Here is a 55,007-nt window from a genome sequence, read left to right as displayed (position 1 = left end):
TCCGCTTCGGCTACCACGGGACGACGGTGCGGTCGATCGCGGCCAAGGCGGGGTTGTCGGTCCCGGGGCTCTACCACCATTACCCGAGCAAGCAGGAGATCCTCGCGACGCTGCTGCGGATGTCCAATGAGGATGTCATGGCGCGCAGCCGGGCGGAAGATCGAGAAGTGCTGCGGGTGCACCGGATTCGACTGTGCGGACGGCACGCTCCACCAGGCCCCTCCGTCAGGTAGGTGTGGGCAGCGCGTGGAAGCCCCGTCGGAAATAGACGGCGGGGAGGTCGTCCCCGACGTGTGACCGCTCCACCTGACCGATCAGGATCGTGTGGTCGCCGCCGGCGTGCCGAGCGTACGGGGTGCAGCTCAGTGTCACGCAGGCGCGGTCGAGGACCGGCAGGCCGTGCTCGTCGGTGACGAACCCTGCGTCGGCGAACTTGTCTGCGCCGCGGGTGGCGAACCGTACGGCGAGATCGGCGTGCTCGGGATGCACGACGTGTACGACCCAGCGCTCGGCCGCGGCGAAGACGGGATGGCACTCCGCAGTGTCGGCCAGGCAGACGAGGACGAGCGGTGGGTCCATGGAGACCGAGCAGAAGGACGTGGCGGTGAAGCCCCACCAGCGCCCGTTCGCGTCGATCGTGGTCACGATCATGACGCCGCTGGGGAAGGAGGCCATGGCCTGCTTGAACAGTGCGACGTCCTCCTGGGTGCTCACGAGACCTCGCTCTCGCCGAGCCGGTGGTCCATCCGGGTGCGCTTGGTCGCGAGATAGTGCAGGTTGTCCGGATTGGGTGCGATGACGATCGGCTCCCGGTCGACGATCCGTACGCCGTGCCCCGCAAGGCCCCGGTACTTGGCGGGGTTGTTGGTCATCAGCCGGACGCTGTGCACCCCGAGCTCGCGCAGGATCTGTGCGCCGATGCCGTACTCGCGGCTGTCGACCGGCAGACCCTGCGCGAGGTTGGCGTCCACCGTGTCCAGCCCGGCGTCCTGCAGCGTGTAGGCGCGTAGCTTGTGCGACAGCCCGACCCCGCGGCCCTCGTGTCCGCGCAGGTAGACGACGACACCGCGGCCGGCCTCGCCGATCCTGGCCATGGCCGCGTCGAGCTGCTCGCCGCAGTCGCAGCGACGCGACCCGAAGACATCGCCGGTGAGGCACTCGGAGTGCACACGGACGAGGACGGGATCGTCCTGCCCGCCGTGCTGGTCCACCTCCCCCAGCACCAGGGCGACGTGCTCGATGCCGTCGGTGGCGGAGCGGAACGAGATGGCCGTGAACTCACCGTGCTCCGAGGGGACACGTCCGGCGGCCTCGCGCGTCACCAGTGCGCCACGCTCGCGGCGGTAGCTGACGATGTCGGCGACCGAGAGCATCGCGAGGCCGTGCTCGGCCGCGAAGCGGCGCAGCCCGGGGCGACGGGCCATCGTGCCGTCGTCGTTGGTGACCTCGGCGAGGACGCCGACGGGCTCCAGGCCGGCGAGCCGGCAGAGGTCGACGGTGCTCTCGGTGTGGCCGGTGCGTTGCAGGACGCCCCCGGGCCGGGCGATCAGCGGGAAGACGTGCCCGGGCCGGCACAGGTCCGCGGGACGGGTCGCGGGAACCGCGAGGGCCCGCACGGTCAGGGCCCGGTCCGTTGCCGAGACCCCGGTCGACGTGCCGGCCCGCAGGTCGACCGAGACGGTGAAGGCCGTGCCCTTGGGGTCGTCGCCGTCGGCCACCATGAGGGGCAGCCGCAGCTCCTCGGCCCGCTCTTCGGTGATCGCCACGCAGAGCAAGCCGCTCGTGTGCCGGATCATGAAGGCCATCTGCTCCGGAGTGGCCAGCTCGGCGGCCACGACGAGGTCGCCCTCGTTCTCGCGGTCCTCGTCGTCGACGATCAGGACCAGCCGGCCCCGGCGGAGTTCTGCCAGCGCGTGCTCCACCCGAAGCTCGGAACTCCCGAGCGGAGTCGGCGGTGGGGTCGGGCGCTGCTGCCGGAGAGATTTCGACATCATGTCCACACCTCCGTGAACAATTGTTTGTTCGGAAGCTAGCAGTGGGCTGCCCCGGGGGCAATGGGGCCGGGTGCTCCGGCCGCGGGCCGCCGGGACGGGGGAGGCTGCCTTCGCGCGCCGCTCCCTTGACACTCCCGGGTGAGTGGCTCCACGATGAAACAAATACTTGTTCGGACGGTTCGAAGCCGTCCGGGTATGCCGTCGCCGACGGCGCCGACCCGACGAGGTGGTGAGCATGACCCCGGACGAGATCGAGCAGGCGATCCGCGAGTTGCAGGACCGTCAGGCCATCCACGACTGCCTGATGTCCTACTCCCGCGGTATCGACCGGCTCGACCGCGACCTGCTGCTGTCCGTCTACCACCCGGACGCGATCGACGACCACGGCGTGTTCGTGGGAGGGCCCGGGGAGTTCGTGGACTGGGCAGTCGCGATGCACACGAAGACGCACCTCTCGCATCAGCACTGCGTGCTGAACTACACCGTCGATCTCGACGGCGACGTCGCCCATACCGAGACCTACTACATGTTCGTCGGCATGAACCGTGAGGGGAGCCCGCTCGCGGTGAGTGGGGGGCGCTACGTCGACCGCCTCGAGAAGCGCGAGGGTCGTTGGGCCATCGCGACTCGGGTCTGTATCCGGGACTGGGCGCCCCTCGACGAGGTCCCGAAGACGCTCGATGCGGCGGCGATGACCGTCGTGAAGGGACTCGACGATGCCACGATCGCTCGGATGCGATCCGGTGCCCAACCCGCCCGGGACCGCTCCGACGTCTCCTACCGGCGCCCTCTCGAGGTGGATCCGAATCGCCTACCGGGTCGGTAGCGGGGCTGGCTGCCGGCGCTGAACCCACGGGCCGACTGCTCGGTCCTGAATCACCTTCTGTTCGCTCAGTGTGGAGGAACGATGACGCTCACCGGGACCCGGCTGCGCCTGCTGGCGCCGGTCGTGGGTGCCGCGCTGATCCTGACGGCGTGCGCCGGCGGAGGGGGAGCCACCGACAGTGGTGACCCCGCCACCTTGACCATCCGCGCGATCGCGGCCGAGGGCACGGGCCTGACCAACTACCCGGACGTCGACGCCGGGGCGAAGGCCGCGGTGCAGGCGATCAACGCCGCCGGCGGGGTGAACGGCAAGCAGATCGAGTACTCGTTCTGCAACACCAAGGGCGAGGCGAACGGGGCCCTGACCTGCGCGCGGCAGGCCGCGGACGACGGGGTCGACGCGATCGTCGGGCGCGTCGACATCTACACAACCCAGACCACGCCGATCCTGGAGAAGGCCGGCATCCCGGACGTCGGGGCGGTGCCGATCGCGGAGATCGACTCGCAGAGCCCGGTGTCGTTCCCCCTGCACGCGGGCAACTACGGCGCCTACGCCGCGGGCCCGTACGCCTTCCTGGCCGCGGGCAAGAAGAAGATGGCGATCGTCCGGCTGGACTTCGCGGCCACGGCCGCCCAGGCGGACATGATCGAGAAGGTCGCCGCGGCGGCCGGGATGCCGTCCGCCGGACAGATCATCGTCCCGGCCCAGGGCGTGACCGACTACGCCCCGTACGCCCAGCAGATCAAGGACCGCGGCGCGGACTGCGCCATGGTGCTGCTCGGCCCGCAAGGCCTGCAGGCGGTCTACAAGGCGGCGGACGCGCTCGGGGTGGACGCCCAGTTGGCCGCCTCGGTGTTCTCCTTCGGTGAGTCCGAGGCCCAGGCCATCGGCCCGGCCTCGGACGGCATCTGGGTGATCAGCCCGTACGGCGCGCCGTCGCAGAACGCGACCTTCAACGCCGACCTCGACTCCGCGGGGGTGGCCGTGGACGACCTGGCCCTGCGTCGCTCGGCCGGGCTGAACGCGTGGCTCGCCGTGCACGCCGCCGCGGACGTGGCCGGCAGCATCCAAGGCGACATCACCGCCGGGAGCATGATCGCGGCCCTGCGCCAGGCCAAGGCGGTCGACGTCGAGGGTGTCCTGACCTGGGACCCGGCCGACCTCGGCGCAGCCTCCGACGGCGCCTTCCCCCGCTTCCCCCCGACGCCCTTCGAGGTCCTGACCTTCTCGGGCGGCCGCATGGTCCCCGCGGGCGGCGCCCCGAAGCCCGATCCCCTGGAGGCGATCCGATGACGACCGTCCTCCAGTTCGCGTTGCTCGGCCTCGGTATCGGCACGGCGTACACCCTGCTCGCGCAGGGCCTGCTGCTGATCTACCGGGGTTCGGGCGTGGTCAACTTCGCCCACGGTGCGGTCGCGATGCTCGCCGCCTACCTCTACTGGCAGGCCCGCGCGGGCTGGGGTTGGGGCTTCGGGCCCGCCGCACTGCTGGCCGTGGTGATCAGCATCGGCCTCGGTCTCGCGACGTACCACCTTGTCATGCGCCCGCTCGGCCGGGCGTCCGCGCTCGCCAGGGTGATCAGCACCCTGGGCCTGTTCATGCTGCTGCAGGGCGTCGCGCTGCTGATCTGGGGACCGTTCCCGCGGACGCTGGACTCGGACCTGCCGACGACGCTGCTGAACGTCGCGGGCGTCGCGATCGGGCTGGACAAGCTGCTGCTCCTGCTGATCGCGGTGGTCCTGACGGTCGCGCTCTGGGCCGTGTCGCGGTACACCTCCGTGGGGCTGGCCATCCGGGCCAACGCCGAGAACCCCCGCGCGGCCTCGACGCTGGGCTGGTCACCGCACCTGCTGGGCGGCACGACCTGGGGTCTGGGCTGGGGGCTCGCGGCCGTCGCCGGGATCCTCATCGCCCCGCTCGTCGGGGTCACCGTCGACGCGATGCCGCTACTGGTCATCCCGGTGCTCGCCGCGGCGCTGATCGGGCGGCTCCAGTCCTTCTGGCTGACCCTCCTCGGCGCCATGGTGATCGGGATCCTGCAGTCGCTGGTGGCCCGGTATGTCGACTTCGTGCCCGGCGCGATGCAGGCGGTGCCGTTCCTGGTGATCCTCGCCGTGCTGGTGCTGCGCGGGCAGGGGGTGCCGTCCCGCAGCGCCGGGACGCAGAAGCTCCCGACGCTCGGGACCGGGCGGATCCGCTGGCCCTGGGTCGCCGGGCTGGTCGTGGTCGCCGGGTTCCTGCTGGCCGTGGGGCTGGAGGAGGAGCTGGTCATCTCCCTCGGCGTCACGCTCAGCTGGGGGATCGTGCTGCTGTCGGTGGTCGCGCTGCTCGGCTACACCGGCCAGCTGAGCCTCGCGCAGTTCGCGCTGGGCGGGGTCGCGGCGCTCGTCGCGGGCCGGCTCGTCGCCGACCTCGGCCTACCCTTCCCGCTGGCCTCGGTCCTGGCACTGGCGGCGGTCCTGGTCGTCGGGCTGCTCTTCGCGCTGCCCGCCCTGCGCACGCGCGGGATCGACCTCGCGATCGTCACGCTCGGGCTGGGTGCGACGGTGGCCGCGCTGGTCTTCACCAACGGCGCCTTCACCGGCGGCTTCGACGGCACCCCGGTCGGCGCGCAGACGCTGTTCGGGATCGACCTCGACACCGTCTTCTACCCGCGGCGCTGGGCCCTGTTGATCCTGGTCCTGTTCACCGTGTGCGCCGTCGTCGTGGCCAACGTCCGACGTGGCTCCAGCGGCAGACGCATGATCGCGGTGCGCACCAACGAGCGCGCCGCCGCGGCCCTGGGCATCGACGTGCTGCGGGTCAAGCTCTTCGCCTTCGGCTTCGCGGCGGTGATCGCCGGCATCGGCGGCATCCTCGTCGCGTTCCGCAACGCGACGATCCTCTACAGCGAGTTCGATCCGCTCCAGTCCATCCTCGCGGTGGGCTACGGGTTCATCGGCGGCATCGGGTTCGTCGGGGGCGCGCCGCTCGGCGGCACCCTGGTCACCGGCGGTTTCGGCACCTGGCTGATCCACCAGTTCGCGCCGGACGCCTCGCCCGCCTGGCTTTCGACGATCGGCGGCCTGGTCGTGGTGCTCTTCGCGCTGCTGCACCCGGACGGCATGGCGGGAGCGCAGATCCACCAGTTCCAGCACCTCGCCGCCCGGTTCCGGAAGCGGCAGCCCGAGGAGCCGCCGCAGCCGCACACGGAGGTCGAGTCCCACCGGGTGCGCCCCGGGCGGCTCGAGGTCGACGGCGTGGTCGTGCGGTTCGGCGGTGTCACGGCGGTCGCCGGAGCGAGCCTGGCGGTCGAGCCGGGCCGGGTCGTCGGCCTGATCGGCCCGAACGGCGCCGGCAAGACGACGCTGATCGACGCGATCACCGGGTTCGTCACGCCCGCCGAGGGAACCGTCGTGCTCGACAGCGCGGACGTGACGGGGTGGCCGGTCCACCGCCGGACCCGCGCCGGCGTCAGCCGGTCGTTCCAGTCGCTGGAGCTGTTCGAGAGCAGCACCGTTCGGGAGAACCTCGCCGTCGCGGGCGATCCGGCGGGCGGGCTGACCTATCTCACCGACCTCGTCCGGCCGCGGCGCAGTCCGCTGACCCCCGCGGCGCTGGCCGCGGTGCGCGAGCTGGGCCTGGAGTCCGACCTGGACACCACGGTCGCCGCGCTGCCCTACGGCAGGCGCAGGCTCGTCGCCATCGCCCGCGCGATCGCGGGCGAGCCGTCGGTCCTGCTGCTCGACGAGCCCGCTGCCGGCCTGGACTCCGTCGAGACCGCCGAGCTCGGCCGGGCGATCCGCAGGCTGGTCGAGGGCTGGGGGATCGGGGTGCTGGTCGTGGAGCACGACATGTCGTTCGTCATGAGTGTGTGCGACGAGCTGGTGGTGCTGAACTTCGGCCACCAGATCGCGCGGGGCACGCCGGAGGAGATCCGCCGCGACCCGGAGGTCGTCCGGGCCTACCTGGGCGGCGAGCACGCGGCCGTGGGCGCGGGGGAGGAGAGCCGATGAGCGGGTCGGTGCTGGTCGCTCGCGACCTGAGCCTGGGCTACACGGGGCGGCCGGTCGTCGAGGGGCTGGACCTGGAGGTCGGGGCGGGCGAGGTGGTCGTCGTCCTCGGGCCCAACGGGGCGGGCAAGACCACCACGCTGCTGGGCCTCGCGGGCGAGCTCGAGGCGCAGGCGGGGTCGGTCGACCTGCTCGGGGTGCCCGCCCCGCGGGGGCTGCACCGTCGGGCCCGCACCGGGGTCGCGTTCGTGACCGAGGAGCGGTCGGTGTTCATGGAGCTGACCGTCGCGGAGAACCTGCGCGTCGGCCGCTGTGACCCCGCGGCCGTCGTGGCACTGTTCCCCGAGGTCGAGCCTCTGCTCGATCGACGAGCAGGCCTGCTCTCCGGCGGTGAGCAGCAGATGGTCACCCTCGGCCGCGCGCTGGCGCGGTCGCCGCGGTTGCTGCTGGTCGACGAGCTGTCGCTGGGGCTGGCGCCGTTGGTGGTCACTCGGCTGCTGGAGGCGGTGCGGAAGGCGGCCGACGACGGCGTCGCGGTCGTGTTGGTCGAGCAGCACGTGGACCAGGCGATGCGGATCGCGGACCAGGTCCTCGTGCTGGAACGCGGGCGGGTGGTGCTCGGCGGTCCGGCCGCGGAGCTGGCAGGGCGGGTCAAGGAGATCGAGGCGTCGTATCTCGCGGCGTCCAGCTGAACGGGAGAGAGTCATGGCACGACGAGAAGGACCCGCCGTCTGGGCGCTGTTCCTGTGGCCCGGCGGGCACCACCACGGCGCGTGGCGGCTGCCGGACAGCCCGGGCGACGACCTGATGAGCTTCGACAACTACAAGCGGATGGCCCAGGAGGCCGAGGCCGCCAAGCTGGACATCGTCTTCCTCGGTGACCGGCTCGACGCCTGGCCGCTGCCCAACGAGTACCTGGCCAAGACCGCTCGCGGCGCCCGGCTCGAGACGATCACGACGATCGCCGCACTCGCCGCCGTCACCGAGCGGATCGGCCTGGTCGCGACGGCGTCGACGACCTTCTCCGAACCGTTCAACCTGGCCCGGATGATCGGCTCGCTGGATCACATCTCGCACGGCCGCGCGGGGTGGAACGTCGTCACCAGCTACACCGACGACCAGGCGCAGAACTACGGCCTCGACCGCATCCCGCCCCGCCCGGAGCGGTACGCCCGCGCGCAGGAGTTCCTGGACGTGGTCAAGGGCCTGTGGGACACCTTCGAGGACGACGCAGTGATCCGGGACAAGTACGCCGGGCAGTTCTTCCACGCCGAGAAGTTCCACAAGCTCGACCACAAGGGGGAGCACTTCCAGGTCGCGGGGCCGCTGAACATGGAGCGGCCTCCGCAGGGCTACCCGGTGATCTGCCAGGCGGGTGCCTCGGCGGACGGCATCGCCTTCGCCGCGCGCAACGGCGAGGTGCTCTTCTCCGTGAACTCGAGCATCGACCGGGCCCGGGAGTACTACACCAAGATCAAGGACGGGGCCGTCGCCGCGGGCCGCGACCCGGACAGCATCAAGGTGCTCGCCTCGATCAACCCGGTCATCGGGCGGACCGAGGAGGAGGCGAACGAGAAGTACGAGCGCATGCAGGCCCTGCTCGACGACGGCGTCTCCCGCCACTTCGCCGAGATGTACTTCGGCATCGACCTCGCCCAGTACGACATGGACGAGCTCGTCCCCGAGATCGAGCTGCCCGAGGTTGCCCGGGGCATGCCTCGCGCGCACCAGGAGTACATGCTCACCCGGGCCCGGGACCAGGGTCTGACCATGCGGGAGCTGGTCCAGGGCTTCAACGGAACCAACATCTACCCGAAGTCCGCCGAGGCTGCGGCGGACGAGTTCCAGGAGTGGTACGAGACCGGAGCCTGCGACGGGTTCATCCTGCAGATCTCCGACGTGCCCGAGGGCGTGTCCGACTTCTGTGAGCACGTGGTGCCGATCCTGCGCCGGCGCGGCCTCGTCCGGGACGACTACGCGGGCACCACGCTGCGGGAGAACCTCGGGCTCACCTACCCGGCGAACCGGTACGCGAAGTAGTGAGACCCGCCCCGGCATCCGCCGGGGCGGGCCCAGGTCGGGGAAGACCACTGTGGAGGAACGATGAGGTTCTCTGTGCGCTCCCGCGGGGGTGCCGTCGCGGTGCTCGGCGCGACCGTCGCGCTGGTGGCGGCGGGCTGTGCGGGAGGTGGGTCCGAGAACTCCGGAGGTGACGCCTTCAAGGTCGGCGTGATCACCTCCGTCGGCTCCAGCCTGACGAACTATCCGGACGTCGAGGCGGGGGCCCGGGCCGCCGTCGACGCCGTCAACAAGGCCGGCGGCGTGAACGGCAAGCCGGTCGAGTTCTTCTTCTGCAACACCCGAGGCGAGGTCAACCAGGCCGTCGCCTGCGCGCGGCAGGCGGACACCGAGGGCGTCGACGCGATCGTCGGGCGCGTCGACATCTACAACGCCCAGTCGATGCCGGTCATCGAGAAGGCGGAGATCCCGGACATCGGGCTCGTCTCGACCGGCTCCGAGATCGACTACACCAGCCCGTTCGAGTTCCCGCTGCACGGCGGCACGTACGGCGCGTACGCCACGCTGCCCTACGCCGCCAAGGCGGACGGCGCGGCGAGCTACGTGTTCGCCACGATCGACCTGCCCATCGGCATCCGGCAGGCCGAGACGGCGTCGGAGGTGGGCCGCAATATCGGCCTCGACGTGAAGCCGATCATCAAGATCCCCGCACAGGGGGTCACGGACTACGCGCCGTACGCCCAGCAGGTCAAGGACTCCGGCGCGGAGTCCGTCACCGTCGCTCTGGGCCCTGCCGGGTTCCAGGCCTTCGTCAAGGCCGCCGATGCCATCGGACTGCAGGCCCGCATCACCGGCACCGCGTTCACGTTCGGCCAGTCCGAGGCCGCGGGCATCGGGGAGCTGGCGAACCGAATGCTCGTCGCCGCGCCGTTCCCGTCCACAGACGACAAGGCAGTGCCGGGGATCGCGAAGTACCACGAGGAGCTCGACGCCGCCGGCGCCGAGGACTCGCCCGCGACGCGCCGGTACGCGGGGCTGAACGCCTGGCTGTCCGCCCACGCGGCGATGACCGTCGCGGAGTCGATCGACGGGGACGTCACACGCGCGACCATGAAGACCGCCCTGGAGGAGGCCGCGCCGATGGACCTCTACGGCCTCTCGACGTTCGCCCCGGCGAGCCTCGCGGGCCAGCAGGGCGCGTTCGCCCGGTTCCCCAAGGCGGAGTTCCACGTCATGACCTTCACCTCGCCGACGATGGTCGACGCGGGCCAGCCGACCGTGGAGGACCCGTTCGCCACTGTCCGCGGCTCGGCCTAGGCGAGACAAATAGTTGTTTTCAGGGTGGTCGGCGTCACCCATTCGACGAAGGAGTCCTCGATGACACGGTCCGTCACGCGGCCGGAGCCGTTCACCGTCGCAATCCCGGACGCGGAGGTGGACGCGCTGCGCCAGCGGCTGCGCCACACCCGCTGGCCCGGTGACGCGGGGAATCCCACGGGGAGCTACGGCGTCGAGCTGCCCTGGCTGCAGGACCTGGTGCGCTACTGGGCGGAGGACTACGACTGGCGCGCCCAGGAGAAGCAGATCAACGACCTGCCCAACTACAAGGTCGAGATCGACGGCACGCCGATCCACTTCGTGCACGCCAGGGGCAAGGGGCCGAACCCGGTCCCGATCATCCTCTCGCACGGCTGGCCGTGGACCTTCTGGGACTGGCGCAAGGTGATCGGGCCGCTCACCGACCCGGCGGCGCACGGGGGTGACCCGGCGGACTCCTTCGACGTCGTGGTGCCGTCGATGCCGGGATTCGGCTTCTCCACCCCGCTCACCGACACGGGGTTCGGGGCCCGCAAGATCGCCGAGTACTGGCACACCCTGATGCACGACGTGCTCGGCTACGAGCGGTACGCCGTCGGCGGCGGGGACTGGGGCTCCACGACCAGCGGCGAGGTGGCGCACGGGTTCCCCGACCACGTGATCGGGGCCTGGCTGACCCTGCCGAACATCCCCGGGGTGCGGCTGTGGGAGATCACGGCGGACGACTTCGGCCCGGACGAGAAGTGGATGGTCGAGCAGGCCGCGCTGGCCCGCCCGACGATCCAGAGCCACTCGACGGTGCACCGCAACGAGCCGCAGACGCTCGCCTACGCGCTGACCGACTCCCCGGTCGGTCTGGCCGCGTGGATCCTCGGTCGGCGCAGGGACTGGGGGGACTGGAAGGACGACGGCGACTTCTTCGCCCTGTTCGACCGGGACTTCCTCTGCACGACGGCCTCGATCTACTGGTTCACCGGATCCATCGGATCGTCGATGCGGATCTACCACGAGCACTACACGAACGGCGCCCCGCCGCCGCCCCGGCACGACCGGCGGCCCGCGATCGAGGTGCCCACCGCGTTCGCGGTGTTCCCGAAGGAGTTGCTGCTCCTGCCCCGCAGGGTCGCAGCCGACGCCGTGAACCTGCAGCGGTGGACCGTGATGCCCAAGGGAGGGCACTACCCGCCCGCCGAACAGCCCGACCTCGTGGTGACCGAGCTCCGCGAGTTCTTCCGCACTCTCCGCTGACCCGCACCGACCCCGAGAGGACCCCGTGAACAAGCACACCCCGGAGATCACCCCCGACGAGCAGGCGGAGCTCTTCGACCAGGCCGAGCAGCTCGCCAAGACGTGGGACGCCCTCGGCCGCGAGGTCGACGACGAGAACCGCTTCCCGACCGAGACCGTCGAGCCGTACAAGCAGAGCCTGATCACCGCGATGGCCGTGCCGAAGCGCTACGGCGGTCTCGGGGCCGACATCCTGACGGCGTCGAGGGTCGCGCGCATCCTCGCGAACGGCGACCCGTCGATCGCGCTGGCCTACAACATGCACCAGGCGATGGTCGGGATCTTCCGGAACAGCCCCGCGCTGGACGAGTCCGTCCGGGAGTGGATCATGCGGGCGGTCGGGGAGGACCGGAAGATCCTCTGCGGGCCGTTCAGCGAAGCCCGTGCGGGGCTGTCCGGTCTCGCCGACACCGTGGCCGTACCCGAGGGGGACGGCTGGCGGATCACCGGCAAGAAGAACTGGTCCACCCTGGTCCTGGGCTCGGACCTGATTGCGCTCAACGCCACGGTCACCGACGCGGACGGGTCGCTGCCCACGGACTTCAAGGAGCATGCGCAGCGCGAGGCCGTCTTCATCATCCCCACGGACTCGCCGAACCTCACGGTCGACCACACCTGGGACACCATGGGCATGCGCGGCACGGGCAGCCACACACTCGTCCTCGACGGCACCCCGGCCACGCCCGCCATGTACGGCGGGAACTTCCGGCAGGGCCTGATCGGCGAGGCCGAATGGGCGGCGATGGGCTTCGCCGGCGTCTACCTCGGCCTGGCCGACAAGGCCTACCGGGTCGCGAAGGACATCCTCAAGGACAAGCACCTCGGGGCCACCATGGGGGGCCAGGACACCGACGTCAAGCAGGTCGGGTACGTCCAGCACGCGCTCGGCCGGATGTGGTGGCAGATCGAGGTGGCCGACCGCGTCGTCGACGCAACCGGGCGGATCGCGGTCGACGGGGGCTTCGAGGAGTGGGCGGCGGCCGAGCGCAAACCGCGCTGGGACACCGTGAAGGTCGCCACCACGGAAGCGGCCATGAGCGTCACCGACGAGGCGTTCCGGCTGGTCGGTGGCTCGTCGTTCCGACGTGGTCACGTGCTGGAGCGGCTCTACCGGGACGCTCGCGCCGGGTACCTGCACTCGTTCACGACCAACCAGCTCTTCGACTACGTCGGCCGGTACGAGCTGGGTCTGATCGGCTGATGGCCGGCGTGCTCGAGGGGCGCGTCGCGGTCGTCACCGGTGGCGCGCGCGGCCTGGGCCGGGCGATCGTCGAGCGGTTCACCGCGGAGGGCGCCCGGGTCGCGGCCTGGGACCTGTCCGCGGAGGTCGAGGAGGACCGGGTGGACGTCTCGGACCCGGTCGCCGTCGAGAAGGCGGCGGCCGGCGTGCGCGAGCGGCTCGGGCCGGTCGACATCCTGGTCAACAACGCGGGTGTGGCCGAGCCGTGCCCGCCCTGGGAGGTCACCGACGAGAGCTGGTCCCGCATCATGCGGATCAACGTCGACGGGGCGTTCTGGTGTATCCGCGCCTGCCTGCCGGACATGCGGGCGGCGGGCCGGGGGAAGATCGTCAACGTCGCGTCGATCGCCGCGCTGAACGGGCGGCCCTCGACCCATCCCGCCTACGCCGCGTCGAAGGCGGGGCTGCTGGGGCTCACCGCGACGCTGTCCTTCACTCTCGGCGCGGACGGGATCTGCGTCAACGCGATCTGCCCGGGTCTGATCCCCACCGAGATCCACGAGTCCTTCACCGCCGAGCAGCTCGCCGTGTTCACCGCGGACGTCCCGCTCCGGCCGCACGGCAGGGCGGGCGCGCGCGGTGTGCCCGCCGACGTCGCGGGGGCCGCCCTCTACCTCGCCGGGCCCGACTCGGACTACGTGTCCGGGGTGTTCCTCAACGTCAACGGGGGGGCCAGGACAGGATGAGCAGCGACATCGTGCACGGGAAGGCGGACGTCAACGGTACCCGGCTGCACTACGTCACCACAGGCACGGGGGAGCCGCTCCTGCTCCTGCACGGCTTCCCGCAGACCTGGTACGAGTGGCGCGAAGTGATTCCTCGGCTCGCCGAGCGCTACCGGGTGATCGCGCCGGACTACCGCGGGGCGGGGGACAGCGCCCGTCCGGTGGACGGCTACGACAAGGCGACCATGGCCGCCGACGTGGTCGCGCTCGCCGACGTGCTGGCGCCCGGCGAGCGGTTGCGCGTGGTCGGGCACGACATGGGCGCGTTCGTGGCCTACTCGGTCGCGGCCCACCACCGCGACCGGGTCCGGGCGCTCGGCCTGGTCGACGCACCCGTGCCGGGCACCGCGGCGTGGGAGGAGCTGCGCAGCAACCCGCGCGTGTGGCACGTGGCCTTCCACGGGGCGCGGGACGTCGCCGAGATGCTGGTCGCGGGCCGGGAGCGGGCGTACCTCACGCAGTTCTACGAGCTGCGCGCCCACCATCCGCATCTCGTGATGCCCGCGCTGGACGTCTACCTGCGCACCTACGCTGCGCCCGGCGGCATGCGGGCCGCGTTCGAGGCCTATCGGGCCCTCCCGCAGGACGCCGAGGTCAACAAGGGCCTGCTGCGCACCCCGCTCGCGATCCCGGTGCTGCTCGTGGCGGGCGCGAGCAGCAACAGTGCGCCGCTGCTCGAGGCCATGGGCCCCGACCTGGGGCCGGACGTGTCGTTCGCCCTCGTGGAGGAGGCGGGCCACTGGATCCCGGAGGAGCAGCCGGCGGCGTTCCTCGCCGCGCTCGAGCCCTTCCTGGCCCGGACGTGAGGGGCGCTCCCGCGCTGGACGGCCTCAAGGTCGTCGAGTTCGGGCACATCATCGCCGGTCCGCTCGCGGGAGTGCTGAGGGCGGACCTCGGTGCCGAGGTGATCCACGTCGAGGACCCGGGGGAGGGTGACCCGCACCGGTCGGCCGGGCCCGCCATGGACGGGACCCACCTCTGGTGGAAGGTCGCCGCCCGCAACAAGAGGTCGGTCACCCTGAACCTCCGCACCGAGGAGGGCAGGCGGCCGGCGCGTGACGAGCCGGGCTTCGGCAAGGTCGCCGAAGCCATGAGCGGTGTGGTGGACCTGACCGGCTTCCCGGACGGCCCGCCCGTGCACACGGGCTTCTCGCACGGCGACTCGGTGGGCGGGCCTCATGGGTGCGTTCGCCGTCCAGGCCGCGCGCTACCGCAAGGCGCACGACCTCGGGTTCGACGGGGGTCGGATCGACCTCGCCCTCGACGACGCGCTGTACCGCCTGATCGAGTGGCAGGTCGTCGTGCAGGACCAGCTCGGCGGGGACGCCACCCGCGCGGGCAACCGGCTCGCCGTGGCCCGGCCGCGGTCATCAACGTCTACCGGACCGGGGACGACCGCTGGCTCACCGTCACGTCCGGCACGCCGCGCGCGGTGCGCAAGGTCGCTGCGCTGCTGGGTGAACGGGCCGAGGACTACGCGACGCGAGAGCAGCAGCACGAGCGTCGCGACCGGCTCGACGCCCTCCTCGCCGAGTGGGTCGGCGAGCGGACGGTCGAGGAGTGCCTGGGGGCGATGGTGGAGCTCGCTGCGCGACCCGTTCCGAAGGCGTGATCTGAGCGGGACCGCGCTGGGGGCGGACAACGGCCTCGTCTCGGGGCCGTTGCCGACGGAGGAACCGGGGTGTTAGCGTGAAACAACTGTTTGTTTGTGGACGGGACCGAGGTGCACATGCGTGACGTCGTGATCGCCGGCTCGGGGATGACCCCCTTCCGGCGGGCGCCGGGCTGGGGCCTGCGGGCCATGGCGACCGGAGCGGCCGACGAGGCCCTCAAGGATGCGGGCGTGGCGCCCGAGCTGGTCGACCGGGTGTACCTGGGCAACGCCGTCGCCGCCACCGTGACCCAGCAGGACATGATCAAGGGCCAGGTCGCGTTCCGCCACCACGGGCTGGCCGGCGCGCCACTGATCAACGTGGAGAACGCCTGCGCCTCGGGCAGCTCAGCCCTGCACATGGCCGTCGAGGCGGTGTCGGGCGGCTTCGCCGACGTCGTGCTCGCGGTCGGCGTGGAGCAGCTGACCAGCGAGGACAAGGTCCGTTCGTTCAAGGCGCTGCGCGGCTCCACGGACATCTCCGAGATCGGCGAGGCCGGGCCGGACGAGGACTGGACGAAGTCCATCCTGATGGACTTCTACTCCGCCGAGGCCCGGGACTTCCTGGCGCGCAACGGCGCGACGGCGGAGGACTTCGCGCGGGTGGCGGTGAAGAACCGCACGAACGCCTCGCACAACCCGCTCGCCCAGTTCCAGACCCCGCAGACGATCGAGGCGGTGCTCGCCAGCCGCACGATCGTCCCGCCGCTGACGCTGGCGATGTGCTCGCCGCTGACCGACGGCGCGGCGGCGGCCCTGGTGTGCTCCGCGGACTACGCCCGGGCCGACCTGCCGGACGCCGAGACCCTGCTGGTGCGCGCGTGCGCCCTGCGGGGCGGGCGGACTGCGCCGCCGGTCACCGAGGCGAGCACGGCCGCCGTCGAGGTGTCCGGGGTGCCGGTCGCGGAGGTCGACCTGATCGAGCTGCACGACGCTGCCGCCCCCGCCGAGCTCCTGCAGTACGGCGAGATCGGGCTGTGCGAGAAGGGCGAGGAGCACCTGCTCGTCCGCCGGGGCGAGACCGACCTCGGCGGCCGGATGCCGGTCAACACCAGCGGCGGGCTGATCAGCCGCGGGCACGCGCTCGGGGCCACCGGGCTGGCTCAGATCGCCGAGCTCACCACGCAGCTGCGCGGCAGGGCGGGAGCCCGCCAGGTCGAGGGCGCCCGGCTCGGGTTGGCCGTGAACTGCGGCGGCTGGATGGGCGGCGGCTACGCGGTCACCGTCGCGACCGTCCTGGAGCGTCTCTCGTGAAGCGCATCGACCTGGACACGCTGTTCTACGAGTTCCCGGCCGAAGGGGTCGCGCTGCTGACCCTGAACCGGCCGGAACAGGGCAACGGCGTCGTCGTCGAGCTGGCTCAGGACCTGGCCCGGGCCTTCGACGACCTGGAGTCCGACCCGGGCATCCGTGCGGTGGTCCTCACCGGCGCCGGCAAGGTGTTCTGCGCCGGCGCGGACCTGCACGCGATGCAGCACCACCTCACCGAGGTGCTCCCGCGCACCCACGAGCCGTTCAACGCCCGCGCGCTCTACCCCGTCACCCAACGGCTCACGGCCAGCAGGCTACCGGTGGTCGCCGCGATCAACGGCGGCGCCACGGCCGGAGGGCTGGACCTGGCGATGGCGTGCGACATCCGGATCGCCTCCCGGCGGGCCAAGCTCGGCGAGACCTACGTCAAGCTGGGCCTGCCGCCCGGCAACGGCGGCGCCTACTTCCTGCCCAAGCTCGTCGGGTCCGGCATGGCGGCCGAGCTGTTCCTCACCGGGGACGTGATCACCGCCGACCGGGCCGAGGCGATCGGTCTGGTCAACCGGGTCGTCGAGCCCGATGAGCTGATCGACGAGGCCGTGGCGCTGGCCGCGCGAATCGCCCGGAACCCGTGGCGTGCGGTGGAGGCCACCAAGCAGGCGCTCAAGGCGGGCTGGAACCAGGACCTGCAAACCGCGATCACGTCCGGCTACTGGGCCGTGACCGCCCTGCAGTACACCGACGACATCCGCGAGGGAGTCGCCGCCTTCCTGGAGAAGCGTGAGCCCGACTACAACCGGAGGCCGCAATGAAGCTCGGAGTGCGGCTGCCCTACCACTGCGCGGGGGTGACCGGTGAGCAGCTGGCCGCCGTCGCGAAGGCCGCCGACCAGGCCGGGATGCACTCGGGCTGGGTGGCCGACCACGTCGTTTTCCCGGCGGGGGAGGTCCGCAGCACCACCGCGGGCTCCACGCGGGACGGGCGCTACCCCCGTCCGATGGACGAGACCACGCTCGAGGCCTGGACCACCCTGACCTGGGCGGCCGCCGTCACCACCGACCTGGTCCTCGCCGTCGGCGTGTGCGTGTTGCCCCAGCGCAACCCGCTGGTCCTGGCCAAACAGATCGCCACGCTCGACGTGCTGTCCGGCGGACGGGTGTGGTGCGGGGCCGGCATCGGCTGGCTCCGCGAGGAGTTCGACGCGCTCGGGGTGCCGTGGGCGCGCCGCGCCGCGCGGACCGAGGACACGATGGCCCTGATGCGGGCGGCCTGGGCGGGCTCGCCGGTCACCTACGACGGCGACGTGGTGAGCGTCCCCGAGCCCGTCCACTTCGTGCCCCGACCCGCCGCGCCGGTCCCGATCCTGCTGGGCGGGCACTCCGAGCCCGCACTGCGCCGGGCCGCGACGCTCGGCGACGGCTGGATCGGCCACGAGCTCATGTCGCCCCAGGCCCGGGCAACCCGCACCGAGCTGGAGCGGCTGGGCGCCTCGCCGCACTTCCGGTTCGTCGTCTCCCGCTTGATGAACCCGCCCGACCAGCCCGGCGCGGACGACCGCAGGCTGGACACCGAGTCCTCGACGCGGCTGGCGGGCGTGTTCGCCGACTACGCCGACGCGGGCGTCGACGTCCTGCTCTGCGAACCCAGCGTCCGTACCGTCGACGCCCATCTCCGGCTGATCGACCAGGTGCACGCCGCAGGCGAGCGCACCGGTCTGCTGCGCACCCTGTCCACCTCTGGAGGAGCCGCATGACCCCCCTGAAGTTCGGCGTGTTCGTGCCGCCGCAGAACGTCATCGGGCTGAGCCCGACGGTCGCCATCCGCCGGGCGATCGAGCTCGCCGTGCACCTCGACCAGCTCGGGTTCGACGAGATCTGGTTCGGCGAGCACCACTCCGGCGGGGCCGAGATCGTCGCCTCGCCCGAGCTGATGATCGCCGCCGCGGCCGAGCGGACGCAGCGGATCCGGCTCGGCACCGGCGTGATCTCGCTGCCCTACCACCACCCCTTCCAGGTGGCGGACCGGATCGTGCAGCTCTCGCACATGACCCGCGGCCGGGTGATGTTCGGGGCGGGGCCCGGCCAGCTGCCCACCGACGCGAAGATGTTCGGCCTGGAGGCCACCGACCTGCGGCCGCGCATGGAGGAGTCGCTGGACATCATCCTTCGCCTGTTGGCGGGGGAGACGGTGAGCCACAAGGCGGACTGGGTCACGCTGCAGGACGCGGTGCTGCAGCTGCGGCCCTTCCACGGGAGTCTCGACGTCTCCGTGGTCGGCACGGTGTCGCCGTCGGGCCCGAAGCTGGCGGGCCGACACGGGCTCGGCCTGCTGTCCCTCGCCGCGACGGACCCGACCGGCAACGACCAGCTGCCGGTGCACTGGGACATCATGAACGAGGAGGCCGCCCGCACCGGTCACACGATCGACCGGTCGAACTGGCGGCTCATGGGCCCGATGCACGTCGCGGACACCGAGGCCGAGGCCGTGCGCCAGTGCGAGCACGGCCTGCGCTGGCAGTACGAATACCTCTCGCACATCTCGCCGTCGGCCATCGCCGTCCCGGACACCACGGCCGAGCTGGTGGAGACGCTCAACTCCAGCGGGCGCGCGTCGATCGGGACCGCGGACATGGCCGCCGCGCAGATCCAGCGGCTGCTCGGCCGGACCGGAGGCTTCGGCACCTACCTGTTCCAGGGCATCGACTTCGCGAACTGGAGCGACACCCTGCGCAGCTACGAGCTGTTCGCCGAGCGGGTGATCCCACGGTTCGACGGCTCGCTGGAACCCGTCCTGGGGTCCTACGAGCACGTCCTGTCCCAGTCGGACGACAACCGGGCCGCCACCTCGGCCGCCCGGGCGGCGGCCAAGGAGCAGTGGCAGCGCGAGCGCGAGGCGACCCGCCCGTGAGCCGCGGGATCCTGCTGGTCTTCTCCAACCCGGTCGACGGCCGGGAGGAGGAGTACAACGCCTGGTACACCGAGCACCACCTGGACGAGATCCTGGCGATCGACGGGTTCGTCCTCGCCCAGCGCTTCCGGTTGGCCGACGACGCCCGGATGACCCGGGACACGCCGGACGCCCCGTACCGCTACCTGGCGTTCTACGAGGCGGAGGACCGGGAGCGGGCGGACTCGGCGCTGTTCGAGCTGGCGCGGCGCGAACGCGCGGAGGCACTCGCCGCGGGGCGCACCCCCAAGCTCGTCATGTCCCCGGCGATGGACCCGGACCTGCGCACCTGGTGGTACGAGAGCATCTCCGAGCCGCGGTCGTGACGATCGGGTTCGAGCTCTCCGACGGGGTCGCGCTGGTCACGCTGGACCGGCCGGAGAAGCTCAACGCCCTGGACACCGCCGCCCACGCCGAGCTGTCCGCGGTGTGGCAGCGGGTCCGGGACGACCCCGCGGTGCGGGTCGCCGTGCTGACGGGGGTGGGGGAGCGGTCCTTCTGCGTCGGCGCGGACCTGCACGATCCCGGGACGGTGGGCGGCGGCCTGGGCGAGGCGATGCTGACCCAGCGCGGGCAGCTGCTCGACGAGGTCCGGCGCCGAGGTGATCGCGGCGAACGCCCCGCTCGCCGCGCAGGCCACCAAGGAGCTCGCGGTCCGGTCGCGGTCCCTTGACCTCGCCCAGGGCCTGCGCGCCGAGGCGGTCATGCTGGCCCTGCTGCAGACCAGCGAGGACGCGCGGGAGGGGCGGGCGGCCTTCGCCGGGAGGCGCCCGCCCCGGTTCACGGGTGCGTGATCCGGTACTTCCCGAACCGGTCCTCGTCCTGGTGGGCGCCGATGAAGACCAGCAGCATGGTGGCCTGGGTGGTGCCGGTGTTGACCCACGAGTGCTTCTCGCCGCAGTGCACGATCGAGTCGCCCTTTCGCAGCGTCACGCTCGCGCCCTCGTCCAGGTAGAGGGTGAACTCGCCCTCGATCACGTACTCCAGGTCGACGGTCGGGGTGTAGTGCCAGCCGTCCGGCGAGGACACGGCGTCCTCGAGTCCCGGCGCGAGCCGCGCGCTCTCGGCGACCGCGGCCTCGAGGTCGTCCGGCACGGTCATCTCGCCCTGCGGTGGGTAGCTGAACAAGGTGAACCGGTACCCCGCGGGACCCGCGGGGAAGTAGCGGCGGGACTCGTCGTGGCTGCCGTCGTTCGGCACGGTCGGGACTGCGTCCTCGCCGAACAGGTCGATCAGGGTGGCGCCGCCGAGGATCGGCGGGCGGATGCCGGGGACCTGCTCGTCGCTCACGACGATCGACTTCCCGGTCTCGTCGATGCCGGTGATGACCCGTCGGATGCTGTCCATGGTGCTCCTACTCGTGCGCTGCGCTGCGGATGAGGTCGAGGGTGCGGTGGCGGGCGAGGGCGTCGGCGAAGAGGGGGACGCGGTGGCCCCCGTCGGCCAGGTCGTCCGCCAGAGCGGCGTAGGCCTGGGCGACGACGTGGGCGGGGGAGCCGTGCTCGGTGGGCACCCGGGGCGGCGCCGGGACGATCGGTTCCAGGGGGCCGCCGCCGCGCGCGAGGAGGACCTCGACGGCGCCGTACTGCAGGTGGCCGGTGTCCCCGCGGACGACGACCGTGCCGTCCGTGCCGTGGATCTCCCACCGGAACCCGGTGCCGGCATCCGTGCCGCCGCGGTAGTGGAACGTGGCGACCGCACCACCGAACGTCGCGGTGACCGCGACCTGGTCCTCGGCGGTCATCGGGATGCGCTCGCCGGTCTCCTCGAGGACGACCTGCGGACGTCGGGTGGCGAGAACGGCGCCGATCCGGTCGGGCTCGCCGAGGACCGAGCAGACGGCGTCGAGCGTGTGTCCGAAGGGGATGGTCAGCAGGGTGGCGCCGTTCGCGGCGTCGACCAGGTAGCGGCCCTCCCGGTCGACGCTCGCGCCCCAGCGCCCGCCGGTGCCGACCACCGTGGTGCTCAGGATCTCGCCGACCGCGCCGCTCAGCACCAGCTCCCGGACCTGCCCGACCGCGGGCGCCGACCGCGCCTGGAGCCCGACGAAGGCCGGGACCCCCTGCGCCGCAATGGTCATCCGCTCGGCCTCGACCGTCCCGTTGCCCAGCGGCCACTCGCACAGTACGGCCTTACCCTCGGCGAGCGCGGCACCGACGAGCTCCTCGTGGTGCGGCACCTTGACCGTGACGACGACCAGGTCGACGTCCGGGCGGGCGGCGAGCTCCGCGGCGTCCGCGCAGGCCACCGGCACCCCGTGGGCCTCGGCGCCCGCCCGCCCGGACTCCGGGCTGCTCGCGCACGATGCCCGGACCGCGAACCGCTCCGGCTGGGCCCGCAGCGCGGGCAGGTGGGCCCGCGCCGCCCATCCGCGGGCCGCACTCAGCCCGACGATCCCTACTCCGATCACGTTCTCTCCCAGCATGAACGGGCCGCGCACCGCCCGAGGGCGGTGCGCGGCCCCGGGTCCTGCGTCAGGCCAGGCCGAACCAGGGCACCGGCCGAGCCGTCATCTCCTCGGCGTCAGCGGGGCGGAAGACGACCTCACCGTCGAGGGTGTACCGGCCCCAGTCGCCCTCGGCGTCCGGCCAGAGGCGGGCCAGGAACTGGACGTCGCCCTCCAGCTTGACGATCCCGACGGCGTAGGGGAGCTGGTCCTCGAACCCGGTCGGGGAGCCGACGCGGTGCACGGCGAAGCTGTGCAGGACTCCGGTGGTCGGGCCGGGCACGAAGTCCAGCTGGTCCTCGTAGCAGAACGGGCACAGGTGCCGCGGGTACATGATGTTCCGGTTGCACGCCTTGCAGTGCTGGACCATGAGCTCGCCGCGGCGCAGGGCCTCGCGGTAGGGCTCGGTCAGCGCATCCATCCCGGCCTCGTTCGAGCTCGTCACGCCGAAACCCCTTCCAGCAGGAGGACCTGCGAGTCCATGTAGGTTCCGCCCGATCCGCCCAGAACCGCGCGGGTGGCGCCCTCGACCTGGCGTTCGGAGCCTGCGCGACCGAGCAGCTGTCGAACGCCCTCGGTGAGCAGCGCCGTGCCCCCGCCGACGCCGGTGTGCCCGGCGGACAGCAGCCCGCCGTTGGTGTTGACGGGCAGCCGCCCGCCCGGGGAGAACTCGCCGCGTGCGAACATCCGTGCGGCCTCGCCCTTCGGCGCCAGCCCGAGACCCTCCAGACCGCTGGTCAGGACCGCGGCGTAGGAGTCGTAGATCTCGGCGATGTCCGCGTCCTCCGGACCCCAGCCCGCCATCTCGTAGGCCGCGGGCCCCGCGAGCTCCCAGCCGAGCTTCCCGACCTCGCGCTCCTGGCCGATGCTGTAGTGCGACACCACGCCGCCCTCGCCCGCGATCCGCACGACCCGGTCCTTGCCGAGCGCGCGGGCGTTGCTCCGACTGGTGAGCACGAGGGCACAGGCCCCGTCCGCCAGCATCGGGCACTCGAAGGCCCGGATCGGGTCGGTGATCATCTTCGAGCCCAGGACCTGCTCGACGGTGAGCTTCTTGTCCCTGTACATGGCGTTGGGGTTGAGGTTCGCCCAGTCCCGCAGCGCCACACAGACCGACGCCATCTCGGCCGGCGTGGACCCGCTCTCGAACATGTACCGCTGCTGGATGAGCGCGCCGACGGCATTGAAGCTGACCCCGGACTGCTTCTCCCACTCACGGGGGATCCCGTTCGCGGTGAGCATGTCGATCATCTCGGTGACCGGGGCGGAGCCCCACTTCTCGGCCTGCAGCACCAGGACGTTCTTCGCGTGCCCGCTGTCGATCAGGCCGGCCGCGGTCCGGATCGTGTTGTCACTGGTCGACCCACCGGAGTGGACCATGTACTGGCACTTGACCTTCTTGTTCAGCCCCAGCTCCTCGACGATCCGCGAGAAGACCAGGTCGGCCTGGTCGGCGGGTGAGTGCAGGCAGGGGATGAGCAGGATGGTGTCGATGTCGGTCATCGTCAGCCCGGCGTCCTTCACCGCAGCGACGCCGACCCGGACGAGGTCGCCCATGAACGGGCGATTCGGGTAGCGGCCCGACGGCTGCTCGCCGATGCCGATGAACACCGGCTCGGTGTCACTCACCGTTGTCCTCCTGGATATCGCGTCGAGCGAGGAGGACCATGCGAAATCGCATGACCTGCTCGTCCTTCTGGTTGAGCACGAGATAGTCGATGTGCAACTTCCCGTATGGTTTTCTCGGGTCCTGGCTCGGCACAGCGAGCGCAACCGCCGCCCGGACGCGAATGGTGTCCCCGGGCCGAACCGGTGCGAGGGCAGTGAGGCCTTGACACTCCAGGAACGCAACGATCGCGTCGCCGAGGAACCCGGACCGAGCCACCAGGCCGACGGCGAACCCGTAGGTGAGCGGGCCGTGCGCGATCCTTCCGCCGAAAGGTGTCGATCGACAGAACTCCTCGTCGGTGTGCAAGGGATAGTGGTCGCCGGTCAGTCCGGCGAACGTGGTGATGTCGCCGATGTCGACGGTCCGGCCCGCGGTCTCCACGCTGTCGTTCAGCGCGAAGTCGTCGAAGGTGTGCCGCAGCCGGTTGAAGGTCTGCTCGCTCAACGTGCCGTCCTGGGTCAGAGGGGGTCAGAGGGAGAGCGCGGCCAGGGCCTCGTGGGTCAGACCCATGCCCTGCTGCTCGTGGATGAGCCGCTTGATCTCACGGGTGAGCATCACGCGGGTGTAGCGGGCGCCCAGCGGCGGCTTGGCGGCGATCCGGGCCGCGATCTCGCGGGCGCGGGGGAGGACCTGCTCGGGCGCGACCACCTCGTTGACCACGCCGAACGCGAGCGCCTGCTCGGCGTCGAGGGTCTGCTCCGTGAGCAGGAAGTACCGGCCGCGCTGCGGGCCGAGCACGTGGGTCCAGCAGATGTGCGCGCCGTCCCCGGGGACGATTCCGTTCGCGAAGTGCGGAGAGTCGGCGAATGTCGTGGTGTTCGACGCGATGGTGATGTCCGACAGCACCGGGATCTCGGGGTGCACGGTCGCCGGGCCGTTGATGGCCGCGATGACCGGGACCTCGATGTTCATCAGGTTCTGCAGGAGCCGCTGGCCCTCGAAGATGATCTGCGACCAGTCCTTGGCGGTGCCGAGGCTGAACGTGGAGAAGTCGATCTCGGAGCAGAACGAGTCACCGACGCCGGTCAGCACCAGGACCCGGTTCTCGGCGTCGCAGGCGATGTCGGTGAAGCAGTAGGCGAGCTCGTCGTGCACCTGCGGCGTCCACACCAGGCTCTTGCCGTCCGAGTGCAGGGTCATCTGCAGGACGCCGGCCTCGTCCCGCTCCAGTCGGATGGTCTCGTACTTCGTCGCGTAGTCGTCGAACGACGGAGCGATCAGCGCCATCGGAGTCGCCCTTCTGCTTGAACAATCGTTTGTTACGAACGTATCAGCCGTCGGCCATGGCCCACAAGGACTGCAATCGGGGCCGCGCTCAGGAGCGGGAGCGCAGCCCGCCGAGCAGGGCGTCGGCCAGCTTTGTCGCGAGCTCGTCCGGGGTCGCAGGACCGTCCGGCGAGTACCACTCAGGGGTCCAGTTCAGGGCGCCGAGCAGGCCCAGGACGGCCACCTTCACGTCGACGTCGGCGGAGAACTCGCCGCTCGCCACGCCCGCCGCGACCGCGCGGGTGAAGAACTTCTCGTAGCTGCGGCGCTTCTCCCGCAGTCGGGTCCGATGCGGCTCGGTCAGGAAGCGCCACTGGTGGAAGACGATCAGTGTGCGGCCCGGGTTGTCCGCCACGATGCGCAGGTGCGCACGTACGGCGAGCCGCAGGGCCTCGGTGGCCGAGGTGCGCTGTGCCTCGATCTCGTCCGCGGCGGCGACGAACCGGTCTACGCCGCCCTCGATGATCTCGAGGAGCACCGCGTCCTTGCTCTGGATGTGGGCGTAGAGGCTGCCCGGCAGCACGCCGACTGCGGTCGCGATGTCCCGCATCGAGGTGCCGGTGTACCCGTGTTCGCCGAAGAGCTCCGTGGCGGCGCTCAGGATCGCCTCGCGCGGCGTGGCGCCCGTGGGCGCGCGCGAGCTGGTGCGTGAGGGTGGCATGGGCGCTCTTCTCGTCGGGAGGTGCTGGTCCGACTATAAACAACTGTTCGTTCGCCGGTGAAGGCATCACTCGGACCGGATGTGTGTGTACTCCAACGCCCACCACACCTCGACGAGGACGTCGGTGTCGGCGAGGTTCGCGCCCACGATCTCGGCGAAGCGGCTCAACCGGTAACGCACGGTGTTCTCGTGCACCGAGAGCGCGCGGGCCGTGGCCTGCACCGAGCGCTGCTCCCGCAGCCACCGCGCGACCGTCTCGACCAACGCGACGGACCCGGGCCCCCCGCTCAGGAGGTCCACCAGGTAGCGCCGGTGCAGCTGCTCGCCGAGCTCGCGCTCCTGCTCCACGGCGACGCGCACCGACAGCGACGAGCTGTCCACCACTCCTGTCCGCCCGTACCGCACCGCCACCGTCAGCACCCGGGTCGCCTCCTCGAAGGCGCTGTCGACCTCGGCGAGCGGGACCGGCCCCGCCACCGCGATCACGCTGTCGGACAACGGTTCTGGTGGCGTCGTGAGCAGGCCCACCACGTCCCCGTCGAGCGGGGCGATCAGCGCCCGCGCGTCCCGGTGCTCGAGGTGGCGGGCCATCCGGTGGGGGTCGAGCGGGTCGCGGGCGCGCACGACGCGGTACCGCTCCCCGGTGCGCAGCCCGTGTGCCGCCCCGACCGTGCCGAGCTCGGCGGAGTCGATCCCGCCGCCCAGCAGGCGCTGCACGAACGTGATGCGCCGCCGCTCGTCCCGCCGGGCACTGTCGATCTCCACCTGCTGGCGGGCGGAGACGAGCACCCCGGAGTAGCGGTCGGTCAGGTCCCACAGGCGGGTGGCGCCCGCGAGGACGGCCCAGGGGTCGGCCCCGCTCTCGGAGGCGGCGTCGACGAACGCGTCCCGGAGTACGGCCATCACCGCGCGGTACGCCTCGACCACGGCGTCGGCGGGCACTCCCTGGCGCGCCCGGCGCTGCCCCGACTCGCGCTCGTCCTCCTCGATCCCGGACAGGGCGGGTCGGTCGGTCAGGGTCGCGACCACCCGCTGCACGTTGCGCCGGCAAGAGCGGCGCAGGTCGTCCTGGGGGACCGGGTCGTACGCGGGATGGCGACGCAACGCCGCGAGCTGGCGGGCGACGAGCTCGTCGGTATCGGCGGTCAGGCGGCCCGCGACCTCGGTGAGCAACTCCTCGGTCGACACCGGCATGGAGATCCTCCAAGAACAAGCACTCGTTTTTTCGGTTTCTCCCTACCATCCCCCGGTGGGGCGCGCCTAGCGTCCGCAGGCATGACGGACACCGCCGCCCCGACCCGCACCGCCGCTACCGCGGCCCAGATCCTGCGCGGCACCGCTCTGCGGTCCCCGCGGTTGCCGTGCCTGCACGACCTGGACACCGACGAGCGGCTGGACTACGGCGGGCTCTGGGACCGGGCCGCGGCAATCGGCGGCGGCTTCCGGGCGAGCGGGCTGGAGGCCGGTGACCGCGTCGCGCTGCTGCTGAACAACTCGCTCGCCTACGTCGAGGCCTACCTGGGCGCGATCGCGGCGGGGCTCGTCGTCGTCCCGCTGAACGTGCGGCTGGTGCGCGAGGACTACCTGCACATGCTCACCGACTCCGGCAGCCGCGTGCTGGTCACCGCGGGGGAGTTCCGGGGCCGGGTCCCGGACGTCGAGGGGCTGTCGGTGCTCGAGGCGGACGCCGGCGGGCTCGACGACCTCGCCAGCCTCGGCACCCCGCTCGGCGAGCCGGTGCCGTGCGACCCGGAGGCGCCCGCCAGCCTCATGTACACGAGCGGGACGACCGGGGCGCCGAAGGCCGTCGTGCTGACCCACCGGTCGTGGGAGCGGGTGGCGGACCGGACCGAGGAGGTCCTGTCCTACGGCGACGACGAGATCACCCTGCACGTCGCGCCGCTGACCCACGGCGCCGGGTTCCTGCTACTGCCGACGCTGCGCCGGGGCGGGCTGAACCTGTTGTGCCGCAGCTACGACGCCGCCCGCACCGTCACCCTGGTCGACGAGCACGGCGTCACCGGGATGTTCGTGGTGCCCTCGATGATCCGGATGCTTCTCGACGCGCTGCCCGCGGGCTGGGCCCCGCCGGACACCCTGCGCCGGCTGTACTACGCGGGCTCCCCGATCGACCCCGCGACCCTGCGGGAGGCCGTCGAGCGGTTCGCCGGTCGGCTGGTGCAGTCGTTCGCCCAGATGGAGTCCCCGATGTTCTTCACGGTGCTCGACGAGGCGGACCACCGGCGGGCGTTGGCCGACCCCGAGTCCTCCCTCGTGCGGTCCGCGGGCCGGGTGCTGCCCGGTGTCGAGCTCCGGGTGGTGGACGAGTTCGACCACGACCTGCCCGCGGGCGAGGCGGGGGAGATCCTGGCGCGCGCACCGCAGACCATGACCGGCTACTGGAACCGGCCGGACGCGACGGCGGCGACGCTCGCGGGAGGTTGGCTGCACACCGGGGACGTCGGCTACCTCACCGAGGACTCCTACCTGTACATCGTGGACCGGGTGAAGGACATGATCGTCACCGGCGGGTCCAACGTGTACGCCCGCGAGGTCGAGGACGTGCTGGTCCGCCTTCCGCAGGTCCGGGAGGTCGCGGTCGTCGGTCTCCCGGACCGGATCTGGGGCGAGGCCGTGACCGCGGTGGTCGTCCCCGATGGACCGGAGCGGGACGACGTCGCGATCATCGCCGGTGCGCGCGCGGCCCTCGCCGGCTACCGGGTGCCGAAGCGGGTCGTCTGGGTGGACGCCCTGCCGCGCAACGCCTACGGCAAGGTGCTCAAGCGGGAGCTGCGCGAGCGGTTCGGCTGAGCGCCCGCTCGACGAGGACGAACTTCTGTACCCGGGCGGTCGCCGTCCGGGGCAGGTCCTCGGCGCAGGAGAACAGGACCGTGCGCGGGACCTTGAACCGGGCCAGGCGATCACGGCAGAAGTCGACGATCTCGGCTGCGGTGGGCGGGGCGGTGGGGTCGCGCGGCACGATCCACGCACAGCCGACCTCACCCATCCGGTCGTCCGGTAGCCCGACCACGTGGGCCTCCGCGACCCCTGGGTGTGCAGCGAGGGTCCGCTCGACCTCGCCGGGCAGCACCAGCTCGCCGCCGCACCGGTAGGACTCCTTCCGGCGGCCGGTCAGTACGAGGTAGCCCTGCTCGTCGAGCAGGCCGAGGTCGCCGGTGCGGAACCAGCCGTCGGCGGTGAAGGCCGCGGCCGTCTCGGCGGGCTTGCGGTAGTAGCCGCGGGTCACGATCGGGCCCCGGACCACCAGCTCGCCCGCGACCCCCCGGCCGAGGTGGGCCCCGGTGTCCGGGTCGATCACGGAGTACTCTGCGAGGGTGCCGCCGAGGCCGGGCTCACCCGCCACCCCGCCGGGCTTGGCCGCGCCGTTGGTCCCGCTCAGCCGCTCCTCGTCGTCACCGGGGCGGGTGCAGACGGTCGACGCCGTGGTCTCGGTCTGCCCGTAGGCCGTGTAGCACTCCTCGACGCCGAAGGCGGCGCGCAGTGCCGACCAGATGCCGGGCGGGTGGACGCCACCGGAGCTGAAGATGGTGCGCAGCGAGGTCGCGTCGTAGTCGACGTGCCGGGTGCGCTCGAGCACGACGGTGGTCATCGCGGGCACGCACATCAGCTCGTCGATCCGGTGTTCGCCGAGGTCGGCGAGCATGCGGTCGGCATCGAACACCTCCTGCATCCTGACCGCCCCGCCCACAGCCATGACGGCCAGCAGGCCCTCGACGTAGCCGAACACGTGGAACAGCGGCACGGCGAAGAGCATCCGCCACCCGTCGTCGAACGCGCGGGAGTAGGCGCTGGCGTGGGCGGTGCGCAGGACGGCGTCGTGGGTGAGGAGCACCCCCTTGGCGTCGCCGGTGGTGCCCGATGTGTAGATCAGGTCGGACGTGCCGAACGGGTCAGCCACGGCCGTCCGGCGCGCGACCTCGGCGGAGCGGACGGCCCGACCCGCGGCCTCCAGAGCGGCGAGCGTGGTCCCCCGGCGGGTCGGGCCGACGACCACCACCTCGCGCAGCCGGGGCAGCACGTCCGCCCCCGCAAGCCCCGGGCGGGTGTCCCATCCCGGCACGATCCGGTCCAGCTCGGCCAGGTGGTCGACGTCCCGGAACCGGGCGACCGTGACGAGCAGGACCGAGTCCGACTGGTGCAGTGCGTACCGCAGCTCGGCATGGCGCAGGGAGGTGTTGAGCGGCAGCGCGACCGCCCCGAGCCGGGCGACTGCAAAGCGCAGCGCGACCGCCTCCGGGCCGTTGGGCAGATCGAGCGCGACGTGGTCGCCTGGGCAGACGCCCCGAGCGACCAGGCCGGCGGCGAGGCGGGCCGACCATCCCGCCATCGCCTCGTAGGTGACCGGGGCCCCGTCAGTGAGCAGGAGGGGCCGGTCCGGGTGCTCGGCGGCGGCCGCGTCCAGCAGCTGCGCCGTGGTCCGCGGCATCCACACTGGACGGCGCTGCGCGAGGGCGGCTCGCCGCTCGGCGACGGACGCGCGGGTCGGCGTGCGGTTCATCGTCGTCGACCCCCGTGAGAGATCCGGGCGGCCGGCCCGCCCTGGATCAGTTGTACTTGGCGAGATACCCCGCGTCCACGGGCAGCGTGACGCCCGTGACGTACTTGGACTCGTCAGACGCCAGCCAGGCCACCGCGTCGGAGATGTCGCCCGGCTCCATCCAGGGGATCGGGAGCAAGTTCATGGCGGTGAAGGTGTCGCCGAAGTCGTCCACCGTGGGGTTCTCGACGCCCGGGGCGAAGGCGCTCCAGATGGCCTCGTTCTGGATCATCTTCGTGTTGGTGGAGCTCGGGTGGATCGTGTTGCAGCGGATGAACTTCGGCGCCAGCTCGTTCGCCAGCGTGCGCATGAGGCCCACGACCGCGTGCTTGCCCATGTTGTAGTGCACCTGGTTGGGGAACCCGCGCATCCCGGCGGTCGAGCTGATGATCACGATCGAGCCGCCCTGGTCCTGCTCGAGCAGGATCGGCACTGCGGCCTTGCAGGTGTTGTAGGGCCCGTGCATCTGCACGTCGATCATGTCCCGGTACATCTCGTCGGTCATGTCGACGAACGGGGCGGCGGACCAGATGCCCGCGTTGGCCACCACGATGTCCAGGCGGCCGAGCTCGCTCGCGCCCGCCTGGACGGCCTCGGCAACCTGGACGCGGTCCCGCACGTCCGCGGCGCGGGCGACGATCCGGCGGTCGAGCTGCTCGACCAGCTTGGCGGTCTCGTCGAGGTCGGCCTGGCTCGCGAGCTCGTAGGGCACGCTCGCGATCGGTGCGCAGATGTCCAGGGCGATGATGTCCGCACCCTCGGAGGCCAACTTCACCGCGTGTGCCCGGCCTTGGCCGCGGCCGGCGCCGGTGATCAGTGCGACCTTGCCGTCCAGCTTGCCCATGTGGCTCCTCATGTCGACGTCGTCAGGGACAACCCAAACAACTGTTTGTTGAGCCGACCCTATGGTCGGTCCGGGAGGGTGTCAACGGCCGTCATCCCTCGCCGCGGACCGTCAGGCCGCCGTCGATGGCGAGGGTCTGGCCGGTGACGTAGGAGGACTCGGGCGAGGAGAGGAACGCGATCGCGGAGGCCACCTCCTCCGGCGCGCAGAGGCGACGGAGGGGCACCCGCTCGGCGTAGACCCGGCCCCGCTCGACGCCGATCCGCTCGTCGAACCCGGCGGTCCGCACATAGCCCGGCGCGACGGCGTTGACCCGGATGCCGTACTCCGCCCACTCGATGGCGAGGACCCGGGTCAGCCCCGTGACGCCCGCCTTGGCCGCGCCGTAGCCCGCCCGGCCCGCCATGCCGATCAATGCGGCAGCCGAGGCCATCATGACCACCGCCGCTGACTCCGACCTACGAAGGAGGGGGAGTGCGGCGCGCGCGCAGCGCAAGGCGCTGCCCAGGTTCACGTCGAGCGCCGCCGCCCAGTCGGCGTCGGTGAGCTCGGCGACGGGGGTCGCGACGGGCCGCCCGGCGTTGTTCACGAGGGCGTCGATCCGCCCGAACCGCTCGCCGGTCGCCGCCATCAGGTGCCCGACGGCCGCGGTATCGGTGACGTCTGCGGCCACCGCGAGCGTGGACGCCCCCGCCGGGTCGAGGGCGGCGCGCCGCCCTTCGGCCCCGACGCCGTCGAGGTCGGCGATCACCACCGCCCATCCGCGGTGGTGGAGCAGGGTCGCGGTGGCCAGTCCGATGCCGTTCGCCGCCCCCGTCACGACGGCCACCCTGGGTTGCTCGTTCATGGGGAGGGTCTAGCAAGGAATCGCCGACCCCTGCAAACAAATGTTTGCTTCCCGGTCGGGGCGGTCGTAGCGTCGAGAGGGTGAGCAGCGCCGACACCTTCCGGGGGATCCGGGTCCTCGAGCTGACGACGACCATCGCGGGCCCCTACAGCGCCATGATTCTCGCCGACCTCGGGGCGGACGTGGTCAAGGTCGAGCGACCCGGGGGCGGTGACGACGCGCGGAGCATGCCCCCGCACCGCGGTGCCGAGAGCGCGGTATTCCACGCCGTGAACCGGAACAAGCGCAGTGTCGTCCTGGACCTCAAGGACCCGGCAGGGCGGGAGGCGTTCCTGCGGCTCGCCGAGTCCGCGGACGTCGTCGTGCAGAGCTACCGGCCCGGCGCGGCGGACAAGCTCGGCCTCGGGTTCCCAGATGTCCACGCCCGCAACCCCCGAGTGGTCTACTGCTCGGTGTCCGCCTTCGGCGCCTCCGGCGCCGCCGCCGGGCTGCCCGGCTACGACCCACTGGTCCAGGCCTTCACCGGGATGATGAGCATGACCGGCGAGCCGGGCGGTGCCCCGGTGCGCGTCGCCCCCTCGCTCACGGACCTCACCACCGGGATGTGGGCGGCGATGGCGATCATGGCCGCGCTGCGGAGGCGGGACGTCACCGGGGTGGGCGAGCACGTGGAGGCCACCCTCGTCGACAGCGGGTACGCCCTGCTCTGCCACCAGATCATCGGCATGTACGCCACCGGGGTCACCCCCGGGCCGCTGGGATCGGCATCGCCGATCACCGCGCCCTACGAGTGCTTCGAGACCAGCGACGGCTGGGTCATGATCGCAGCGGGGAACGACGGTCTGTTCGCGCGGTTGTGCCCCGCGCTCGGGTTGCCCGAGCTGGCGTCCGACGAGCGCTTCGTCGGGTCCGCCGCGCGCGTGCGCAACCGGGTCGCGCTGCACGCGGCCGTCCAGGAGCAGGTCGGCAGGCACACGACCGACCGGTGCGTCGCGATCCTGCGGGAGGCCGGGATCCCGGTGGGGCCGGTGAACGACCTGCGGGCCGCCGTCGAGCACCCGGTCGCCGTGGACCGCGGGACTGTCGTGGCGGCCGACCCGGAACCGGGGGAGGAGCCCGCCCTGCCCATGGTCCGCCTCCCCCTCGACGACGCGGGGACGGCGCACACCCGCCCGCCCCGCCTCGGCGAGCACTCGGTCGACGTGCTGCGCGAGGCCGGGTTCGCCGAGGAGGAGATCGCCCGACTCCTCACCCTGACCGCGGGCTGACGCCCGCCGAGAACGAAGGAGGCCGCGATGAGGGGCTGTCGCACGTCGTCGGGTTGCTGGCGGCGGCCATCCTGCTCGCGGCGTGCGGGGGTACCTCCGCACCGCCCGCCGAGACCGTGCCTGTCCCACCAGCCCTGCAGGGCGTGTACGACCAGGCCAAGTCCGAACCCGTCCTGACCTGGTACAGCTCGCAGGAGCCCGCGCTCAACGACGCCGTGGTCGAGGCATTCACCCGGCAGCACCCGGGGGTGAAGGTGGGGTCGCTGCGGCTCGCAACCGGCCCGCTGGGCGTGCGCTACGCCCAGGAGCGGGCCGCAGGCGCCGTCACCGCGGGGCTGGTGACCCTCGCCGCCCCGAACTTCGTCGACAAGGGCCTGTCCGCGGGGTGGTTCGAGCGGTTCGACGAGACGGCCCTGCCCGACCTCGCCCGGCTGCCCGACCGCTTCTTCGCCGAGGGCATCGCGACGACCGGGGTCAACGCTCGGCATCGGCGACAACACCTCCGAGGTGCAGGACCCGCCGCGGACCTGGGAGGACGCCTCGCTCCCGAGTACAAGGGCACGATCCTGCTCGGGGACCCGCGCAATGTCCCCTCCTACGTGGCGCTCGCCCGCATGCTGAACGAGTAGGTGGCGCCGGACTTCCTCGAGCGGCTCGTGGCCCAACAGCCCACCGTCGTGGACAGCATGGTGCCCGGAACCCAGCAGCTGGCAGCGGGCGAGGCGGCGCTGGCCCTTCCGGACGTGCTGTCGGTGACGAAGCCGTTGGCCGACAAGGGCGCCCCGATCGACTTCGTCGTGCCCGAGCCCACGACCGGGGTCGAGTTCGCCACGATGATCTCCGCGGGCTCCGCGAGCCCGAACGCGGCCCGGCTGCTCTACGACTTCCTGTTCACCGACGCGGGCCAGCAGGCGTTCAACGCCTCGACCGGCGCCTCCCCGATCGGTGCCGTCGGGGAGACCGCCGCGCTGCCCGCCGGGTACGTCGACCCGGCGATCCGCGAGCTCCCTCCTGTCCGGGCGGACCTGCTCAACCGGCTGGGTCTCGGATGACGGCGGTCGCGACCCCCACGCGCGTCGGCCCCCCGGATCGGGGTCGAGGGAGTCCGCAAGACCTTCGCCCGGCGAGACGGCGGCGAGGCCCGGGCGATCGACGATGTCACGCTGGACGTGGCGGCGGGGGCGCCAAGGTGGCGCGACCAGCTGCGCGGCGAGATCCGCAGGCTGCACGCCGAGCTGGGGTTCACCGCCGTCTACCTCACGCACGACCAGGAGGAGGCCCTCACCCTCGCCACCCGCCTCGTTGTGCTGCGGGAGGGCCGGATCGCCCAGTCCGCCCCGCCCGCGGAGGTCTACCTGCGCCCGGCGGACACGGGCGTTGCCCGGTTCATGGGAGCTGGCAACGAGCTGGTCGGGACCGTGGCCGCGGACGGGGTGCGGACAGCGGTGGGCCCGGTCGTGGCGCAGGAGCACGGGCTGTCGACGGACACCCTGGTCCTCGTCCTCAGCCGGCCGGAGGACTGGCGGTTCGGTCCTGGTGCGGAGATCGCGGACCGGTGGCGGGGGGCGGTGGAGACTGCGGTGATTCTCGGCCCCCTCTCCGAGTACATCGTCGCGCTCGATGCCGGCGCCGTCGTGCGGGTGCGCACCCTCGGGACCCCGGGTCCCGAGGTCGGGGCCACGGTGCGGGTCGGGGTGCCCGCCGAGGCGGTACGGCTGCTCGGTGCTCGCCCGCCTCGGCATGCTCCTCTACCTGCTGGTCGCCGCCGTGCTGCCCTTCGCTGTCCCACGTCGTGATCGCCGTGGCCCTCGTCGCGGCGTTCGCCGGCCCGCCGTTCGGGCTCGCCGGGTCGCTGGTGCTGCTGGTGGTCGCCTACCTCGTGCTCTACCTGCCCCAGGCCACGCCCAGTGCGCAGTCCGCCTTCGCGATGGTGGGGCCGATCTCGTCGAGGCTTCCCGTCGTCGGGTTCGTGATCCTGGGGCTGTTCCAGAACGGCACCTACCCGGCCCTCGCGGCCCTGGGCACCCTGATCCCGGTGGTGTCCGCAGCCGTGGTCCTCCTCGCCCTGGCGGTGCGCAGGCGGACCCGAGCTCACCGCCGCCGCAGGTCGAACTCGCGCACCTGCGGGCGGTCCAGGCCGTCCGCAGCGAGCTTGTACTTCTCCACTCGCTGGCTGGGGGTGCGGGGGAGGTCGGGGCGGGCCTCGAGGTAGCGGGGGACCATGTAGCGGGGGAGCTGTTCGCGCAGCCATGCGTGCAGGGCGTCGAGGTCGGGTTCGCCGCGTAGCACCACGTCCAGCTTGACCTCGTGCTCGCCCAGCTCGGCGGAGACGGCGTAGGCCGCCGCGTCGACCACGGCCGGGTGGGTGCGGGTGACGTTCTCCAGCTCCACGGCGGAGATGTTCTCGCCGCGGCGCCGGATGGAGTCCTGGTTGCGCATGACGAAGTGGACGTGGCCCCGCTCGTCGTAGAAGCCGAGGTCCCCGGTGTGGAACATGAAGTTGCGGAAAGCGTCCGCGGTGGTCTCGGCGTCGCCGAAGTAGCCGCGGGCCATCGCGTCCGGCAGCAGCGGGCGGTACACGAGCTCGCCGAGCTCGCCCGGGCCGAGCATGCGGTCGTCCGTGTCGACCACGCCGTGGTCGACCCACGCGGGCGCGGGCCCGATGGTGTCCGCGGAGACGCCCTCCAGCCGCTCGCGGCGGGGGAGGTGCGGGAAGATCTCCGTCATCCCCCAGCCCTGCCAGACGACGGTGGTGCCGTACCGGCGCTCGAACTCGAACCGGTCCGCGGGCTGAGGCAGCACGTAGAGGGTGTGCAGCCGGTGCTCGGGAGCTTCCGGCACCGCGTGGAGGATCATCGCGGTCATCTGACCCATCAGCATCGCGAACGTGGCGCCGTCCTCGGCGACCTCGGTCCACCAGTTCCGCGCCGAGAACGCGCTCTTGAGGTGCGCCGTGCAGCCGACGTGCAGCGCGGAGTTCGCAAAGACCTGCAGCCCGGCGATGTGACACATCTGCAGGGGCGTGGACAGCACGTCGTCCGGGGTGTGACCGAGGGCGTCGGAGGCCATCGCGGAGGCGAGGTAGAGGTAGTGGTGGGGCCACATCGCGGCCTTCGACCCGCCGCTGGTGCCCGAGGTGAACATGAGCACCGCGAGATCGGACGGGCGCGGACGTACGGGCGGTCGCTCCGCGGGCACCCCGTCGACCAGCGCGTCCAGCCCGAGGACCGGCACGCCGTGCATCGTGTCCGGCAGATCGCCCGCGCCACAGGCGATCACGAGCCGGACACCGCCCAGGTCGCGAAGCTCGGCGAGCCGGGGCAGCAGGTCCACGCGTACGGCGAGGACCTGGGGGTCGCACCGGCCGAGCAGGATCCCCAGCAGCTGTCCGCGCAGCTCTGGGTTCATCGGCGCCGCGACCCCGCACGAGGCGAGCGCGCCGAGGAACACCGGCATGAACTCGAGCTGGTTGCGCAGCAGGAGCGCGACCCGGCTCCCGGCGAGTCCGCGGGCGGCCAGGGCGGCGGCCACCCGCAGACCGGCGTCCCGGGCTCCGGCGAACGTCAGCCGGTCCCGCCCGTCGAACACCAGCCAGTCCGCGTCGGGGCGGTCCGCGGCCTGCGCCTCGAGGACGTGCAGGACGGTCCGCTCCTCGCCATGGAACCGCGTGGCCAACGGGCCGAGGTCGGGCCCGGTCCCGCGCAGCAGCCGACGTTCCATCACGGTCACCTCCGAACAACTATTTGTTCGGAGGCTACTCCGGTGGGCGCCCAGCGGGGCTGCAGACCGTCCAGGACGGTGTCGGCAATTGTCGGACCCCCGCCGGAGGAGCTCCTCTTCGGGGGCTGATGTGCATGTACAGGCTTCCCGGAAGGAGGCCGACGGGGTCGCCGATGTGTGTATCTCCGGGCGAGAGGGCCGAGGTCCGGACCGGTGCCGCGCGGCTGCCGCTGGTCCGTCAGGGCCTCCTGGATCGTCGCCATCGCCGCTTCCGAGCGAAGTCTTCGTCCGGAGACGGGACGCGCGCCGGCACAACGGTCGACTACCTGGCCTGGATCCCGCCGAGGACGTTGTCGGCGAGCTCGTTCGCAACCTCCTCGGCACTGAGAGCGCCGGTGGGGGAGAACCACTCCGAAGCGTTGTTGAGCATCCCGATGAACGCCAGCACGGTCACTCGTGGGCTGCGAAGCTTTCGGAACTCGCCGGTGCGGACGCCGTCGCGGACGATCCTCACGAACAGGTCCTCGTACTGCTGGCGCAAGGCGATGATGCGACCCTGCTTCTCCGGGGAGAGGTACGTCCACTGGAAGAACGCGACGCGCGTCTGTTCCTTGGTGCGGCCGAGCACGTCGAAATGGGCCAGGAACGCGGCTCGCAGACGCTGCGGCGCAGGGTCGTCGCTGTCGGCGGCGGCGCCGATCGCCTCGACGTAGTTCTGGATGCCCTTCTCCACGATGCGCAGCAGCAGGTCCTCCTTGCCGCTGATGTGCACATACAGGCTCCCCGGCAGAAGGCCGACGGCGTCGCCGATATCGCGCATCCCGATGACCGGGTAGGTCTTCTCGGCGAAGAGGCGGACAGCCTCCTGCTCGATCTGCTCCGCCGACACCGGCCCCGAGCCGCGAGCGCGCCGCTCGCCCCGTGTCGTCGCCACTCGGCGTCCCCCTTCTCGTCGTACGCACTCCATCGTCCCACGGACGTCGTCCCAGCCGCTTCAACCGGTATGAACAATCAGTTGTTTGTTGGCGTTGGAGGGCCTAGCGTGAGGGAGACGAGCCGTCCGATGGAGGTGTGGGGTTCGTGGACTTCCGGTTCACCGACGAACAGCAGATGTGGTTCGACACGCTGACCGCGTTCATGGAGAAGGAGGTCGGTCGCGAGTACATCCGGGAGCACGACGAGTCGCGCGTCTTCCCGGAGGAGGCCTACAAGAAGTTCGCCGAGCGCGGCTGGTTGGGGCTGCTGATCCCGGAGGCGGAGGGCGGCCTGGACGCCGACGCGGTCATGTACGCGATCTTCTGTGAGGTGATCGCGAAGTACAGCCTGGACTTCGCGGCCGCGATCATGACGTCGATGTTCACCGCAACGAACATCGCCAGCCACGGAACCGCGGAGCAGAAGGCGGCCTACCTGCCCGGGTTCCTCGCCGGCGACATCAAGTTCAGCATCTCGATCTCCGAGCCCGGTGCCGGCTCGGACGCAGCGGGCCTCGCCACCAAGGCCGTCCTCGACGGCGACGAGTGGGTGCTCAACGGCAACAAGGTGTTCTGCTCCGGGGCGCACCTGCCGGGGACCGTGATCAACCTGATGGCCCGGACCAGCCCCGACAAGCATCGCGGGATCAGCATGATCCTCGTGCCCAACGACACCGAGGGCGTCGACATCCGCAAGCTGAACACCATCGTCCGGCGCAGCCTGGGCACCACCGAGATCTTCCTGACCGACGCGCGGGTGCCCCGGAGCAACATCATCGGGGAGCCCGGCCAGGGCTGGGCGTACGTCGGGCAGCACCTGGAATGGGAACGGCTGAGTCTCGCTGCGACCTATGTCGGCAACGCCCGCACCGCGCTGGACGACACGGTCGACTACACGAAGAACCGTACCCAGTTCGGCCGTCCGCTCTCGAAGTTCCAGGTGCTCAAGCACCGAATGGCCGAGCGGGAGACCGAGGTCAATGCGGCCCGGCTGCTGGTCTACAGCGCGGCGACCAAGCTTGCGCGCGGGGAGCGAGCGCTGAAGGACGTATCGATGGCGAAGGTCTATGCAGCCGACGTCGCGTACCGGTGCGCCTTCGACGGCATGCAGGCGCTGGGCGGATACGCGCAGCTGCCCGAGTACGACATGGAGCGCTACTTCCGCGAGGCCAAGCACGCGATGGTCGGCGGGGGTACCTCGGAGATCCAGCACAGCATCATCGCCAAGGAGATGGGTCTGTAGGACCCGGGAAGGACTGGCTCAGTGACGAGCACGGTCGAGAACGAGCTCCTGGAGACCGGCGCGGAGGTCGAGTGGCTCGGCTCCGGCTAAGGGGCCTTCACCGATGCGGGCGCGATGCTCGGCGTCGCGGAGGGTCCCGTTTGGTTGCCCGGCGAGCAGGCGTTGAGCTTCAACGACAGCGGCAACGACACCCGGTACTCGTGGACGGAAACCGGGGGGATCACCGTCGCGCGGACGGGCAACGAACGACGCCAACGGTTCGACTCGCGACCGACAGGGGCGGCTCGTGTCCTGCGAGCACGCGACGCGGCGTGTGACGCGGGAGGAGCCGGACGGCTCGATCACGGTGATCGCCGACCACTACCGCGGGTTGCGGCTGAATCGCCCCAACGACGTCGTCGTGCGCTCCGCCGGCTCGATCTGGTTCACCGACCCACTCACCTCCGAGGTCGACACCGATCTGGACTTCGCCGGCGTCTACCGCGTCTCGCCCGACCTGAGCCGCATCAACCTCGTGGCGCGGGACTTCACCATGCCTCACGGGCTTGCGTTCTCCCCGACGGCACGCACCTGGTGACACTGGAGCTGCCGCGGGTGCCTGTCACCAACTTCTGCTTCGGCGGCCCCGACCTGCGCACGATCTTCTTCACGACGTTCACCGAGCTCGGGCGGATCCGGGTCGGCGTGCCCGGCCTCGACCCGGACCGCGAGATCGAGCAGGTCACCGGGGCGGGATGGACGGCCGAGGGGCGGACGGACTGACCAGTGAGCGCCACATCCGGCTTCCTCGCCGGCGTGGTGCGAGCTGTGCTCAGCTCGCGTTGATCACGGGTGCAGTGCCGCCCCGGCGGTCAGGCAAGACGGGGTGGGGTATTCGATCTCCGCCACGATCCGCGCCATCCGATCGATCCAGGTCACCGGCGAGCCCGCGATCTGCAGGCTGCAGTGGTCGACGCCCGCGGCCGCCATCGCACGGAGCTCGGTGGCGATGCGGGCGGGGTCGGCGGCGAGGCAGACCGTCGCGATCGACTCACGATCGACGAAGGGCTCCAGCTCCGGCGGCATGAAGGTGAGATAGCCGAGGTAGTTGTCGAAATGTCGGCTCCGCTCGTCCAGCGTCGCCCGATAGGCCCGGTAGGCCCGGTATGCGCGACGGAAGCGCTCGGGAACCTGCTCCGGGTCGTCGAAGGTGTTGGTGAGGTACCGCAGCCTGCTCACGACGAGGGGGCCGAGGGCAGCCCGGGCTTCCGCGCCGTCGAGCTCGTCGAGGTCCTCGACGGGGTACATCGCGTAGATCACGCCGAGGGAGACGTCCTGCGGCCTGCGTCCGGCGGCGCGGGCTGCCTCGTCGATCTCCGCCCGCACCGCACGCAGGGTCTCCGCCCCCTCCCAGCGCACCATGATCCCGTCGGCGAACGCCGCTGCCCTGCGCCTCCCTCGTGGCCCGAAGGCCGATACCCACGTGGGCACCGGATGCGAGAGGTCCAGCCACCGCCCCGTCGGGTGGATGAACTGCACGACACGCTCGTCGCATTCGGCCTCGCCTCCGGCCAGGAGGCTCTGTACTGCCCGGGTGTAGGCGTCGAGCTGCTCGAGGCTCGCGGGTGGCAACCCGAGGGTGTGCCGTGCCGACGACCCGGTCCCGATGCCCAGCACGACCCGGCCGGGTGCCGCCTTCGCGAGGGTGCCGAGCGCCTGGGCGGTCGCCACCGCGGGCCGACTGCCGGGGTGGGTGACGCCCGGGCCGACCGCGAGCCGATCGGTTGCGCGCAGCGCCTCGAACGCCGCCAGGTAGGGCTCGCCGAAGACCAGCGGGCTGTCGTAGATCCAGAGGTGGGTGAAACCGGCGGCCTCGAGACGGCGAGCATGGTCACCGATACCGACGTGCGCGTCGGAGTACACGGAGATCTCCATGGCCGCTCGCGCTCCAATCACTGAGAGTGAAACAAGCGATCCGCCCGTCGGGCGACTGCCCGGAACGCTAGACGGGGTGCTCTTCGGGCCGCAAGAGCGGCAGACGGTTCGAGTAGGAGACCTTCTGCAGGCAGATGCGTGGAGAGCTTCTGTGGTTGACGCCACAGGCGTCGGAAGTTAAAGTGACGTCACTTTCCAGGACGCCGACGCTGGCAGCCGAAGTTGCTACGCTCGGTGACATTCTCTGGTGCCCGTGGTCCGTCCGGGCCCAGGACCGTGAGAGAGGGATGCGATGGAGCACCCGTTGGCCAATCCGAAGTGGACCCTCCCCGAGGGCAGTGCGACGACCCGGCTCGCCCGCGAGTCGGTGATGGGCAGGGTGTGCGAGAACCTCGCCCGACTCGACGGCTCGGTGAGCTGGGAGGAGCTGGTCACCACCCGGTGGGCGGACCTGCTGAGCGCCGAGGACTGCGCCGAGCTCGAGAACCAGGTCTTCGAGCGGTTCCGGGCCGAGGCGGGACGGCCCTACTTCGCCGGCTGTGAGGTCGCGGTCGAGGAGTCGCCGGACCGGTACGTTCTGCGTAGTGCCGCGCAGGTCTACGTCGACGCCTCGGAGTTCCCGGAGGGGGTGGTCGGCGACGGGGACAACGTCTTCGAGGCCTCCGACGTCACCGGGGAGGTCCTGGTGGTGAGCGAGGTCGACCTGGTCGAGCAGCTGATCAACGACGGGGTCCCGGAGGGCGTCGTCGGCGTGATCGACGACGCGGGCGGAACCATGACCGCGCCGATCCTGCCCGACTTCGACGCGGTCGTCTGCCTCGCCGGCACGGTCCGCAGTCACCTGGCGATCATCGCCCGCGAGTTCGGGGTGCCGACCCTGATGGGCGCTCGCCTATCCCGTCGGCTCCGGACGGGGGAGCGGATCACGGTCCGCTACGCGACCCCGGCCCAGAGCGTCGATGCCTACCTGGGCGAGGACATGCGGCCCCGGGCACAGATCCTGGAGGAGGGGCGATGAGCGAGTTCCGCATCACCGAGCAGCAGTTGCTCGACGTCAACGCATTCATGCAGCGCTCCGACGACGTCGTGATCACGAACTGCCTGACGCGCACGGCGCAGGAGTCGAAGCTCTTCCCGATCATGCCGTACCTCGTGATGAGCATGTACGACGCGTACTACCGCTACCCGGACCTGCTGCGCCGCTCGGCGGCCACGGTGTCGCCGGAGGACGTCGGGCATCGCGCACGCAACGCGACGTGCAACATCTCCAAGCTGACCGGGTGGGGAGTGATCAACTTCTACCTCCAGGGTCGCGAACTGCTGATCAAGAAGGGCCTGCTGCGTCCCGAGGACAACCTCGAGGACCTGGTGTTCATGGTCGACTGGTGGCAGCGGTTCTCGGCCGCCTACCACCGCAACGGCGGGCACCGGTACACCCTCGACGCGCACGACATCGCCCAGGAGCACGACGAGCGCGTGCTGCAGGTCCTCGAGGCCGACGCCTACGAGGCCGACGACGCGCTGCGCGCCTCGGCGGCGCAGTTCATGGCACTGGGCACCCAGTACGCCTTCCTGGCGCACTGCGAGAGCCGGGTCGGGCTGCAGTCCTCCGGCCCCTACAACCTCGGCGGACGCCGACTGCTGCACACCCGCGACTTCATGAACCTCTCGGAGTGCGACTTCTCCTGGCTCGACGGGGTCGCGACCGACATCCCGTTCAACAACCTCACCCTCGCGGTGATCACCGACGGGGTCTCGATGGAGATCACGGACTGGGCCTCGGTGTACACCACGCCCGAGGACATCCGGGACCGCATCATCGGCGTCGGTCTCTACACCTCCGACTTCCTGACCGACCGCTACATCCCGGTCGGCATGGACAGCCGCCGGGACCTCGTCGACACCCTCGACCAGCTCTCCGAGGTGATCAAGCAGGCCACCCGCAAGCTCTACCGCAGGTTCGCCGGCTTCGGCTTCACGCAGATGGTCGAAGCCGGCATCTACACCTACTTCCAGGCCGCGGCCGACATCGACCACATGGCGGGCACGTACCGGCAGGGTGACTGGGAGCTGATCGACGACCGGACCCGGCGGCTGTGGCCGCTGTACAACGAGGAGTTCGCCTACGACGACTACGTCTCGGCGTTCGCCACGATGGACGGCTTCCAGGCCGGCCAGAACGACTACTACCTGCACCCGGTCAGCTACTCGCTCTGGCGGCGCGGTGGCGGGAAGACGGACCTTCCGGCGCCCGGACGGAGCGCCATCGCCATCCCGGCACACGTGCTCAACGATCACGACTACTCGCTGAGGGTCAACCCGAACGGCCTCGCCGACGTGCGGGGTAGTTCCACCCTGCCGACCAAGACCGGCGGCTACACCTTCCAGCGGGGCCGGCTCACCGAGCACGAGATGAACCGCGCCGCAAGGGAGTTCGACTCGCCCCTGCTGAGGGCACCGTGGCGCTTCGTCGACGAGGCCACGGTCAAGTACCACTACCGCAATCCCGAGGTCGACGCGCTGTACCGCTACACCCAGCAGGACTCGCGGCTGCTGCGTGATCGAGGCGCCGCGCTCGTTCGCGCCGACATCGACCGGATCAGGACCGAGGCCGGCGAGCGGCCGTGGTCGGCGGTCTCGGAGGCCGTCACCACGGCTGCGACCAGCGCCGCCGGCGACCCGTGAGCGTCGGCTGAGGTCACCACCGGACCACCGCCAGGCCGGCACCGAGACCGTCGCGACCCGCGACGCCGACAGGAGTGCGATGAAGTTCCACTGGTTCCACCTCATGCCGTACCCGGATCTGCCCGACGACTTCAAGCAGCAGCACCGCAGCGTCTGGGTCGACCTGCCCGCCAGCGAGGTCTACGACCGCCGCCGGGGCAACGAGATCTACAACGAGTACCTCGACGAGCTCGAGTTCGCCGCCGACGCCGGGTTCGACGGCATCTGCGTCAACGAGCACCACCAGAACGCCTACGGGCTGATGCCGTCGCCGAACCTCATGGCCGCTTCGTTGGCGCGACGCACCCGCGACACCAAGCTCGTGATCATGGGGAACTCGGTGGCGCTGTACAACCCGCCGCTGCGCGTCGCCGAGGAGATGGCGATGATCGACGCCATCTCCGGGGGCCGGGTCGTGGCCGGGTTCCCGGTCGGGTCGACGATGGACACCACCTACTGCTACGGGGTCAATCCGGCCACCCTGCGGGAGCGCTACCGCGAGGCGCTGGACCTCATCCTCAAGGCCTGGCGGGCCGACCAGCCCTTCGCCTTCAACGGCAAGTACACCCAGCTCCGCTACGTCAACTGCTGGCCGCGCCCGGTCCAGGAGCCGCACCCGCCGATCTGGATCCCGGGCGGAGGCAGCGTGGAGACCTGGGACGTCTGCGCGGAGAACGACTTCCTCTACGCCTACCTGTCCTACTTCGGCTACAAGTGGGCCCGGGACAACGTGCGCGGCTACTGGGACGTGATCGAGAAGGCGGGCAAGGCGCCCAACCCGTACCGCATGGGGTTCATCCAGTTCGTCGGTGTCGCCGACACCGACGAGGAGGCCGAGCGCCTCTACGGCGACGCGGCGCTCTACTTCTACAACCGCTGCCTGCACGTCCACCCCGGCTTCGGCGTCGCGCCCGGCTACTCCTCGATCAAGACGATCCGCAAGGGCGTGCGCAGCATGGCGGCCACCGCGGCGTCGCAGAAGGAGTTCTCGGCCCTGACCTGGAAGGACATCGTCGACCGGGGCTACATGGTGGCCGGCAGCGTCGACACGGTCGTCGAGCAGCTCAACGCCATGGCCGACGAGCTGAACGTCGGACACCTGATGACCCTGCTGCAGTTCGGCAACATGAACCGCGAGACCGTCAACTACAACACCACGAAGTTCGCCCAGGAAGTCATCCCGCGGCTGCGGCACAAGTTCGACGACTGGGAGGACCACTGGTGGCCCACCGGGTCGCTGAGCGACGCCGCCCGGCCGGCCCCGGTCGCCCCGGCGGTCTCGGCACCCGCGGCGGCGGTGGCGGGGAGCTGAACGAGATGACCGTGACCTGGACGCACGAGACCCTCACCCTGGCGGGCGGGCGCACCCAGGTGGTGCACCGCGCCGGCGACGGGCCGCCGCTGCTCTGGCTGCACAGCCTCTACGGCTTCGACCCCGACGACGGCGTGCTCGCCGATCTCGTCACCCGCTACTCGGTCCTCGCACCGGTCACCCCCGGGATGACCGACCTCGGCGAGCTCGACGACATCGACGACTTCCACGATCTCGCCCTGCACTACGACGACGTCCTCGAGGCTTGCCGGCTGGACTCGGTCACCGTCGTCGGCCACTCGTTCGGCGCGCTGATCGGCGCGGAGCTGGCTGCCCACTTCCCCCACCGGGTCACGCGGCTGGCGTTGCTGTCGCCGTTGGGACTGTGGGTCGACGACGAGCCGGTCCTGGACGTCTTCGCGGTGCCCTACGCCGACGTGGCCGAGGTCCTCTACGCCGACCCCGACAACGCCAACCTCCGCTCGGAGCAGACCGAGACCGGCGAGCGGGACATCGAGGCCGTCGTGGCACTGGCCCAGGCCATGACCACGGTCGCGAAGTTCCTGTGGCCGGTGCCCGACAAGGGCCTGCGCAAGCGCCTTTACCGCGTCAGCGCCCCCGCGCTGGTCGTGTACGGGGAGAAGGACGCGGTGGTGGCGCCGTCCTACGGGGACCGTTTCGCCGAGCTGCTGCCCGACGGGCGGGCGGACATCGTGCCCGACGCGGGGCACATGACCACCCGGGAACAGCCGGAGGCCGTGTCCGGCCTGCTGCGCGCGTTCCTCGTGAGCTGATGGCGATCCCCCGCCACCGCACCCCCGAGGAGAGCAGCCGGTTGCTGCGCACCTGGCTCGTCGCCCGCCTCCCGGAGGCGCGCGAGGTCGAGATCACCGACCTCGCCAGTCCACAGATCGGCTACTCCGCGGAGACGCTGCTGTTCGACGCCCGGTGGCGCGACGGCGACGGCCCCCACCACGAACGGCTCGTCGCCCGGATCCGGCCCAGCGGCTACGTGTTCTTCCCGGACGTGGACCTGCGGCTGCACCACGACGTCCTCGCCGCGCTCGCCGACACCGACGTGCCCGTCCCGCGGCCGCGGTGGTACCAGGACGCCGAGGGCAGCCCCTTCGGCGAGCCGTTCTTCGTCATGGAGCGCATCGAGGGGCTGGTCCCGCCCGAGCACCCCGCCTACACCGCGGGCGGGTGGGTCGCCGAGGCGTCCCCCGACCACCAGCGGCGGATCTTCCACGGGGCGGTCGAGGCCCTCGCCCGGTTGCACCGGGTCGACCGGCACTCGCTGGATCTGTCGTTCCTGCCCAGCGTGGCCGGCGGCGACCCTGGCATGACGACCGAGCTCAAGCTCTTCGAGGAGTACGTCGGGTGGGTGCTGGACGGGCAGCCCGACCCGCTGTTCGACGACACCCTCGACACGCTCCGCAACAGCGTGCCGAAAGCCGATCGGCTCTGCATGAACTGGGGTGACCCGAAGTTCAGCAACATCCTCTACCGGGGCACGCGCCCGGTCGGCCTGCTCGACTGGGAGCTCGCCACGGTGGGCCCGCCCGAGAACGACCTCGCCTTCTTCCTCACCTACCACAACTCGATCACCCGGGCGCTCGGCCATCCCGACCTGCCGGGCTTCCTCGGCGACGACGCGGCGATCGCGCTGTACGAGGAGTTGTCCGGCCACGAGATCCGCCACCTGGACTGGTACCGGCTGTGGCACCTGCTCCGGCTCGGTGTCATGTCCCTGCGCCTGACCCAGCTGCTCGTGCAGTCCGGACGGCTGCCCGAGGGGTCGCCGAAGGCGCCACACCACGTGCCCCGTCGACTGCTGCAGAACGCGCTGAAGAGGTTCCGATGAGCACTTCCCTCACCCGACCGACCGAGCTGAGCACCCACCCGGACGACAACTTCCACCCGCCGAAGGACGACGACCCGTTCTGGACCGAGACCTGCTGGTGGACCTTCTTCGTCCCCGAACGCAGACTCTCCGGCCAGCTCTACCCGTTCTTCCGCACCAATCAGAACGTCGCGGCGTGTGCCGTCTACCTGTGGAACGACGAGGGCGACCAGTTCCACACCGCCCTGTACGCCCGCCAGACCTGGCACCTGCCGCTGCCGGACCAGCCCCTCACCGACATCACCCTGCCCAACGGGCTGCACTACCGCTGCCTCGAGCCGCGGACCAGCTACGAGCTGCAGTACCGCGACCCGGACGGCGAGGACGTCGGGGTGGACCTGCGCTTCGACGCCGTCCTCGAACCCAACCACGACGGCCACGGCCACCTCGATCAACCCGGTCGGATCACCGGCACGATCCGGCTCGACGGCGAGGACATCGCCGTGGACTGCTACGGGTTGCGCGACCGCTCCTGGGGCCGGCGAGGCGGCTTCGGCAAGAACATCATCAAGCACGGCGGCCACAACGCCGGCTACTGCTACGCCACCGCCTCGCCGGAGCAGGCGTTCCACCTGCTGGCCTTCGACAAGGGCAAGGGCCGCTGCGAGGTCGTGCACGGCTACCACGTCCAGGACGGCGAGTTCGCCAAGCTCACCCGAGGCGTGCGCGAGGTGCTCGACCGCGACGCCGCCGGCAATCCCACCCATGTCCGGATCGACGCCGAGGACGCCCTCGGCCGGCCACTGCAGGTCGAGGGCCGCTGCGTGAACGCGTTCGGCCTGCTGCTCAACCCGAACATCTGGTGCATCAACTGCCTCACGGAGTGGACCTGGAACGGCAACACCGCATGGGGCGAGGACCACGACAACTGGACCCCCTACGGGTACCGCCGATTCTTCCGCGCGTTCCACGGCTACCGGGACGCGCTGACCCTCCCGTCCTGACGCGCCGTTCCCACGATCCTCTCGAGGAGAGCAACCCATGACAGCGCCGTCGCCGTCGACGCTCGACGAGACCGTGGTGCACCCGTTCGACTCCGGTGTGACCGATCCCCGAGTCGTCGGGGGCAAGGGCTCGAGCCTGGCCAGGATGAGCGGCCTCGGGGTACCCGTGCCGCCGGGCTTCACCATCGGCACCGGTGCCTGGAGGGCCCGACGGGCCGGCCGGGTCGACGAGGCTGACCTCCGCGCCGAGGTCTCCGCCGCGCTCGCCGCGATGGAACGGGTGACCGGCCGACGACTGGGCGATCCTGCCGACCCGTTGCTGGTGTCCGTCCGCTCCGGCGCACCCGTCTCGATGCCCGGCATGATGGATACCGTCCTCAACGTCGGTCTCACACCCGGGGTGGCCGACGCGCTGGCGGAGCGGGGCGGGTGCGCCTTCGCCGACGCGCTGGTCGCCCGGCTGCAGGCCTGCTTCGCCGACATCGTCGGCGTTCCGCTGCCGGCCGACCCCCGCGCACAGCTCGACGAGGCCATCGCCGCGGTCTGGCGTTCCTGGGACGCCCCGCGCGCCCGTCGGTACCGGCGCTTCCGCGGGATCGGGGAGGACCTCGGCACGGCCGTGACGATCCAGACGATGGTGTTCGGCAACCTCGACGAGCGCTCCGGGACCGGTGTCGCGTTCACCCGTGACCCGGCCACCGGCGCTCCCGGCGCCTACGGCGACTTCCTCCTGCGCGCCCAGGGCGAGGACGTCGTCGCAGGCGGATGCACCCCGGAGCCGCTGGCCTCGGCGGCGGAGTACCTGCCCGAGGCGTTCGACGCGCTCAGCCGCACCCTCCCCGTGCTCGAGGGCGCCTACCGCGACCTCTGCGACGTGGAGTTCACCGTCGAGGCCGGTCGGCTGTGGGTGCTGCAGGCCCGGGTGGGACAGCGCAGCAGCGCCGCAGCGGTCCGGATCGCCGTGGACCTGGTCGCCGAGGGCGTGATCGACCGGGACGAGGCCCTGCGCCGGGTGCCGGCCTGCGCCCTGGCCGATCTCCGCCGGCCCGTCCGAGTGGCCGATGCCTCCCTCCCGGTCCTGGGCCGGGGCCTGGCCGCGTCACCGGGCACCGCGGTGGGTGTCGCCGCCTTCGACCCCGAACGGGCCGAGGCACTCGCCGACGCCGGCCACGACGTCGTGCTCGTCCGTCCCGAGACCTCCCCGGAGGACGTGGGAGGGATGATCGCGGCCGCGGGGATCGTGACCGCGGCGGGAGGACGGGCCAGCCACGCCGCCGTGGTCGCTCGGGGGCTCGGCCGCCCGGCGGTCTGCGGGGTCGACGGGCTGACCGTCGACGCGCACGGCGCGACGTTCCCCTCGGGTGATCGCGTCCGCGAGGGCGATCCGCTCACCGTCGACGGCGCGACCGGAGAGGTGTTCGCCGGTGCGGCGGAGCTCGCCGTCCCGGCGCCGGGACCCGCGGCGCGGCAGCTCCTCGACTGGTGCGCCGCAGCGTCCGTTCCGGTTCTCGACGCCGCTCCCGGCGCAGCCGTCCGCTGCACCGGACCCGACGACCTGCCCACGGACACCGACCGGCCGGTCGCGGTCGACGTCGAGTGGGAGGGCGCGGCCTCGGCTGCGGTCCTGGACCGCACCTGCGCGGCCTTGCAGGAGCGCGGTCACGACCACCTCTACCTCGTCGTCCCGGCCGACCTCCGCGGAGCGGACCTCAGCCCGCCGCCGGGCCCGTGGCGCGGCATTGTCGCGCCCCCGGGCGTGGAGTGGGCCGCATTGTTGGTGGCTGCCCGACTGGCGCGCTCGGCCGACCGAGCGGGCGCACCGGCACAGGCGGCGAGCTGACCATGCCGACCGGAATCGCCCACTGGATCGGCTCCTGGGCCCGCCTGCAACCCGACCGTCCGCTGCTCACCTTCCGCGGCCGAACGACCACCTGGGCCGAGTTCGACCGACGCGTCGATGCGCTCGCCCGCGGGCTGCACCGGCTCGGCGTCGGACGCGGGGACCGCGTCGCCTGCCTCATGCACAACCGCCCGGAGTTCCTGGAGCTGTTCTGGGCCACCGTCCGCCTCGGCGCCCTCTTCGCCCCGGTCAACGTGCGCCTCGCCCCTCCCGAGCTGCAGTACGTCATCAGCGACCTCGACCCGGCCGTCATCGCGACCGAGGAGGCGTTCGCCCCCACCGCCACCGGACTGCAGGGATCCGGCGCCGTGCCCGGCGGAGCGGTGTGGCTCAGCGCCGACCCCACACCGTCGATCCGTGCGACCCCACTCGACGCGCTGCCCGTCGACGGTCCCCTGCCGGCCGTGGTCCCGGAGGCCACGGACCCGGCAGCAGTCCTCTACACCTCCGGTACCACGGGCCGGCCCAAGGGCGCGGTCCTCAGCCACGGCAACATCCACGCCCAGGCGGCCAACTGGGTCCTGTCCTTCGGGCTCACCCGCACCGACCGGCAGCTGATGTTCCTGCCCCTCTGCTTCACCGGCGGCCTGATCAGCGCCAGCATGAACACCTTCTACTCGGGCGCGAGCATGGTGCTCGAACCCGACTTCGATCCTGCCGCGCTGCTCGCCGACATCGAACGCGAGCGCCCGACCTGGTTCACCGCCGTCCCCGCGATGATGCAGCGGCTCTTCGAGCACCCCGACGCCCCCCGCACCGACCTGAGCTCGCTCACCATGATCGAAAGTGGCGGGGCTGCGGTGCCCGTCCCACTGATCGAGAAGGTCCGGGGGATGGGCCTCGAGCTCATTCAGGGCTACGGCATCACCGAGGGAAGCGGGGGAGTGAACCTTTACCTGCAGGAATGGGAAGGTACCCGCAAGCCGGGCTCCTGCGGGAAGGCCGGCGGCGTCTACGGCGACGCCCGTATCGTCCGCCCCGACGGCACCGAATGCGACCCGGGCGAGATCGGTGAGCTGCTCATCGACGGCCCCCTCGTCTTCCAGGGCTACTGGCGCAACGACGCCGCGACCGCGGAGACGCTGGTCGACGGGTGGCTGCACACCGGCGACCTGGCACGGTTCGACGAGGAGGGCTTCGTCTACCTCAGCGGGCGCCTCAAGGAGATGATCAACAGTGGCGGCCTCAATGTGTACCCCGCCGAGGTCGAGGCGGCGCTCGTGACCCTTCCCGACGTCTCGGAAGTCGCCGTGGTCGGCCTGCCCGACGAGCGCTGGGGGCAGGTGGTGGCCGCGTTCGTCGTGCCGCGGCCCGGCACCGAGCCCGATCCGGAGACGATCCGGTGCCAGGCCCGAGCCCTGCTGGCCGACTACAAGGTGCCCAAGACCGTGTGCCTGGTCGACGACCTGCCACGAACGACCTCGAACAAGGTGCTCAAGCGAGTCCTGGTCGAGCAGGCCACCCGCGACCTGGCGGTGTCGCCGTGACCGGCGTGGACACCGTGCTCTTCGACGTCGACGGCACGCTCGTCGACAGCCGGCGGGCGATCCTCGACACCTACGCCGAGGCGCTGCGAGACGTCGACGGACCCACCGCGGACCCCTTCGCGGCGCATCACCCCGACCGGCTCCTGCAGATCCCCGCACACCGCGTGTTCGCGCTGCTGTCCGCCGGCGACCCGGACCGCGAGCGGGCGATCGCCGAGGCCTTCCAGACCCGCTACGCCGCCCGGGAGCCGGACATCGGCTGGTTCCCGGGAACCGTCGCCGCGCTGCGCGAGCTGTCCGGGCGAGGCCTGCACCTGGGCATCGTCACGACCAAGGCCCGCCGGCGCCTCGACCTGCACCTTGCTGCGGCAGGGGTCGCCGAGCTGTTCGCCGCCTCCGTCTGCGGCGACGAGGTGGAGCTCCCCAAACCCGACCCGGCACCCGTCCTGGCCGTCCTGGACCGCATCGGCTCCAGCCCGGACCGCGCGGTCCTCGTCGGGGACGGGGTCGCCGATGTCCTCGCCGCCCGAGGCGCCGGAGCCCTGTCCATCGGCGTGGCCTACGGGTTCCATCCCGACGAGTGCCGGGCCGCCGGGCCGGACCACTGGATCGAGAACGCCGACGAGCTGCCCGCCCTCATCGGGCGGCTCAGCATCCCCGAACAAGTGAGATGAGAACCATGGACGACGTACTGCACGCCCTGCGGATCAAGGGCCGGGCGAGGGCAGCCGAAGTGGCCGCGGTGGTCGGCCGCAGCGCCGAGGACGTCGAGAAGCAGCTGGACGGCTTCGCCGCCGACGGGCTCGCGGTCGAGCGGATGTCCGGGCGTCGACCCGGCTGGCTGCTCACCGCGGCCGGGCGGGAGCGCGCCGCCGCACAGCTCGAGCAGGCTCTCGACGCGACCGCCCGCGACCAGCTCGGCGACTCCTACTCGGGATTCCTCAAGGCGAACGACGAGGTGAAGAGGGTCTGCGCGGGCTGGCAGACCACCTCGAGCGACGGCGAGCGTTTCGAGCTGCTCGACGAGATGCACGAGCTGCACGACGCCGTCGCCCCCGTCCTGGACGAGGCCGGTGCGGTCGTCGAGCGGTTCCGCCGCTACCGCGCACGTCTCTCCGCCGCGCTCGAGCGGGTGCCCGAGGATCCGCGTTACATGGTCAGCCCGAGCGTCGACAGCATCCACACCGTCTGGTTCGAGTGCCATGAGGACTTCCTGCTCAGCCTCGGGCGCTCGCGAGCCGAGGAGGGATCCTTCTGACCACCACGACCGCCGGCGTCGTCCGCACTGTCCGCGGCGACGTCGACCCGACCGAGCTCGGCCGCGTGTACTGCCACGAGCACCTGTTCACCAGCCCCGGCTACGCAGCCGGACAACCCGACACAGCGGACCTCGTGCTCGACGACACCGAAGCCTCCGCCGCCGAGCTCGACATCTTCCGCCGCGCCGGCGGCGGGACCGTCGTCGATCTCACCTGCGAGGAGTACGGCCGCGCGCCTTCCCGGTTGCGGGAGATCAGCGAGCGCGCCGGTGTGCACGTCGTCGCCGCCACCGGGCACATCATGGAGCCCTACTGGCGCGGAGTGGTCGACATCGCCGGACGCTCACACGCCGAACTCGTCGACGAGATGGCCGCGACCTCACCAAGGGCTACGCCGACGCGCCGGAGATCCGCGCCGGTGTGATCAAGATCGGGACGTCGCAGGACGTCGTCCACCCCGACGAGGCCCGGATGTTCGCGGCCGCCGCCGAGGCGCAACGGGTGACCGGCGCACCGATCTTCACCCACACCACCGCCGGGACTCTTCCGCTCGAGCAGATCCGGATGCTCCGCGACGCCGGCGCGGACCTGACCAGGGTCCTCATCGGGCACCAGGACCGCCGCCTCATGTGGGAGGACCATCTCGCGGTCGTCGAGTCGGGCTGCTCCATCGCCTATGACTGCATCTCCAAGGAGCAGTACCAGCCCGACGCCGACCGGATCACTTTCCTGCGCCGGCTCGTCGACGCCGGGCACGGTGAACGCATCTGCCTGTCCGGAGACCTCGCCCGCCGCTCCTACCTCACCTCCTACGGGGGCGGACCCGGGCTCAGCTACATCCTCTGGCGCTTCGTCCCCTGGCTCCAGCAGAGCGGCGTTGCGGAGACTGCCGTGCACCAGATGTTGGTCGACAACCCCGCCCGGCTGCTGACCTGGACAACAGCGGCGTGAGTCGTCGTGGCGAGCAGGGGTCGCAGCCCGGCGGGGCGGTGGGCGAGCGTGAAAGTGGCGTCACATCACTGCTACCCTGAACAGAGCAATGGACGTCGGGAGATGGTCGTCGCGTGAACCTGGAACTTCCGCAGCCCCGGTCGGCGAAAGGCCGTGCGACCCTCAAGGAGCTGCTGCGCGCGGGTGACGAGATCCTGCGCCGGGACGGATACGCCGGTGCGCGCGTCAGCGACATCTCGAATGCCGCCGGGCTGTCCAACGGAGCGTTCTACCGCTACTTCGACGACAAGCGGCACCTGCTGCTCCACGTGATCCACGACTTCCTGCGCTACTCCGAGGAATACGTGCACGTCACGTTCGATCCGGAGCACCCGATGGCGTCCGTGCGGGAGTCGACCGAACGCTACATGCGCTTCTACGCCCAGCACGCCGACATGTGGCGAGCCGTCATCGAGGCCGGACAGAACGACCCGGACGTCGAAGCCCTCCGCAACGAGGTCACCGACGCCTGGTGCGCGCGTATTGCGCGGATGCTGCACCGTGCACAGAAGGCGGGGCTGGTGCGCGCCGACCTGGACTGCGACGTCGCCTCGTTCCTCCTCGGCGGCATGATGCAGTTCTATGCCCAGCACGCCTTCCGGCCCGACAGCACGCTGGAGACCGACCCGGGGAAGGTCGCGGGGACCGCGACGGCGCTGTGGGAGAGCGGAGCGTTCGTCACAGGTCGCTGAGCCGCGCGAGCCGGACCGGCCTTCAACCGGTGACGTGCTCAAGGGAGATTCGCTTCTTGCATGACACCACTCGTGACGCGAAATCCCGTTCAAGGGTGCAGCAGGAGGGGCTGAAGAGAGATCTCTTGCCAGCGTTGTGGCTGGTAGGAGAACGAGCGGGTTTCGACGGGGTCCAGGTGCATGCAGCGCACGGCCATCTCGTCGCCCAGTTCCTCAGCCCCAGCCTGAACCGGCGGACGGACCGCTACGGCGGCTCGCCGGAGAACCGTAGACGGTTCCTGTTCGAGATCGTCGACGGCATCAGGGCCGCATGTCGCCCGGACCTCCAGCTCTCCGTGCGGATCTCGCCGGAACGCCACGGCCAGGACCTCTACGAGATCCTCGACACCTGCTCGCGGCTCCTGGACGAGGGTGCGACCGACATCCTCGATCTTTCGCTGTGGAACGTGTTCCAGGAGGCCGAGGATGTCCGCGCGGGAGGTCGTCCGCTGCTGTCCTTCTTCACCGAGTCGGGGCGAGGTGCGGATCGGGGTGGCGGGACGGGGTCGTCGAGCCCGCTGATGCCGCGCGCTGTCTCGATCTGGGCGCCGACTACGTCTCTCTCGGCAAGGTCGCCACCGTGCATCACGACTACCGGTTCCGCGCAGCCGCCGGTGCCCACTGGTCCCCACGATGGCTCCCGGCGACGGCCGACCACCTCCGTAGCCAGTACGTCGGTGAGAGGTTCCTGACGTACCTGTCCACATGGACGAACTTCGTCGAGGACCTCATACCGCCGCCCGGGAGCACCCCCTTCGTGTCGGCCCGGTCGCTCGAGCAACCGGGCCTGGCCGGGAACCGGTTGGCCGGCTGATCACCTGCCCGACGCTCCGCCGCTGAACGAGGACATCCAGTTCTCCACCCGCGCCGATCAGCAGCGCCAGGCGAGCGCGGGCTGAATGCGTCGTTCGTACGGCCGCACAGGACGCTGCGGCGACCCCGACGCCCGCCCCGGTGCGCCGCGGTGTGGTCGATCAGCCTCAGTTGGCGTGCAGCGGTTGAACTCCTCGAGGGTCGTGGCGACCGGGAACCCGGCGGCCTTGCGCCGGTCGGCGATGGCCGGGGAACGAGCGGACGCGCTGTGGTGGCCACGGGCGAT

General features: G+C 71.3%; 55 protein-coding genes and 1 pseudogene. 40 read left to right on the top strand and 16 right to left on the bottom strand.

Features of this window, described 5'->3' with window-relative positions; all coding sequences use genetic code 11:
* On the top strand, positions 1-233 hold a 233-nt coding region (locus ACL02T_RS27975), incomplete at its 5' end, for a TetR/AcrR family transcriptional regulator (protein ID WP_412833774.1).
* Here the strand turns inward: ACL02T_RS27975 and ACL02T_RS27970 are convergent.
* Together ACL02T_RS27970 and ACL02T_RS27965 are read right to left on the bottom strand one after the other, a co-directional pair.
* Positions 226-714, bottom strand: coding sequence for a flavin reductase family protein (locus ACL02T_RS27970; RefSeq protein WP_412833773.1), 489 nt, complete (start codon positions 712-714; stop codon positions 226-228). The genes ACL02T_RS27975 and ACL02T_RS27970 overlap by 8 nt on opposite strands.
* A complete protein-coding gene (locus tag ACL02T_RS27965; RefSeq protein WP_412833772.1) occupies positions 711-1,922 on the bottom strand; it encodes a bifunctional 3,4-dihydroxy-2-butanone-4-phosphate synthase/GTP cyclohydrolase II in 1,212 nt (403 codons plus the stop codon). Before ACL02T_RS27965 ends, ACL02T_RS27970 begins: the two co-directional genes overlap by 4 nt.
* A gap of 307 nt (positions 1,923-2,229) precedes the next feature.
* Between ACL02T_RS27965 and ACL02T_RS27960 the strand changes: the two genes are divergently transcribed.
* From ACL02T_RS27960 to ACL02T_RS27880, 17 genes are all read left to right on the top strand, one after another.
* Positions 2,230-2,820, top strand: coding sequence for a nuclear transport factor 2 family protein (locus ACL02T_RS27960; protein ID WP_412833771.1), 591 nt, complete (start codon positions 2,230-2,232; stop codon positions 2,818-2,820).
* 81 nt (positions 2,821-2,901) lie between these two features.
* A complete protein-coding gene (locus ACL02T_RS27955; RefSeq protein ID WP_412833770.1) occupies positions 2,902-4,113 on the top strand; it encodes an ABC transporter substrate-binding protein in 1,212 nt (403 codons plus the stop codon).
* On the top strand, positions 4,110-6,815 hold the full coding sequence (locus ACL02T_RS27950; RefSeq protein ID WP_412833769.1) for an ABC transporter permease subunit: 2,706 nt from the start codon (positions 4,110-4,112) through the stop codon (positions 6,813-6,815). The genes ACL02T_RS27955 and ACL02T_RS27950 overlap by 4 nt, the downstream gene beginning before the upstream one ends.
* A complete protein-coding gene (locus tag ACL02T_RS27945; protein WP_412833768.1) occupies positions 6,812-7,504 on the top strand; it encodes an ABC transporter ATP-binding protein in 693 nt (230 codons plus the stop codon). Before ACL02T_RS27950 ends, ACL02T_RS27945 begins: the two co-directional genes overlap by 4 nt.
* A 13-nt stretch (positions 7,505-7,517) precedes the next feature.
* Positions 7,518-8,852 (top strand): LLM class flavin-dependent oxidoreductase, encoded by a 1,335-nt coding sequence (locus ACL02T_RS27940; RefSeq protein ID WP_412833767.1) that lies wholly within the window; start codon positions 7,518-7,520, stop codon positions 8,850-8,852.
* A gap of 63 nt (positions 8,853-8,915) precedes the next feature.
* Complete coding sequence (locus ACL02T_RS27935) at positions 8,916-10,148, top strand: ABC transporter substrate-binding protein (RefSeq protein ID WP_412833766.1); 1,233 nt, start codon at positions 8,916-8,918, stop codon at positions 10,146-10,148.
* Between the two features lie 60 nt (positions 10,149-10,208).
* Complete coding sequence (locus ACL02T_RS27930; RefSeq protein ID WP_412833765.1) at positions 10,209-11,396, top strand: epoxide hydrolase family protein; 1,188 nt, start codon at positions 10,209-10,211, stop codon at positions 11,394-11,396.
* A 25-nt stretch (positions 11,397-11,421) separates the two neighbouring features.
* The gene (locus tag ACL02T_RS27925) at positions 11,422-12,636 is read left to right on the top strand and encodes an acyl-CoA dehydrogenase family protein (RefSeq protein WP_412833764.1); all 1,215 of its coding nucleotides are present in this window, start codon (positions 11,422-11,424) and stop codon (positions 12,634-12,636) included.
* Positions 12,636-13,361 (top strand): SDR family NAD(P)-dependent oxidoreductase, encoded by a 726-nt coding sequence (locus tag ACL02T_RS27920; RefSeq protein ID WP_412833763.1) that lies wholly within the window; start codon positions 12,636-12,638, stop codon positions 13,359-13,361. The genes ACL02T_RS27925 and ACL02T_RS27920 overlap by 1 nt, the downstream gene beginning before the upstream one ends.
* Positions 13,358-14,206: an alpha/beta fold hydrolase gene (locus ACL02T_RS27915; RefSeq protein WP_412833762.1), complete on the top strand. Its 849-nt coding sequence runs from the start codon at positions 13,358-13,360 to the stop codon at positions 14,204-14,206. Before ACL02T_RS27920 ends, ACL02T_RS27915 begins: the two co-directional genes overlap by 4 nt.
* Complete coding sequence (locus ACL02T_RS27910) at positions 14,203-15,012, top strand: CoA transferase (RefSeq protein ID WP_412833761.1); 810 nt, start codon at positions 14,203-14,205, stop codon at positions 15,010-15,012. Before ACL02T_RS27915 ends, ACL02T_RS27910 begins: the two co-directional genes overlap by 4 nt.
* A 117-nt stretch (positions 15,013-15,129) precedes the next feature.
* Positions 15,130-16,305 carry a thiolase family protein gene (locus ACL02T_RS27905; protein ID WP_412833760.1) on the top strand — a complete coding sequence of 392 codons (1,176 nt, stop codon included), beginning with the start codon at positions 15,130-15,132 and terminating at the stop codon, positions 16,303-16,305.
* Entirely contained in the window at positions 16,302-17,114 is an 813-nt protein-coding gene (locus tag ACL02T_RS27900) for an enoyl-CoA hydratase/isomerase family protein (protein WP_412833759.1), read from the top strand. Before ACL02T_RS27905 ends, ACL02T_RS27900 begins: the two co-directional genes overlap by 4 nt.
* Positions 17,111-18,055, top strand: coding sequence for a TIGR03619 family F420-dependent LLM class oxidoreductase (locus ACL02T_RS27895; RefSeq protein ID WP_412833758.1), 945 nt, complete (start codon positions 17,111-17,113; stop codon positions 18,053-18,055). Before ACL02T_RS27900 ends, ACL02T_RS27895 begins: the two co-directional genes overlap by 4 nt.
* Complete coding sequence (locus ACL02T_RS27890; RefSeq protein WP_412833757.1) at positions 18,052-19,209, top strand: LLM class flavin-dependent oxidoreductase; 1,158 nt, start codon at positions 18,052-18,054, stop codon at positions 19,207-19,209. The genes ACL02T_RS27895 and ACL02T_RS27890 overlap by 4 nt, the downstream gene beginning before the upstream one ends.
* Positions 19,206-19,574, top strand: a complete 369-nt coding sequence (locus ACL02T_RS27885) for a hypothetical protein (RefSeq protein ID WP_412833756.1) — start codon at positions 19,206-19,208, stop codon at positions 19,572-19,574. Before ACL02T_RS27890 ends, ACL02T_RS27885 begins: the two co-directional genes overlap by 4 nt.
* Entirely contained in the window at positions 19,571-19,921 is a 351-nt protein-coding gene (locus ACL02T_RS27880; protein ID WP_412833755.1) for an enoyl-CoA hydratase/isomerase family protein, read from the top strand. The genes ACL02T_RS27885 and ACL02T_RS27880 overlap by 4 nt, the downstream gene beginning before the upstream one ends.
* 107 nt (positions 19,922-20,028) lie before the next feature.
* On the opposite strand, the gene ACL02T_RS27875 is transcribed toward ACL02T_RS27880, so the two are convergent.
* The 8 genes from ACL02T_RS27875 to ACL02T_RS27840 all read right to left on the bottom strand — a co-directional run bounded on the left by ACL02T_RS27875 (position 20,029) and on the right by ACL02T_RS27840 (position 26,484).
* Entirely contained in the window at positions 20,029-20,595 is a 567-nt protein-coding gene (locus tag ACL02T_RS27875) for a cupin domain-containing protein (protein ID WP_412833754.1), read from the bottom strand.
* 7 nt (positions 20,596-20,602) lie between these two features.
* Entirely contained in the window at positions 20,603-21,658 is a 1,056-nt protein-coding gene (locus tag ACL02T_RS27870; RefSeq protein WP_412833753.1) for a Gfo/Idh/MocA family protein, read from the bottom strand.
* A gap of 64 nt (positions 21,659-21,722) precedes the next feature.
* Positions 21,723-22,139, bottom strand: coding sequence for a Zn-ribbon domain-containing OB-fold protein (locus ACL02T_RS27865; protein WP_412833752.1), 417 nt, complete (start codon positions 22,137-22,139; stop codon positions 21,723-21,725).
* Positions 22,136-23,323: a thiolase family protein gene (locus tag ACL02T_RS27860; RefSeq protein WP_412833751.1), complete on the bottom strand. Its 1,188-nt coding sequence runs from the start codon at positions 23,321-23,323 to the stop codon at positions 22,136-22,138. Before ACL02T_RS27860 ends, ACL02T_RS27865 begins: the two co-directional genes overlap by 4 nt.
* The gene (locus ACL02T_RS27855; RefSeq protein WP_412833750.1) at positions 23,316-23,807 is read right to left on the bottom strand and encodes a MaoC family dehydratase; all 492 of its coding nucleotides are present in this window, start codon (positions 23,805-23,807) and stop codon (positions 23,316-23,318) included. The genes ACL02T_RS27860 and ACL02T_RS27855 overlap by 8 nt, the downstream gene beginning before the upstream one ends.
* A 24-nt stretch (positions 23,808-23,831) precedes the next feature.
* Positions 23,832-24,590, bottom strand: a complete 759-nt coding sequence (locus ACL02T_RS27850) for an enoyl-CoA hydratase/isomerase family protein (protein WP_412833749.1) — start codon at positions 24,588-24,590, stop codon at positions 23,832-23,834.
* Between the two features lie 88 nt (positions 24,591-24,678).
* Complete coding sequence (locus tag ACL02T_RS27845; protein ID WP_412833748.1) at positions 24,679-25,290, bottom strand: TetR/AcrR family transcriptional regulator; 612 nt, start codon at positions 25,288-25,290, stop codon at positions 24,679-24,681.
* 66 nt (positions 25,291-25,356) lie between these two features.
* Positions 25,357-26,484, bottom strand: coding sequence for a PucR family transcriptional regulator (locus ACL02T_RS27840; protein ID WP_412833747.1), 1,128 nt, complete (start codon positions 26,482-26,484; stop codon positions 25,357-25,359).
* A gap of 81 nt (positions 26,485-26,565) precedes the next feature.
* On the opposite strand from ACL02T_RS27840, the gene ACL02T_RS27835 reads away from it, so the two are divergent.
* Positions 26,566-28,101, top strand: a complete 1,536-nt coding sequence (locus tag ACL02T_RS27835; protein ID WP_412833746.1) for a class I adenylate-forming enzyme family protein — start codon at positions 26,566-26,568, stop codon at positions 28,099-28,101.
* Here the strand turns inward: ACL02T_RS27835 and ACL02T_RS27830 are convergent.
* From ACL02T_RS27830 to ACL02T_RS27820, 3 genes are all read right to left on the bottom strand, one after another.
* On the bottom strand, positions 28,070-29,809 hold the full coding sequence (locus tag ACL02T_RS27830; protein ID WP_412833745.1) for a class I adenylate-forming enzyme family protein: 1,740 nt from the start codon (positions 29,807-29,809) through the stop codon (positions 28,070-28,072). The two genes, ACL02T_RS27835 and ACL02T_RS27830, sit on opposite strands and share 32 nt — an antisense overlap.
* A 46-nt stretch (positions 29,810-29,855) precedes the next feature.
* Positions 29,856-30,692 carry a mycofactocin-coupled SDR family oxidoreductase gene (locus ACL02T_RS27825; protein WP_358199565.1) on the bottom strand — a complete coding sequence of 279 codons (837 nt, stop codon included), beginning with the start codon at positions 30,690-30,692 and terminating at the stop codon, positions 29,856-29,858.
* 91 nt (positions 30,693-30,783) lie between these two features.
* Positions 30,784-31,539, bottom strand: coding sequence for an SDR family NAD(P)-dependent oxidoreductase (locus ACL02T_RS27820; RefSeq protein WP_412833744.1), 756 nt, complete (start codon positions 31,537-31,539; stop codon positions 30,784-30,786).
* Positions 31,540-31,619: 80 nt separating this feature from the next.
* On the opposite strand from ACL02T_RS27820, the gene ACL02T_RS27815 reads away from it, so the two are divergent.
* From ACL02T_RS27815 to ACL02T_RS27800, 4 genes are all read left to right on the top strand, one after another.
* Positions 31,620-32,807: a CaiB/BaiF CoA transferase family protein gene (locus ACL02T_RS27815; protein WP_412833743.1), complete on the top strand. Its 1,188-nt coding sequence runs from the start codon at positions 31,620-31,622 to the stop codon at positions 32,805-32,807.
* A 116-nt stretch (positions 32,808-32,923) separates the two neighbouring features.
* On the top strand, positions 32,924-33,436 hold the full coding sequence (locus ACL02T_RS27810) for a type 2 periplasmic-binding domain-containing protein (RefSeq protein WP_412833742.1): 513 nt from the start codon (positions 32,924-32,926) through the stop codon (positions 33,434-33,436).
* The gene (locus tag ACL02T_RS27805) at positions 33,437-33,859 is read left to right on the top strand and encodes a hypothetical protein (RefSeq protein ID WP_412833741.1); all 423 of its coding nucleotides are present in this window, start codon (positions 33,437-33,439) and stop codon (positions 33,857-33,859) included.
* 117 nt (positions 33,860-33,976) lie between these two features.
* Positions 33,977-34,603: a TOBE domain-containing protein gene (locus tag ACL02T_RS27800; RefSeq protein WP_412833740.1), complete on the top strand. Its 627-nt coding sequence runs from the start codon at positions 33,977-33,979 to the stop codon at positions 34,601-34,603.
* Positions 34,604-34,898: 295 nt separating this feature from the next.
* Here the strand turns inward: ACL02T_RS27800 and ACL02T_RS27795 are convergent, their stop codons facing one another.
* Both ACL02T_RS27795 and ACL02T_RS27790 read right to left on the bottom strand, forming a co-directional pair.
* Positions 34,899-36,527: an AMP-binding protein gene (locus tag ACL02T_RS27795; protein WP_412833739.1), complete on the bottom strand. Its 1,629-nt coding sequence runs from the start codon at positions 36,525-36,527 to the stop codon at positions 34,899-34,901.
* Positions 36,528-36,849: 322 nt separating this feature from the next.
* Complete coding sequence (locus ACL02T_RS27790; RefSeq protein ID WP_412833738.1) at positions 36,850-37,461, bottom strand: TetR/AcrR family transcriptional regulator; 612 nt, start codon at positions 37,459-37,461, stop codon at positions 36,850-36,852.
* Between the two features lie 137 nt (positions 37,462-37,598).
* Here ACL02T_RS27790 and ACL02T_RS27785 point away from each other — a divergent pair, with 137 nt between their 5' ends.
* From ACL02T_RS27785 to ACL02T_RS27775, 3 genes and pseudogenes are all read left to right on the top strand, one after another.
* Positions 37,599-38,744, top strand: a complete 1,146-nt coding sequence (locus ACL02T_RS27785; protein ID WP_412833737.1) for an acyl-CoA dehydrogenase family protein — start codon at positions 37,599-37,601, stop codon at positions 38,742-38,744.
* 253 nt (positions 38,745-38,997) lie between these two features.
* Positions 38,998-39,321: pseudogene (locus ACL02T_RS27780) on the top strand (SMP-30/gluconolactonase/LRE family protein); the annotation flags it as partial.
* Between the two features lie 17 nt (positions 39,322-39,338).
* Positions 39,339-39,506 carry a hypothetical protein gene (locus ACL02T_RS27775; RefSeq protein WP_412833736.1) on the top strand — a complete coding sequence of 56 codons (168 nt, stop codon included), beginning with the start codon at positions 39,339-39,341 and terminating at the stop codon, positions 39,504-39,506.
* Positions 39,507-39,569: 63 nt separating this feature from the next.
* Here the strand turns inward: ACL02T_RS27775 and ACL02T_RS27770 are convergent, their stop codons facing one another.
* Positions 39,570-40,658, bottom strand: coding sequence for an LLM class flavin-dependent oxidoreductase (locus ACL02T_RS27770; RefSeq protein ID WP_412833735.1), 1,089 nt, complete (start codon positions 40,656-40,658; stop codon positions 39,570-39,572).
* Between the two features lie 304 nt (positions 40,659-40,962).
* Between ACL02T_RS27770 and ACL02T_RS27765 the strand changes: the two genes are divergently transcribed.
* From ACL02T_RS27765 to ACL02T_RS27700, 14 genes are all read left to right on the top strand, one after another.
* Positions 40,963-41,676, top strand: coding sequence for a PEP-utilizing enzyme (locus ACL02T_RS27765; RefSeq protein WP_412833734.1), 714 nt, complete (start codon positions 40,963-40,965; stop codon positions 41,674-41,676).
* The gene (locus tag ACL02T_RS27760; RefSeq protein WP_412833733.1) at positions 41,673-43,343 is read left to right on the top strand and encodes a hypothetical protein; all 1,671 of its coding nucleotides are present in this window, start codon (positions 41,673-41,675) and stop codon (positions 43,341-43,343) included. The genes ACL02T_RS27765 and ACL02T_RS27760 overlap by 4 nt, the downstream gene beginning before the upstream one ends.
* A gap of 79 nt (positions 43,344-43,422) precedes the next feature.
* Positions 43,423-44,694, top strand: a complete 1,272-nt coding sequence (locus ACL02T_RS27755) for an LLM class flavin-dependent oxidoreductase (protein ID WP_412833732.1) — start codon at positions 43,423-43,425, stop codon at positions 44,692-44,694.
* Between the two features lie 11 nt (positions 44,695-44,705).
* The gene (locus ACL02T_RS27750; RefSeq protein WP_412833731.1) at positions 44,706-45,488 is read left to right on the top strand and encodes an alpha/beta fold hydrolase; all 783 of its coding nucleotides are present in this window, start codon (positions 44,706-44,708) and stop codon (positions 45,486-45,488) included.
* Positions 45,488-46,558, top strand: coding sequence for a phosphotransferase family protein (locus ACL02T_RS27745; RefSeq protein ID WP_412833730.1), 1,071 nt, complete (start codon positions 45,488-45,490; stop codon positions 46,556-46,558). The genes ACL02T_RS27750 and ACL02T_RS27745 overlap by 1 nt, the downstream gene beginning before the upstream one ends.
* Complete coding sequence (locus ACL02T_RS27740) at positions 46,555-47,541, top strand: DUF7064 domain-containing protein (protein ID WP_412833729.1); 987 nt, start codon at positions 46,555-46,557, stop codon at positions 47,539-47,541. Before ACL02T_RS27745 ends, ACL02T_RS27740 begins: the two co-directional genes overlap by 4 nt.
* 37 nt (positions 47,542-47,578) lie before the next feature.
* On the top strand, positions 47,579-49,381 hold the full coding sequence (locus ACL02T_RS27735) for a pyruvate, phosphate dikinase (protein ID WP_412833728.1): 1,803 nt from the start codon (positions 47,579-47,581) through the stop codon (positions 49,379-49,381).
* A 2-nt stretch (positions 49,382-49,383) separates the two neighbouring features.
* Positions 49,384-50,928 carry a class I adenylate-forming enzyme family protein gene (locus ACL02T_RS27730; protein ID WP_412833727.1) on the top strand — a complete coding sequence of 515 codons (1,545 nt, stop codon included), beginning with the start codon at positions 49,384-49,386 and terminating at the stop codon, positions 50,926-50,928.
* Entirely contained in the window at positions 50,925-51,602 is a 678-nt protein-coding gene (locus tag ACL02T_RS27725) for an HAD family hydrolase (protein WP_412833726.1), read from the top strand. Before ACL02T_RS27730 ends, ACL02T_RS27725 begins: the two co-directional genes overlap by 4 nt.
* 5 nt (positions 51,603-51,607) lie before the next feature.
* A complete protein-coding gene (locus ACL02T_RS27720) occupies positions 51,608-52,186 on the top strand; it encodes a hypothetical protein (RefSeq protein WP_412833725.1) in 579 nt (192 codons plus the stop codon).
* On the top strand, positions 52,177-52,611 hold the full coding sequence (locus ACL02T_RS27715) for a phosphotriesterase family protein (RefSeq protein ID WP_412833779.1): 435 nt from the start codon (positions 52,177-52,179) through the stop codon (positions 52,609-52,611). Before ACL02T_RS27720 ends, ACL02T_RS27715 begins: the two co-directional genes overlap by 10 nt.
* Positions 52,608-53,138: a phosphotriesterase family protein gene (locus ACL02T_RS27710; protein WP_412833724.1), complete on the top strand. Its 531-nt coding sequence runs from the start codon at positions 52,608-52,610 to the stop codon at positions 53,136-53,138. Before ACL02T_RS27715 ends, ACL02T_RS27710 begins: the two co-directional genes overlap by 4 nt.
* 113 nt (positions 53,139-53,251) lie before the next feature.
* Positions 53,252-53,869: a TetR/AcrR family transcriptional regulator gene (locus ACL02T_RS27705; protein ID WP_412833723.1), complete on the top strand. Its 618-nt coding sequence runs from the start codon at positions 53,252-53,254 to the stop codon at positions 53,867-53,869.
* A gap of 95 nt (positions 53,870-53,964) precedes the next feature.
* A complete protein-coding gene (locus tag ACL02T_RS27700) occupies positions 53,965-54,600 on the top strand; it encodes an oxidoreductase (protein WP_412833722.1) in 636 nt (211 codons plus the stop codon).
* Positions 54,601-55,007: the final 407 nt, after the last annotated feature.

It is taken from the genome of Pseudonocardia oceanicola (assembly GCF_047200735.1).
Taxonomy (GTDB): domain Bacteria; phylum Actinomycetota; class Actinomycetes; order Mycobacteriales; family Pseudonocardiaceae; genus Pseudonocardia.
Note: the sequence above shows the minus strand (reverse complement) of the source record. Positions and strands in the feature narration are given on the sequence as shown.

Excerpts from the sequence above, each read along its gene's own strand:
- ACL02T_RS27960 (WP_412833771.1), top strand. The coding sequence starts at position 2,230 with ATGACCCCGGACGAGATCGAGCAGGCGATCCGCGAGTTGCAGGACCGT.
- ACL02T_RS27955 (WP_412833770.1), top strand. The coding sequence starts at position 2,902 with ATGACGCTCACCGGGACCCGGCTGCGCCTGCTGGCGCCGGTCGTGGGT.
- ACL02T_RS27950 (WP_412833769.1), top strand. The coding sequence starts at position 4,110 with ATGACGACCGTCCTCCAGTTCGCGTTGCTCGGCCTCGGTATCGGCACG.
- ACL02T_RS27945 (WP_412833768.1), top strand. The coding sequence starts at position 6,812 with ATGAGCGGGTCGGTGCTGGTCGCTCGCGACCTGAGCCTGGGCTACACG.
- ACL02T_RS27940 (WP_412833767.1), top strand. The coding sequence starts at position 7,518 with ATGGCACGACGAGAAGGACCCGCCGTCTGGGCGCTGTTCCTGTGGCCC.
- ACL02T_RS27935 (WP_412833766.1), top strand. The coding sequence starts at position 8,916 with ATGAGGTTCTCTGTGCGCTCCCGCGGGGGTGCCGTCGCGGTGCTCGGC.
- ACL02T_RS27930 (WP_412833765.1), top strand. The coding sequence starts at position 10,209 with ATGACACGGTCCGTCACGCGGCCGGAGCCGTTCACCGTCGCAATCCCG.
- ACL02T_RS27920 (WP_412833763.1), top strand. The coding sequence starts at position 12,636 with ATGGCCGGCGTGCTCGAGGGGCGCGTCGCGGTCGTCACCGGTGGCGCG.
- ACL02T_RS27915 (WP_412833762.1), top strand. The coding sequence starts at position 13,358 with ATGAGCAGCGACATCGTGCACGGGAAGGCGGACGTCAACGGTACCCGG.
- ACL02T_RS27905 (WP_412833760.1), top strand. The coding sequence starts at position 15,130 with ATGCGTGACGTCGTGATCGCCGGCTCGGGGATGACCCCCTTCCGGCGG.
- ACL02T_RS27895 (WP_412833758.1), top strand. The coding sequence starts at position 17,111 with ATGAAGCTCGGAGTGCGGCTGCCCTACCACTGCGCGGGGGTGACCGGT.
- ACL02T_RS27890 (WP_412833757.1), top strand. The coding sequence starts at position 18,052 with ATGACCCCCCTGAAGTTCGGCGTGTTCGTGCCGCCGCAGAACGTCATC.
- ACL02T_RS27875 (WP_412833754.1), bottom strand. The coding sequence starts at position 20,595 with ATGGACAGCATCCGACGGGTCATCACCGGCATCGACGAGACCGGGAAG.
- ACL02T_RS27850 (WP_412833749.1), bottom strand. The coding sequence starts at position 24,590 with ATGGCGCTGATCGCTCCGTCGTTCGACGACTACGCGACGAAGTACGAG.
- ACL02T_RS27845 (WP_412833748.1), bottom strand. The coding sequence starts at position 25,290 with ATGCCACCCTCACGCACCAGCTCGCGCGCGCCCACGGGCGCCACGCCG.
- ACL02T_RS27840 (WP_412833747.1), bottom strand. The coding sequence starts at position 26,484 with ATGCCGGTGTCGACCGAGGAGTTGCTCACCGAGGTCGCGGGCCGCCTG.
- ACL02T_RS27835 (WP_412833746.1), top strand. The coding sequence starts at position 26,566 with ATGACGGACACCGCCGCCCCGACCCGCACCGCCGCTACCGCGGCCCAG.
- ACL02T_RS27830 (WP_412833745.1), bottom strand. The coding sequence starts at position 29,809 with ATGAACCGCACGCCGACCCGCGCGTCCGTCGCCGAGCGGCGAGCCGCC.
- ACL02T_RS27825 (WP_358199565.1), bottom strand. The coding sequence starts at position 30,692 with ATGGGCAAGCTGGACGGCAAGGTCGCACTGATCACCGGCGCCGGCCGC.
- ACL02T_RS27820 (WP_412833744.1), bottom strand. The coding sequence starts at position 31,539 with ATGAACGAGCAACCCAGGGTGGCCGTCGTGACGGGGGCGGCGAACGGC.
- ACL02T_RS27795 (WP_412833739.1), bottom strand. The coding sequence starts at position 36,527 with ATGGAACGTCGGCTGCTGCGCGGGACCGGGCCCGACCTCGGCCCGTTG.
- ACL02T_RS27770 (WP_412833735.1), bottom strand. The coding sequence starts at position 40,658 with ATGGAGATCTCCGTGTACTCCGACGCGCACGTCGGTATCGGTGACCAT.
- ACL02T_RS27760 (WP_412833733.1), top strand. The coding sequence starts at position 41,673 with ATGAGCGAGTTCCGCATCACCGAGCAGCAGTTGCTCGACGTCAACGCA.
- ACL02T_RS27755 (WP_412833732.1), top strand. The coding sequence starts at position 43,423 with ATGAAGTTCCACTGGTTCCACCTCATGCCGTACCCGGATCTGCCCGAC.
- ACL02T_RS27745 (WP_412833730.1), top strand. The coding sequence starts at position 45,488 with ATGGCGATCCCCCGCCACCGCACCCCCGAGGAGAGCAGCCGGTTGCTG.
- ACL02T_RS27740 (WP_412833729.1), top strand. The coding sequence starts at position 46,555 with ATGAGCACTTCCCTCACCCGACCGACCGAGCTGAGCACCCACCCGGAC.
- ACL02T_RS27735 (WP_412833728.1), top strand. The coding sequence starts at position 47,579 with ATGACAGCGCCGTCGCCGTCGACGCTCGACGAGACCGTGGTGCACCCG.
- ACL02T_RS27730 (WP_412833727.1), top strand. The coding sequence starts at position 49,384 with ATGCCGACCGGAATCGCCCACTGGATCGGCTCCTGGGCCCGCCTGCAA.
- ACL02T_RS27720 (WP_412833725.1), top strand. The coding sequence starts at position 51,608 with ATGGACGACGTACTGCACGCCCTGCGGATCAAGGGCCGGGCGAGGGCA.